This window comes from Rhodococcus sp. MEB032, from assembly GCF_030208925.1.
GTDB classification, from domain to species: Bacteria; Actinomycetota; Actinomycetes; order Mycobacteriales; family Mycobacteriaceae; genus Rhodococcus_F; species Rhodococcus_F qingshengii.
The window spans coordinates 1-55,486 of record NZ_JARVSY010000050.1; the positions used below are offsets into that span (position 1 = coordinate 1).

At 61.8% G+C, this 55,486-nt stretch carries 59 protein-coding genes and 1 tRNA gene (1 of these 60 cut by a window edge); 26 read left to right on the forward strand and 34 right to left on the reverse strand.

Features of this window, described 5'->3' with window-relative positions; translation table 11 throughout:
• Positions 1 to 100: 100 nt before the first annotated feature.
• Positions 101 to 877 (reverse strand): TetR/AcrR family transcriptional regulator, encoded by a 777-nt coding sequence (locus QRN54_RS31305; protein ID WP_058038238.1) that lies wholly within the window; start codon positions 875 to 877, stop codon positions 101 to 103.
• Positions 878 to 942: 65 nt separating this feature from the next.
• On the opposite strand from QRN54_RS31305, the gene QRN54_RS31310 reads away from it, so the two are divergent.
• From QRN54_RS31310 to QRN54_RS31325, 4 genes are read left to right on the forward strand one after another with little or no spacing between them, the layout of a single operon-like run.
• Positions 943 to 1,782 (forward strand): alpha/beta fold hydrolase, encoded by an 840-nt coding sequence (locus QRN54_RS31310; RefSeq protein ID WP_285183883.1) that lies wholly within the window; start codon positions 943 to 945, stop codon positions 1,780 to 1,782.
• 56 nt (positions 1,783 to 1,838) lie between these two features.
• Positions 1,839 to 3,605, forward strand: a complete 1,767-nt coding sequence (locus QRN54_RS31315) for a multicopper oxidase family protein (RefSeq protein ID WP_064111983.1) — start codon at positions 1,839 to 1,841, stop codon at positions 3,603 to 3,605.
• A gap of 36 nt (positions 3,606 to 3,641) precedes the next feature.
• Positions 3,642 to 4,856 carry a CaiB/BaiF CoA transferase family protein gene (locus QRN54_RS31320; RefSeq protein WP_007732303.1) on the forward strand — a complete coding sequence of 405 codons (1,215 nt, stop codon included), beginning with the start codon at positions 3,642 to 3,644 and terminating at the stop codon, positions 4,854 to 4,856.
• Between the two features lie 16 nt (positions 4,857 to 4,872).
• Entirely contained in the window at positions 4,873 to 5,769 is an 897-nt protein-coding gene (locus QRN54_RS31325; protein ID WP_370852725.1) for a hydroxymethylglutaryl-CoA lyase, read from the forward strand.
• A 6-nt stretch (positions 5,770 to 5,775) separates the two neighbouring features.
• Here QRN54_RS31325 and QRN54_RS31330 read toward each other — a convergent pair whose 3' ends face one another.
• The 5 genes from QRN54_RS31330 to QRN54_RS31350 form a co-directional block, all read right to left on the reverse strand.
• Complete coding sequence (locus tag QRN54_RS31330; protein ID WP_073513342.1) at positions 5,776 to 6,081, reverse strand: hypothetical protein; 306 nt, start codon at positions 6,079 to 6,081, stop codon at positions 5,776 to 5,778.
• Between the two features lie 47 nt (positions 6,082 to 6,128).
• Positions 6,129 to 7,226: a DUF8320 family protein gene (locus tag QRN54_RS31335; RefSeq protein ID WP_047270032.1), complete on the reverse strand. Its 1,098-nt coding sequence runs from the start codon at positions 7,224 to 7,226 to the stop codon at positions 6,129 to 6,131.
• A complete protein-coding gene (locus QRN54_RS31340) occupies positions 7,223 to 8,290 on the reverse strand; it encodes a sensor histidine kinase (protein WP_081557261.1) in 1,068 nt (355 codons plus the stop codon). The genes QRN54_RS31335 and QRN54_RS31340 overlap by 4 nt, the downstream gene beginning before the upstream one ends.
• A gap of 131 nt (positions 8,291 to 8,421) precedes the next feature.
• Positions 8,422 to 8,688, reverse strand: coding sequence for a response regulator transcription factor (locus QRN54_RS31345; RefSeq protein ID WP_370333094.1), 267 nt, complete (start codon positions 8,686 to 8,688; stop codon positions 8,422 to 8,424).
• A gap of 143 nt (positions 8,689 to 8,831) precedes the next feature.
• Positions 8,832 to 9,542, reverse strand: a complete 711-nt coding sequence (locus QRN54_RS31350) for a response regulator transcription factor (protein WP_007732315.1) — start codon at positions 9,540 to 9,542, stop codon at positions 8,832 to 8,834.
• 183 nt (positions 9,543 to 9,725) lie between these two features.
• On the opposite strand from QRN54_RS31350, the gene QRN54_RS31355 reads away from it, so the two are divergent.
• From QRN54_RS31355 to QRN54_RS31390, 8 genes are all read left to right on the forward strand, one after another.
• Entirely contained in the window at positions 9,726 to 10,250 is a 525-nt protein-coding gene (locus QRN54_RS31355; RefSeq protein WP_232330044.1) for a TetR/AcrR family transcriptional regulator, read from the forward strand.
• The gene (locus tag QRN54_RS31360) at positions 10,247 to 11,731 is read left to right on the forward strand and encodes a flavin-containing monooxygenase (RefSeq protein WP_081557263.1); all 1,485 of its coding nucleotides are present in this window, start codon (positions 10,247 to 10,249) and stop codon (positions 11,729 to 11,731) included. The genes QRN54_RS31355 and QRN54_RS31360 overlap by 4 nt, the downstream gene beginning before the upstream one ends.
• Positions 11,728 to 13,443, forward strand: coding sequence for a GMC oxidoreductase (locus QRN54_RS31365; protein ID WP_165638750.1), 1,716 nt, complete (start codon positions 11,728 to 11,730; stop codon positions 13,441 to 13,443). Before QRN54_RS31360 ends, QRN54_RS31365 begins: the two co-directional genes overlap by 4 nt.
• Positions 13,427 to 14,074 (forward strand): acetoacetate decarboxylase family protein, encoded by a 648-nt coding sequence (locus tag QRN54_RS31370; RefSeq protein ID WP_081557265.1) that lies wholly within the window; start codon positions 13,427 to 13,429, stop codon positions 14,072 to 14,074. Before QRN54_RS31365 ends, QRN54_RS31370 begins: the two co-directional genes overlap by 17 nt.
• Before the next feature lie 286 nt (positions 14,075 to 14,360).
• Complete coding sequence (locus QRN54_RS31375) at positions 14,361 to 14,915, forward strand: Fur family transcriptional regulator (protein WP_003943517.1); 555 nt, start codon at positions 14,361 to 14,363, stop codon at positions 14,913 to 14,915.
• A gap of 31 nt (positions 14,916 to 14,946) precedes the next feature.
• The gene (locus QRN54_RS31380) at positions 14,947 to 16,398 is read left to right on the forward strand and encodes a catalase (protein ID WP_081557266.1); all 1,452 of its coding nucleotides are present in this window, start codon (positions 14,947 to 14,949) and stop codon (positions 16,396 to 16,398) included.
• A gap of 269 nt (positions 16,399 to 16,667) precedes the next feature.
• Positions 16,668 to 17,354, forward strand: a complete 687-nt coding sequence (locus QRN54_RS31385; protein WP_064073526.1) for an HAD family hydrolase — start codon at positions 16,668 to 16,670, stop codon at positions 17,352 to 17,354.
• A gap of 6 nt (positions 17,355 to 17,360) precedes the next feature.
• Entirely contained in the window at positions 17,361 to 18,350 is a 990-nt protein-coding gene (locus tag QRN54_RS31390; protein ID WP_007732341.1) for an LLM class F420-dependent oxidoreductase, read from the forward strand.
• Here QRN54_RS31390 and QRN54_RS31395 read toward each other — a convergent pair.
• Complete coding sequence (locus QRN54_RS31395) at positions 18,247 to 19,626, reverse strand: sensor histidine kinase (protein WP_042446646.1); 1,380 nt, start codon at positions 19,624 to 19,626, stop codon at positions 18,247 to 18,249. The genes QRN54_RS31390 and QRN54_RS31395 overlap by 104 nt on opposite strands.
• Positions 19,623 to 20,327 (reverse strand): response regulator transcription factor, encoded by a 705-nt coding sequence (locus tag QRN54_RS31400; protein ID WP_042922831.1) that lies wholly within the window; start codon positions 20,325 to 20,327, stop codon positions 19,623 to 19,625. The genes QRN54_RS31395 and QRN54_RS31400 overlap by 4 nt, the downstream gene beginning before the upstream one ends.
• Before the next feature lie 167 nt (positions 20,328 to 20,494).
• Between QRN54_RS31400 and QRN54_RS31405 the strand changes: the two genes are divergently transcribed.
• From QRN54_RS31405 to QRN54_RS31415, 3 genes are all read left to right on the forward strand, one after another.
• Positions 20,495 to 20,959 carry a light harvesting protein subunit alpha gene (locus tag QRN54_RS31405; protein WP_081557267.1) on the forward strand — a complete coding sequence of 155 codons (465 nt, stop codon included), beginning with the start codon at positions 20,495 to 20,497 and terminating at the stop codon, positions 20,957 to 20,959.
• A 220-nt stretch (positions 20,960 to 21,179) separates the two neighbouring features.
• Complete coding sequence (locus QRN54_RS31410) at positions 21,180 to 21,983, forward strand: metal-dependent hydrolase (protein ID WP_007732353.1); 804 nt, start codon at positions 21,180 to 21,182, stop codon at positions 21,981 to 21,983.
• A gap of 118 nt (positions 21,984 to 22,101) precedes the next feature.
• On the forward strand, positions 22,102 to 23,847 hold the full coding sequence (locus QRN54_RS31415; protein WP_039973296.1) for a cholesterol oxidase substrate-binding domain-containing protein: 1,746 nt from the start codon (positions 22,102 to 22,104) through the stop codon (positions 23,845 to 23,847).
• 5 nt (positions 23,848 to 23,852) lie between these two features.
• Here the strand turns inward: QRN54_RS31415 and QRN54_RS31420 are convergent, their stop codons facing one another.
• Positions 23,853 to 24,521 carry a DUF6891 domain-containing protein gene (locus QRN54_RS31420; RefSeq protein WP_081557268.1) on the reverse strand — a complete coding sequence of 223 codons (669 nt, stop codon included), beginning with the start codon at positions 24,519 to 24,521 and terminating at the stop codon, positions 23,853 to 23,855.
• 134 nt (positions 24,522 to 24,655) lie between these two features.
• Entirely contained in the window at positions 24,656 to 26,272 is a 1,617-nt protein-coding gene (locus QRN54_RS31425; protein ID WP_081557269.1) for a DHA2 family efflux MFS transporter permease subunit, read from the reverse strand.
• A gap of 120 nt (positions 26,273 to 26,392) precedes the next feature.
• Here QRN54_RS31425 and QRN54_RS31430 point away from each other — a divergent pair, with 120 nt between their 5' ends.
• Complete coding sequence (locus QRN54_RS31430; RefSeq protein WP_003943458.1) at positions 26,393 to 26,869, forward strand: MarR family winged helix-turn-helix transcriptional regulator; 477 nt, start codon at positions 26,393 to 26,395, stop codon at positions 26,867 to 26,869.
• Between the two features lie 57 nt (positions 26,870 to 26,926).
• Here QRN54_RS31430 and QRN54_RS31435 read toward each other — a convergent pair whose 3' ends face one another.
• Positions 26,927 to 27,958, reverse strand: coding sequence for an ABC transporter substrate-binding protein (locus QRN54_RS31435; protein WP_003943522.1), 1,032 nt, complete (start codon positions 27,956 to 27,958; stop codon positions 26,927 to 26,929).
• Positions 27,959 to 28,148: 190 nt separating this feature from the next.
• Here QRN54_RS31435 and QRN54_RS31440 point away from each other — a divergent pair, with 190 nt between their 5' ends.
• Positions 28,149 to 29,705, forward strand: coding sequence for an acyl-CoA synthetase (locus QRN54_RS31440; RefSeq protein WP_285183887.1), 1,557 nt, complete (start codon positions 28,149 to 28,151; stop codon positions 29,703 to 29,705).
• 1 nt (position 29,706) lies between these two features.
• Here the strand turns inward: QRN54_RS31440 and QRN54_RS31445 are convergent, their stop codons facing one another.
• Positions 29,707 to 30,060, reverse strand: a complete 354-nt coding sequence (locus QRN54_RS31445) for a VOC family protein (protein ID WP_058038250.1) — start codon at positions 30,058 to 30,060, stop codon at positions 29,707 to 29,709.
• Positions 30,061 to 30,160: 100 nt separating this feature from the next.
• Positions 30,161 to 30,484, reverse strand: a complete 324-nt coding sequence (locus QRN54_RS31450) for a hypothetical protein (RefSeq protein WP_003943496.1) — start codon at positions 30,482 to 30,484, stop codon at positions 30,161 to 30,163.
• A gap of 582 nt (positions 30,485 to 31,066) precedes the next feature.
• Between QRN54_RS31450 and QRN54_RS31455 the strand changes: the two genes are divergently transcribed.
• Complete coding sequence (locus QRN54_RS31455) at positions 31,067 to 31,540, forward strand: hypothetical protein (RefSeq protein WP_285183890.1); 474 nt, start codon at positions 31,067 to 31,069, stop codon at positions 31,538 to 31,540.
• On the opposite strand, the gene QRN54_RS31460 is transcribed toward QRN54_RS31455, so the two are convergent.
• The 16 genes from QRN54_RS31460 to QRN54_RS31530 all read right to left on the reverse strand — a co-directional run bounded on the left by QRN54_RS31460 (position 31,537) and on the right by QRN54_RS31530 (position 44,473).
• On the reverse strand, positions 31,537 to 31,896 hold the full coding sequence (locus QRN54_RS31460) for a hypothetical protein (RefSeq protein ID WP_285183891.1): 360 nt from the start codon (positions 31,894 to 31,896) through the stop codon (positions 31,537 to 31,539). The genes QRN54_RS31455 and QRN54_RS31460 overlap by 4 nt on opposite strands.
• A complete protein-coding gene (locus QRN54_RS31465; protein ID WP_285183893.1) occupies positions 31,874 to 32,947 on the reverse strand; it encodes an AAA family ATPase in 1,074 nt (357 codons plus the stop codon). Before QRN54_RS31465 ends, QRN54_RS31460 begins: the two co-directional genes overlap by 23 nt.
• A gap of 218 nt (positions 32,948 to 33,165) precedes the next feature.
• Positions 33,166 to 33,360 (reverse strand): helix-turn-helix domain-containing protein, encoded by a 195-nt coding sequence (locus QRN54_RS33705; RefSeq protein WP_076948729.1) that lies wholly within the window; start codon positions 33,358 to 33,360, stop codon positions 33,166 to 33,168.
• Positions 33,361 to 33,768: 408 nt separating this feature from the next.
• A complete protein-coding gene (locus QRN54_RS31470; protein ID WP_285183894.1) occupies positions 33,769 to 34,146 on the reverse strand; it encodes a hypothetical protein in 378 nt (125 codons plus the stop codon).
• A complete protein-coding gene (locus QRN54_RS31475) occupies positions 34,143 to 35,621 on the reverse strand; it encodes a terminase large subunit domain-containing protein (RefSeq protein ID WP_285183895.1) in 1,479 nt (492 codons plus the stop codon). Before QRN54_RS31475 ends, QRN54_RS31470 begins: the two co-directional genes overlap by 4 nt.
• Entirely contained in the window at positions 35,618 to 36,091 is a 474-nt protein-coding gene (locus QRN54_RS31480; protein ID WP_285183896.1) for a hypothetical protein, read from the reverse strand. The genes QRN54_RS31475 and QRN54_RS31480 overlap by 4 nt, the downstream gene beginning before the upstream one ends.
• A 51-nt stretch (positions 36,092 to 36,142) precedes the next feature.
• Positions 36,143 to 36,406 carry a hypothetical protein gene (locus tag QRN54_RS31485; RefSeq protein ID WP_285183897.1) on the reverse strand — a complete coding sequence of 88 codons (264 nt, stop codon included), beginning with the start codon at positions 36,404 to 36,406 and terminating at the stop codon, positions 36,143 to 36,145.
• A 27-nt stretch (positions 36,407 to 36,433) separates the two neighbouring features.
• Positions 36,434 to 37,168, reverse strand: a complete 735-nt coding sequence (locus QRN54_RS31490) for a hypothetical protein (RefSeq protein ID WP_285183898.1) — start codon at positions 37,166 to 37,168, stop codon at positions 36,434 to 36,436.
• Positions 37,169 to 37,182: 14 nt separating this feature from the next.
• Positions 37,183 to 37,563 (reverse strand): hypothetical protein, encoded by a 381-nt coding sequence (locus QRN54_RS31495; protein WP_058227124.1) that lies wholly within the window; start codon positions 37,561 to 37,563, stop codon positions 37,183 to 37,185.
• Positions 37,564 to 37,613: 50 nt separating this feature from the next.
• A complete protein-coding gene (locus tag QRN54_RS31500) occupies positions 37,614 to 41,921 on the reverse strand; it encodes a phage tail tape measure protein (RefSeq protein WP_285183899.1) in 4,308 nt (1,435 codons plus the stop codon).
• On the reverse strand, positions 41,921 to 42,373 hold the full coding sequence (locus QRN54_RS31505) for a DUF7426 family protein (RefSeq protein ID WP_285183900.1): 453 nt from the start codon (positions 42,371 to 42,373) through the stop codon (positions 41,921 to 41,923). The genes QRN54_RS31500 and QRN54_RS31505 overlap by 1 nt, the downstream gene beginning before the upstream one ends.
• Position 42,374: 1 nt before the next feature.
• Positions 42,375 to 42,638 carry a hypothetical protein gene (locus tag QRN54_RS31510; protein ID WP_285183901.1) on the reverse strand — a complete coding sequence of 88 codons (264 nt, stop codon included), beginning with the start codon at positions 42,636 to 42,638 and terminating at the stop codon, positions 42,375 to 42,377.
• Positions 42,639 to 42,823: 185 nt separating this feature from the next.
• Positions 42,824 to 43,366 (reverse strand): DnaB-like helicase N-terminal domain-containing protein, encoded by a 543-nt coding sequence (locus tag QRN54_RS31515; protein WP_285183902.1) that lies wholly within the window; start codon positions 43,364 to 43,366, stop codon positions 42,824 to 42,826.
• Positions 43,366 to 43,602 (reverse strand): hypothetical protein, encoded by a 237-nt coding sequence (locus QRN54_RS31520; protein ID WP_058227129.1) that lies wholly within the window; start codon positions 43,600 to 43,602, stop codon positions 43,366 to 43,368. The genes QRN54_RS31515 and QRN54_RS31520 overlap by 1 nt, the downstream gene beginning before the upstream one ends.
• Entirely contained in the window at positions 43,602 to 44,150 is a 549-nt protein-coding gene (locus QRN54_RS31525) for a hypothetical protein (protein ID WP_285183903.1), read from the reverse strand. Before QRN54_RS31525 ends, QRN54_RS31520 begins: the two co-directional genes overlap by 1 nt.
• A 101-nt stretch (positions 44,151 to 44,251) precedes the next feature.
• Positions 44,252 to 44,473: a helix-turn-helix transcriptional regulator gene (locus tag QRN54_RS31530; protein WP_058227131.1), complete on the reverse strand. Its 222-nt coding sequence runs from the start codon at positions 44,471 to 44,473 to the stop codon at positions 44,252 to 44,254.
• 121 nt (positions 44,474 to 44,594) lie between these two features.
• Between QRN54_RS31530 and QRN54_RS31535 the strand changes: the two genes are divergently transcribed.
• Together QRN54_RS31535 and QRN54_RS31540 are read left to right on the forward strand one after the other, a co-directional pair.
• Positions 44,595 to 45,158, forward strand: coding sequence for a helix-turn-helix transcriptional regulator (locus QRN54_RS31535; RefSeq protein ID WP_285183904.1), 564 nt, complete (start codon positions 44,595 to 44,597; stop codon positions 45,156 to 45,158).
• Positions 45,151 to 46,422 (forward strand): tyrosine-type recombinase/integrase, encoded by a 1,272-nt coding sequence (locus QRN54_RS31540; RefSeq protein WP_285183905.1) that lies wholly within the window; start codon positions 45,151 to 45,153, stop codon positions 46,420 to 46,422. Before QRN54_RS31535 ends, QRN54_RS31540 begins: the two co-directional genes overlap by 8 nt.
• Positions 46,423 to 46,469: 47 nt before the next feature.
• On the opposite strand, the gene QRN54_RS31545 is transcribed toward QRN54_RS31540, so the two are convergent.
• Both QRN54_RS31545 and QRN54_RS31550 read right to left on the reverse strand, forming a co-directional pair.
• A tRNA-Pro gene (locus QRN54_RS31545) sits at positions 46,470 to 46,543 on the reverse strand.
• 54 nt (positions 46,544 to 46,597) lie between these two features.
• Positions 46,598 to 47,566: a metallophosphoesterase gene (locus QRN54_RS31550; RefSeq protein WP_003943461.1), complete on the reverse strand. Its 969-nt coding sequence runs from the start codon at positions 47,564 to 47,566 to the stop codon at positions 46,598 to 46,600.
• Positions 47,567 to 47,698: 132 nt separating this feature from the next.
• On the opposite strand from QRN54_RS31550, the gene QRN54_RS31555 reads away from it, so the two are divergent.
• Entirely contained in the window at positions 47,699 to 48,175 is a 477-nt protein-coding gene (locus QRN54_RS31555; RefSeq protein WP_003943491.1) for a GatB/YqeY domain-containing protein, read from the forward strand.
• Between the two features lie 95 nt (positions 48,176 to 48,270).
• Here the strand turns inward: QRN54_RS31555 and QRN54_RS31560 are convergent, their stop codons facing one another.
• The gene (locus QRN54_RS31560; protein ID WP_003943525.1) at positions 48,271 to 50,640 is read right to left on the reverse strand and encodes a penicillin-binding protein; all 2,370 of its coding nucleotides are present in this window, start codon (positions 50,638 to 50,640) and stop codon (positions 48,271 to 48,273) included.
• 291 nt (positions 50,641 to 50,931) lie between these two features.
• Between QRN54_RS31560 and QRN54_RS31565 the strand changes: the two genes are divergently transcribed.
• A complete protein-coding gene (locus tag QRN54_RS31565) occupies positions 50,932 to 51,255 on the forward strand; it encodes a WhiB family transcriptional regulator (protein ID WP_007732375.1) in 324 nt (107 codons plus the stop codon).
• 18 nt (positions 51,256 to 51,273) lie between these two features.
• Here the strand turns inward: QRN54_RS31565 and bagB are convergent, their stop codons facing one another.
• Together bagB and bagA are read right to left on the reverse strand one after the other, a co-directional pair.
• Positions 51,274 to 52,452, reverse strand: a complete 1,179-nt coding sequence (bagB, locus tag QRN54_RS31570) for an ATPase BagB (protein ID WP_007732380.1) — start codon at positions 52,450 to 52,452, stop codon at positions 51,274 to 51,276.
• Positions 52,452 to 53,465 carry an ATPase BagA gene (gene bagA / locus QRN54_RS31575; RefSeq protein ID WP_037130910.1) on the reverse strand — a complete coding sequence of 338 codons (1,014 nt, stop codon included), beginning with the start codon at positions 53,463 to 53,465 and terminating at the stop codon, positions 52,452 to 52,454. Before bagA ends, bagB begins: the two co-directional genes overlap by 1 nt.
• A 53-nt stretch (positions 53,466 to 53,518) precedes the next feature.
• Between bagA and sp36 the strand changes: the two genes are divergently transcribed.
• The 4 genes from sp36 to QRN54_RS31595 all read left to right on the forward strand — a co-directional run.
• Positions 53,519 to 53,683 (forward strand): Sp36 family protein, encoded by a 165-nt coding sequence (sp36, locus tag QRN54_RS31580; RefSeq protein ID WP_003943454.1) that lies wholly within the window; start codon positions 53,519 to 53,521, stop codon positions 53,681 to 53,683.
• 5 nt (positions 53,684 to 53,688) lie between these two features.
• Positions 53,689 to 54,159 carry a RidA family protein gene (locus QRN54_RS31585; RefSeq protein WP_003943508.1) on the forward strand — a complete coding sequence of 157 codons (471 nt, stop codon included), beginning with the start codon at positions 53,689 to 53,691 and terminating at the stop codon, positions 54,157 to 54,159.
• A complete protein-coding gene (locus QRN54_RS31590) occupies positions 54,159 to 54,944 on the forward strand; it encodes an MBL fold metallo-hydrolase (RefSeq protein WP_007732381.1) in 786 nt (261 codons plus the stop codon). The genes QRN54_RS31585 and QRN54_RS31590 overlap by 1 nt, the downstream gene beginning before the upstream one ends.
• A gap of 126 nt (positions 54,945 to 55,070) precedes the next feature.
• A protein-coding gene (locus QRN54_RS31595) for a 2-hydroxymuconic semialdehyde dehydrogenase (protein WP_042446666.1) crosses the window boundary here: on the forward strand, positions 55,071 to 55,486 show its 5' portion. 1,060 nt of this gene lie beyond the right edge of the window; only the first 416 of its 1,476 coding nucleotides appear in the window; the start codon lies at positions 55,071 to 55,073; the stop codon falls past the right edge of the window.

Below are 55,486 nucleotides of genomic sequence, written 5' to 3' on the forward strand. Positions count from 1 at the left end.
GCGTAACCCCACCGCAGAACCAGACACCACGTCCGACAACAAGACACTCATTGAACCCCCCCGATCCCCTCCCCAAATCATACTCGAACATGCGTTCGAGTCAAGAGTGTTTTCGAATCCTCGATTCGATACCGTCAAGGAGGATCTGTAGGCCCTGAGTAAATGACTCTTCGGTTTCTCGTTCGAGATAGAAGTCGCCGCCCGGTACCGGTGGGGCCTCCCGACCCAACTGCATCGTGTGGGGGAAGTCGTCCGCGAAATCCGGTGCAGCATCGGCCAGTGCAGCAGAAGACTCTGCCCACCAATGAGATTCGGAATCTCCGATGGTCGAGGCGCTCCGGATCTCAGCTAAGGTCCGCGCGGACCCCCGGATGAAATGGAAAAGCATGCTCACCGATCTGCGGATGGTCGGAGCATCGAGACTTGTGGAGTAGAGAATGGACAGGAGTGATTCGAGTCCTGCCTGCTCGTGCGGACCTAGGACGGGGCGCGCCAACGAGACATCCAATGTCCACGGATGGCGTGTATTTAGGGCGAAGAGTGCGGCGGCCCAGTCGGAGAGTGCCATGCGCCAGTCGCCGGTGTCTGCGATCGGCGGTAGCTCGGCATGCACCCGGTCGTACATCAGGTCCAGCAGTTCGTCCTTTCCCGGTATGTAGGTGTACAACGACATCGCAGTGCGGCCGAGGTGGTCGCCGATCATGCGCATCGACAACGGTGTCGTGGGGTTGGCGTCGGCGACTTCGATCGCGGCGTCAACGACTGTGTCAGTGGACAGCGCGGGCTTCGGTCCTCGGCGGCCGGAAGGCGCCTCGGGTTGACGCCACAGAAGTGAAATCGTGCGTGCGATATCGCGTCGGCCTGCCTGTTTGTTCATCCTGTCGCTTTCGTGGAGTCGCGCTATTCTTAATTACTTTACAGTGTAAAGATTTGGGAGTGGGCATGGTTGAGGCAAGACTTCACGACGGGACAACTATCGAGGTCGAGGTTCTCGGACATGGCCCCGCCGTGCTGATACCCGTGAATCCGATTTCGGCTACCGGCATCAAGGCGGACGAACTTCGTGCCTGGGGCATTGACCCCTCGCTCGGTCGAACATTCATGGAAGGGTTGGCGTCGAACTTCACTGTGGTTGCCTTCGACTACGAAGGGCACCGGATGGCGTCGCCCGCTCCGGACACGCTCACTCCCGACAACATCGCGTCCGACATTCTGGCTGTGGCGAATTCGGCTGGGATCGACCAGTTCGCCTACTACGGATACTCCTGGCTGGCACTGTGCGGATTGCAGTTGGCGCTGCGCACCGATCGTCTGACCGCACTGGTCATGGGTGGTTTCCCGCCGGTGGATGGGCCGTACAAGGCGATGCTCCAGGTTACCGAAGCTACACACCGCATGGCGAGTGAACCGCCCCAGCGCACATCACAGCCCACAGCATCATCAGACGAATTCGATTGGAACTCCATCGACATTGCGTTGACCGGAGCGCAGACCCGGCAGTTCGTGACGCTGTACCGCGCACTTGGTGAATTCGACGATCGAACGATTCAAGGGCGCATCCTTTGTCCGCGAATGTGTTTCGTCGGTTCGCGAGACGTCATCGAATACGGTGACCGATGGGGTGGGGTACGGGTCGCGCCGGCCGATCTCGACCTCGACGCCGTTCGGTCGGCAGGGTGGGATATCGAGGTACTCGACGGTCTGGATCACACGCAGGCAATGCAACCGACTCATGTTCTACCCATTCTCAAACCCTGGTTGGAGAAGGTGGTCGGTGTTTGACCGTGCGGGCACACGGGTAACCCGCTCCGGATGCCGTCAGCGTGAGGGGGCCGTGAGTGGACGAGTCACACAAGATCCGTCGCCGATCGTTTGTTCAAGGGCTTGGCCTGCTGGCCGGTCTGAGCGCGTTGTCCGCTGGATCAGCGACGGCTCGACCACCTGATGTCGATCCACTGCGCCCGTTCCAACTTCCGTCGCCCCGTCTGGAACCGTTTCGGGAGACCCTTCCTGTCCTGCCGGGCATTTCGGGTGGCAACCTGGAGCTTCGTGCGGCATCGTCGATGCACCGATTCCATCCGGACCTACCGTCGTCGCCGTCGCTGGGTTACGGCGGAATGGATTATCTGGGCCCCACCATCGAAGCTCACGTCGATCAGCTCGTCACAGTCCGATATGCCAATGACATTTCTGCGTATCCGCTTGCCGCGGATGTCGATCCGGGTCTGCACGGCGTCAGCGACCTCGACCGCACACAGGTCCCCACCTCGCTTCACCTGCACGGAGGAGTTACTGCACCGCAGTTCGACGGGCATCCGGAGCTGATTCAGCGTCCGGGCGAAGGTTTGGTTCACGAGTACACGAATGGTCGTGCCGCCGGCAATCTTTGGTATCACGATCACGCCATGGGAATGACGCGCCTCAACGTCTACGCCGGGCTGGTCGGGATGTATTTTCTCCGTGACGACGCAGATACAGGCACCACCGGGAATTCTCTCGGCTTGCCGTCCGGCGAATTCGAGCTTCCGATGATTCTGCAGGACAAGGTCTTCACCTCCGACGGTCAACAGAGTGTCCGTTCCACGTGGCTCACTCCGCAAGGTTCATGGGATCCGGCGACCCCCGGTGACGTTGGCGTGGTGAACGGCGTCGTGTGGCCGAAAGTGGAGGTTGCCCGCGGCCTGTATCGATTGCGACTGCTCAACGCCGCAACCTATTCGGTGTGGAATCTGCATTTCGCAAATCGTATGCGGTTCTGGGTGATCGGGTCCGAAGGCGGTTTACTGGCCGCCCCGGCGCCGACGGATCACGTTCGGTTGAGTCCGGGTGAGCGCGCTGATCTGCTTGTCGACTTCAGTATGCTCGAGCCGGGCACGACGGTGGAATTGCGCAACGACGAACCGGTACCCCTTGCGGTGGCGCAACGCGGCACGCAGGTGATGCCGGTCTTCTGTCGGTTCGACGTGGGCAACGCAAAGGGATTCACCGGCTCGATCCCGCAGCAGCTGAATTCCGTTGCTGCCGAACCGGCGTCCCCGGATGTGGTGCGAAATCTCACGATCATGCAGCTGTCGCGTCCCTCGGATTACCCGTCGATCACTATGTCGCTCAACAATTTGAGGTTCACCGATTCGGATATCGAACTGCCACGTCAGGGAGCCGTCGAGCAATGGAATCTGATCAACATCACCACGGAACCACATCCGATTCATCTGCACCTGGTGGCGTTCCGCGTTGTGGGGCGCCAGAACATCGACACTGCAGCGCTCATGCAGCGGTACCCGGTACCTGATCTGGGGGTCCGGTGGACGCCGTCGGCAGAGGAATTCGTGACCTCCCCGCTGCGGCCTCCCGAAGTTTGGGAAACGGGGGAGAAAGACACTGTCATCGTGGATGCCAACTCGATTACCCGCGTGATCGTGCGCTTTCCGACGGCCGACGAGTTGGGCTTCGATCCGGATGCAACTTTCGCGAGAGGTTCCATGGCAGACCACTCGGCACACGGAGAAGTCGGCATGGGGGACCTGCAGGGGTACGTCTGGCACTGCCACATGCTCGATCACGAAGACCACGACATGATGTTGCGATATCGGGTGGTGACGTAGCCTTCAAGGGGAGAAAAGTTCCCAGAGGAGGCAGCTGTGTCGGAAGGTGCGCCCACCGGGCCCCTGGACGGATATCGGGTGATTGAACTCGGAACCTTGATCGCCGGGCCCTTCGCCGGGAAACTGCTCGGCGACATGGGCGCCGACGTGATCAAGATCGAATCGCCGGACCGCCCGGACCCGCTTCGTACCTGGGGTCAGGCCGAGCAGGACGGTCATCGATTCTTCTGGACGGTTCACGCCCGCAACAAGCGGTGTGTGACGTTGGACCTTCGCGTCGACGCGGGACGAGACCTGTTTCTGAATCTGATCGAACATGCCGATGTGGTGGTCGAGAACTTCCGGCCGGGCACCCTCGAGAAGTGGGGCCTGGGATTCGACGTTCTCAGTGCGCGCAATCCGAAGTTGGTGTTGGCCAGGGTATCCGGTTACGGGCAGAGCGGACCGCAAGCCAAGAGCGCCGGCTACGCCTCGGTTGCCGAAGCGGTCAGCGGATTTCGGCATCTGAACGGTTATCCAGGGCAGGCGCCTCCGCGTATTGCCCTTTCGCTCGGAGATTCTCTCGGCGGGATGTTCGCCGTTCAGGGAGTGCTGGCGGCGTTGCTCTCACGAGAGCGGACCGGCCGTGGTCAGGTGGTCGACGTTGCCCTCACGGAATCCTGTCTGGCGGTGCAGGAATCCACGATCCCGGATTACGATCGGGGCGGGATCATCCGGCAGCCCTCGGGAACGAGATTGGAGGGTATTGCGCCGTCCAACATCTATCAGACCTCTGAAGGAAACTGGGTGGTGATCGCAGCCAATCAGGATACGCTCTTCGTGCGTCTGTGCACCATCATGGGGCGACCGGAACTAGCGCATGACGACCGCTTCTCCAATCATGTTGCCCGTGGCAAACATCAGGACGAGCTCGACGAACTGATCAGCGCCTGGGTCGCGCTCCAAGATCCCACCAGCCTGGTGGAACGCCTCACCGAAGTGGGAGTTGTTGCCGGGCCGATCAATACGGTTGAAGATGTCGTCAAGGATCCGCAGCTGATCGAGCGGGGGATGCTCGTCGACCACTACGACGAGCGGATCGGTGAAAACGTCCTCGGCTTGGGCGTCGTGCCTACCTTCAGTGAGACACCCGGATCCGTGCGCAACGCGGGAGCGTCGGCGCCGGGTCACGACAACTCCTCGGTGTGGGGCGGGCTCCTCGGACTCTCGGACGACGAGCAGGCAGAACTGAAGATGAAGGGCGTGATCTGACATGTCGGTACCTGGCGTGGGTATTCCAGCAGTCAGTATTCGTGAAGTCGGACCACGGGACGGGTTGCAGATCGAAGACCCGGTGTCGCTGGCGGAGAAACTTCGTCTTGTCGACGCTCTGGCTGCGACGGGTGTTTCGCGTATCGAGGCGACGTCGTTCGTCTCACCGCGCGCTGTGCCGGCGTTGGCCGACGCGGAATTGTTGGCAGCAGAACTGCACCAGTGGCCCGGCATCGAGTTCTCGGCATTGGTCGCCGGAATCGGTGGAGCGAAACGGGCCGTCGCCGCAGGAATGAAAACCGTCGAATATGTTGTGTCGGCATCGAATGGCCACAGCGAGGCCAACACTCGGTCGACGACGGAGCAAGCGACCGAACGTATCGGAGAGGTCGTCAGGATCGTCCACGACGCCGGAGGACGGGTGGAGGTCATCGTGGCCACAGCCTGGGACTGTCCGTTCGACGGTCCAACCGACCCGGATCGTGTTCTGCGGATTGCGGAGCAGGCCAAGGAGTTCGGTGCTGATCAGTTCTCGATCGCAGATACCATCGGCACCGCCACGCCGGGACGTGTCGGACGATTGATCGACGCTGTGGGCGAAAGAGTAGGTGACTTCGGCTTGGGTGCGCACTTCCACAACACGCGTGGCGCTGGTCTTGCTTGCGCGTTTGCGGCTGTGCAGCACGGTGTTCGAAACCTCGACGCGTCCACCGGAGGTCTCGGCGGTTGTCCGTTCGCTCCCGGTGCCAGTGGCAACATCGCGACGGAGGAACTGGTCTACATGCTCGAAGACATGGGCATTGCGACGGGTATCGACCTGGATGCGAGCATTCGTGCCGCTGCCGTTGCAGAGGAGATAGTGGGCCATACGGTTCCCAGTAATCTTCTCCGCGCCGGCGATCGGAAGCGGTAGGGACCTTTACTCTTCTCGGTTGGGTGATGCCAGCTGCAGTCTGACCAGCTGCTCGTGCGCCGCCGGCGGCCAACCGATGCGCTGCTTCTCCAGATACCAGGCACCGGCGGCAAATGCGATCGCGAGGACGATCCAGATCGCGACGCTTCCGATCTGAGAGCCCAGGTCGCTCGACGAGGACACTTCGCCTGTGCTGTAGTCGTATTCCGTTGTCGTGGTGATTCCCTCTACTGCGAAGGTCCACAGAATCGGAAGGGCACACAGTGCGGCGAGGGCACGTGCGACATGCGCTGGACGCAGTTCGAAGATCATTCATTTCTCCTGGTGATCGACCCGGTGAATCTCACTCTCCTCGAAAGCTATTCGGGTTCGACGGCGCTGTCTGTAGTCGGATCGACGGACATGGACGAGGTGCCGAGCTCTCCCCGGTCCCCCTGCCGTAGCAGCTGCATTCCGTTGTGATCGAACTCGATTCGTCGAACGTCTTCAGTATCGACCAGCATCGTGGCCATAGCGGTACGCCGAGGTGGAAGGATCCGTATGGTCACTTTTCCTCGCGTGATCGCGGTGAGTTCCCGGACGATGCTCGAGTGGATTCGGTCGCGCACGTCGGCGTTCGCGCCATCCATTCCGTGGTCGTCGAGCAGGACTACTTCGACGCCGCGGTTTCGAGCGGCACGCACAGCATCGATGACATCTGTCTGTTGTAAGCCTGTCGCCCTCAGTGAATCTCGGAGTTGCGCCTCGAGGAGTTCGCATTCTTGCCGCTCGGTGGTTGTCAGTGGAACCCCGGAAGCGACCCGTTCGAGGAGCGGGCGTGCAAGGACATCGAGCCTGTCGAGTTGAGCGTCGCGTTCCTCGAGAATCGCAGCACTGGCGGATGCAGAGGCAATTCGTTGGGTGGACTGCTCACGAAGTTCGTAGATAACCTTGGCTTGAGGACGGATGGTGTATGCGAAGAAGGTCGACATCAGAACAGGGCCCGCGTTGATGACCGTCAACGACACTCCGTACATGGCCCCCTGGCCGGTGGTGGAGGACCAGATGGCGGTCACCAACACCATGAGTCCAAGCCCGAGCCACGCGAGTGCTGTACGCCCACGAACGCACATGAAGGTGAAGACTGCCGTCGACATCCCGAACATCCAGAGTTGAGTCATGTCGTTGACGGGGACTGGAACCACTGACAACACCAGGCCGCTCGTGACGGCGCCGGTCAGAGACACCAGAACGCTCTGCCCCAGCGGCATCGGGTCGCCTCTGCTCAGAACGAGTGTGAAAGCCGCAGTCGAGCACACGATAATTGCCAAGATCATCGGCCAGACTGCGCGGACGTCGGACGACGTGTAGGCGACCGAGATCACGCAGGTGAGCGCGAAGCATGCAGCCATGAATCGAGCAGCACGGCTGTGCATGCCGAGAAGATCGCGGACATCTCGTCCGTCCGGTCTGGTCATGTCATCACCGCTACGGGCAAGCTCAACGTCAGAGTCACCGAAGTGCCGCGGCCGGGTGACGATCGAATGGTTGCCGATCCGCCGTCGAGTTGACGCATTCTGCCGCGGATGCTGACAGTGATTCCGAGGCGGTGCGTCTCGACGGAGCTCGGATCGAAGCCGACGCCGTCGTCGGTGACGACTACTTCGAGGTGGGTGGCGGTTGCCGTGACCGTGACCGAACGCCGTGCACTGCTTCCGGCGTGTTTGACGCTGTTGCGCAGTGCCTCGGCCATCGCACCGGCCATCGTACGAATCGAGTCGGGTGCGTATCCGCTCGGATCAGACCCGTCGGAGAGGGCGGTCTCGAACGTGATGTTTTCGTCCACTTCCGAAGCGGCTGAACGCAACTGAGCGAGGATTCCGTCGAAGTCGAAACTCGTCTCGTGGTCGGTTCCAGAGCGCAGTTCGTCGAGTCTTGCCACCGTCCTTCGCGCCTGAGCGACGACCGAGGGATCGGCATCGTTTCTCGAAGCAGCGAGCAGAGTCGACATCACGGTGTCGTGGATGAGTGCGTCGAATCTCTCGCGTTCGACGGATTTGGCCTCGGCCGCGGCGGCGCCGGCGGCAGCGGCATGAGTGGTGGCGATGGTCGCATCCAGTACTCGTCCGGTTCGCAAGGCCATGACGGCCGCTGCTACGAAAACCGCGCAAAATGTCCAGGCGAAGGCGAGGTCGGGAACCAACAGGTGCGTCGTGGGACTCGTCCGGATTATGTGATTGGTCAACTGTGCGAGTGTTGCCACTACGAAAAGGTGCACGACGGCAGCGGCCGGTCGCCAAGCTGCAGCGGCAGCAAGGCTGGCGACGCCGGGGAAATTGGAAATCCACAAGGTGAAATCTGTGACGTGGTCACCATTCCACGCCGGCCACCACAGGAGGATGACCACGACGTAGAGAACCGCATTTGCGCTCGCAGTTCGTTTCACCCATCGGGTGTCGGCGTGGAACGTCGATGCTCCCAGCGCCAGCCCACTGCCGAAAGTCGCGACCACCGCCAGTGGAGTCCACCACGACGCAGACATCGTGGTGGCTTCTGCAATCGCAGGGGCAAGCAATATCAGATAGCAGACATAGCCGGCACCGATGAAACGGCCGAAGAGCCTCAGAATTTCGTCAGAAGCACTGGCTGTTTTGTCGAAAGCAACTCTGTCGATCAGAGTTCGTCGATCGTCACTATCTGATCTTGTATCGCTCGCACGAGTAATTCGCATTTCGTCGGTGCGTTCCTTCCAACGTCGGCATACTTCTCGCGAATCCGCGACAGGTGGGTCCCCACCGTTCCCACGCTGATGTAGAGGTTTTGAGCGACGCGTGACTTCGAATCACTCAGTAGCCATTCCCTGAGAACCTCGATTTCGCGCTCCGAAAGGTGCGGTCCGACGGGATCCTGTGCCATGCAGTTTTCCACAGTGACTGTCATGAGTTTCGTCCTTACTTCTCTGTAGCGGAATGACAGACCCCCGACAGTGCCGTCTTCTTGTCAGATGAATGTAATTCGAAGAGGGAAATTTTTCCCAGACATCAATTCCTCTGCCCATATTTTCAGGGGCAGCGCTGTGAGAGTTATTGTTGCCGAACCTCATTGTTAGTCAAAGTCAGCTTTTTTCCGGAAGTAGGCCGTTCAGGAATTGGTAATACCCCGTCTTCGACCGCGCGTTTGTACAAATCCGTTTTTGTCGGTGCGGGTCGTCCGACAGCCGCATATTTCTGCCTGATGCGCTGGAGGTAGTCGTTAACCGTCTGCGGCGCCAAACCGGTGAGTCGCGCAACTCGATCCGCCTTCTCTCCGGATGCGTAAAGTTCGAGGACCTCGAGTTGTCGAGGGCTCAGACCCACTTCGTCGAGACCTGGATCCCCGTCGATTGCGGCAGCCCACTCTGTCGTCACCACCTGCCTTCCCGACGCGGCGGCGCGTATCGCATCAACCACGACGGCAGTCGGTTCGGACTTGCGTACAACACCCAGTACGCCGGCACGGGCGGCCGAGCGAACGAGGTACGGGTTTTCCGCCCCGGTGAAGATCAATGTCTCGAGCCCGGCGGCCCGCAGTTGCTCGACATTGCTCTTGGGCGATGAACCGTCGGCCAGCCGGAGGTCGAGGATTGCCAGATCCAAGGCGACGTTCTGAGCGAGCATCTCGGACACAGTGGTCGCGATGCACACCAATTCGAGGTCCGGCTCGTCCTCGAGCATCACGGACACGCCGATTGCTACCGACTCGTGGTCTTCCACCAACCCGACACGGCGGTGTGGAAATGCTGTTTGCTCTGGCATAGCGATTGTTTCCCTCCGCTCGTTGCGAGGACGTTATCAGGCAGAGCTGACTGACCGGTATGTTACGTGTCAAGATTTGAAGTCAGCCTGGACTGTTTTACGTTTCGGCTCTACAGTTATCTTGTGACCGAGACCACTTCCGATGCGAAAGTAAGCCGTACCCAGGCCGAACGTACAGCGGCGATGCGTGGGCGCCTCCTCGACGCCGCCGTCGAATCGTTGGTCGAGCTGGGCTACGCACGGACCAGCACGCAAGAGATCGCCCGCCGCGCAGGCGTCTCGCGGGGTACGCAACTGCATCATTTTCCGACCAAGGAATCGCTGGTCGTCGCGGCCGTCGAGTATCTGGTCGACAAGCGGCTGGAAGAATTCCTCACCGTTGAAGTGGATCGTGGTCGAGGCCTCGAGGTCCTGTCGGACGCGTTCTCCGGGCCGCTGTTCTATGCCGCCCTCGAATTGTGGGTCGCGGCGCGGACCGATCCCGTTCTGCATGCGGCGACGGTGCCCCTCGAACGCAAGGTGAGTGAGGCGCTCGAGTTCGGCAGCGCCGAGTTGTTCGGTGATCGGTTCGACTCCGAGTCGGTCGAACTCACCATCGAACTCGTTCGTGGGCTTGCCGTCTCAGCCCTGTTTCGTACATCCGAAGCCGACGACGCGCTCAGAGCGCGACTGTTGCCGGCCTGGCAATCCCGAGTGGAGAAGAAGTGAAGCTTCCCGAACATGTCGAAACGCTGATCGTCGGTGCCGGATTTGCCGGTATGGGCTTGGCCGCCAGAATGCTTCGCGACAATCGCGCTGCAGACGTCGTGTTGATCGAGCGTGGAGCTGACATCGGCGGCACTTGGCGCGACAACACCTATCCAGGCTGTGCCTGTGACGTGCCGACGGCGTTGTACTCGTATTCTTTTGCGCCGAGCGCCGATTGGAGTCATACCTTTGCTCGTCAACCCGAGATCTACAACTATCTGAAGAAGGTGGCCGCAGACACCGGCATCGTGGAACGCGTAGTCCTGAACTGCGAACTCGAAGCTGCTGTGTGGGACGAGGATGCGGCGCTGTGGCGTATTCGGACATCTCGAGGGTCGTTGACGGCCAAAGCTCTGGTCGCCGCGACCGGAGCGTTGTCGACGCCCAAGATCCCGGATTTTCCCGGTCTCGACCAATTCTCCGGGACCACTTTCCATTCGGCGACGTGGAACCACGAACACGAACTGCGCGGCGAGCGCGTAGCCGTGATCGGAACGGGAGCGTCGGCGGTTCAGTTCGTTCCCGAAATTGCCGACCCTGCTGCCCATGTCACCGTGTTCCAGCGAACTCCGGCCTGGGTGATCCCTCGGATGGATCGCACCCTGCCTGCTGCACAGAAGGCCGTGTACTCGCGGATTCCCGTTACACAGAAGGTGATTCGAGGGTGGGTTTACGGCTTCCGCGAGCTACTCGGCGCCGCGATGTCGCACGCGACGTGGGTGCTGCCTGCCTTCGAGGCGGCCGCGCGCCTCCATCTGCGCAGACAGGTGAAAGATCCGGAGTTGCGCCGGAAACTGACTCCCGATTTCACGATCGGTTGCAAGCGCATGCTTCTGTCCAACGACTGGTTGCGCACCCTTGACCGCGCGGACGTGAGTCTGGTCGACAGTGGGCTCGTCTCGGTCACCGAAAACGGAGTGGTCGACGCACGCGGAGTCGAGCACAAGGTCGACACCATCATCTTCGCCACGGGGTTCACGCCGACGGAACCGCCTGTTGCGCATCTGATCACCGGAAAACGTGGCGAGACGCTGGCCGCACATTGGAACGGTAGTCCCAACGCGTACAAGGGTACTGCGGTCAGCGGGTTCCCGAATCTGTTCCTCATGTACGGTCCGAACACCAACCTCGGACACAGTTCGATCGTGTACATGCTCGAGTCCCAGGCCGAGTACGTCAACGACGCCTTGAACACCATGAAGCGAGAGCGGATCGATGCCCTCGACGTGAACGAGACGGAGCAGGTGCACTACAACAAGGGAATTCAGCACGAGTTGCAGCACACGGTGTGGAACAAGGGCGGATGCTCGAGTTGGTACATCGATCCGGAGGGGCGCAACTCGGTGCAGTGGCCGACGTTCACTTTCAAATTCCGTTCGCTGCTGGAGCATTTCGATCGGGAGAACTACTCCGCTCGCAAGATCGAAAGCGTCGAGGCATGACCGCGACGCACTACGACGTGGTGGTTATCGGTTCGGGATTCGGTGGCAGTGTCGCCGCTCTTCGCCTGACGGAGAAGGGCTACCGTGTCGGGGTGCTCGAAGCCGGTCGACGGTTTGCCGACGACGAGTTGCCTGAAACCAGTTGGAGACTTCGAAAGTACCTGTGGGCGCCGTGGATCGGATGTTATGGGGTTCAGCGCATCCATCTTCTTCCGGATGTGCTCGTGATGGCGGGGTCCGGCGTCGGAGGTGGGTCGTTGAACTACGCCAACACGTTGTATCAGCCACCCAATCGGTTCTTCGAAGACCGTCAGTGGGCGCACATCACTGACTGGCACGACGAACTGGCGCCGTACTACGACCAGGCCAAACGGATGTTGGGTGTTCGCACCAATCCGTCCTTCACTCCTGCCGATGCGGTGATGAAGGACGTAGCCGAAGAGATGGGCGTGGGGGAGACCTTCACGTCCACCCCCGTCGGGGTTTTCTTCGGGGAGGCAGGAGTTTCCGTGCCGGACCCGTTCTTCGGCGGAAAAGGACCCGAACGCACAGGTTGCACGGAATGCGGGGGATGTATGACCGGCTGCCGAGTCGGTGCGAAGAACACGCTGGTCAAGAACTACCTCCATCTCGCCGAGCAAGCGGGCGCCAGGGTTCATCCGCTCACGACCGTCACCGACCTTCGGCCGGCGGCAAGCGGTGGTTACCGCCTGCTCGCGAGGCGAACGGACGGCGTCCGCCGGCGAGAAGTTCGGTTCACCGCCGATCAGGTGGTGGTTGCCGCCGGAACGTACGGAACGGCGAGACTGCTGCTCGGTATGAAGGAATCCGGTGCCCTGCCGGGCCTGTCGGACACTCTCGGCACCGTCGTACGTACCAATTCCGAAGCCGTACTGGCCGCAACGTCGAAGTCGCGTCGACGGAACTTCACGCAGGGCGTAGCCATCACGTCGTCCTTTCACCCGGATGATCACACGCACATCGAGCCGGTGCGATACGGCAAGGGCAGCAATGCAATAGGACTTCTGCAGACCGTCCTGAGTGACGGCGGTGGGCGAACTCCCCGGGTGCTGAAGACTCTGGCAGTCGCGGCCCGACACCCAGGAGCGTTCTTGCGGTCGTTGTCGGTACGGAACTGGTCCGAGCGAACCGTCATCGCGCTGGTGATGCAGACCGACGACAACTCCCTCGAACTTTCCAAGAACACCAAACGATTCGGGCGCTCCCTCACCAGTAGACCGGGACCGGGCGATCCACCTCCTCAGTGGATTCCGCAGGGTCATACAGCCATTCGCAAGGTCGCCGAGAAGATCGACGGCGACCCGGGTGGTTCCATCGCCGAGATCGTGAACATCCCGATGACGGCACACTTTCTGGGTGGCTGCGCGATCGGTGACAGCGCGTCGAGTGGCGTCGTCGATCCGTATCTGCGTGCATACGGTCATGAGGGACTGCACGTCATGGACGGTTCGGTGGTGAGCGCAAATCTCGGAGTGAATCCTTCCCTGACCATCACTGCGCAGGCGGAACGAGCGTGCGCGATGTGGCCGAACAAGGGTGGCGCGGACGCCCGCCCGAAGACCGGCGAGCCATACGTACGTATCGATCCGACTTTGCCGTCCGATCCGGTGGTGCCGACGCATGCACCAGGCGCTTTGCGGCTTCCCCTGACCATTCGAGCTGAGAAGGTGTCCGATGTGGAGCGTGCCTGAATCGACAAGTGACCGCGTCGATTGGCCGGTGAGTGATCCGCCGCCGTGGCCGGCTCGCGTTCGCGCGACACTGTGGTGGCACCGCAGTACGTCGGCGGCACGCGAGCTCGGCCCGGATGGTCGAACGATTCCGATGACGGTGGCCATGATGGTGGACTACCTCGATTCGCCGGTCGGCCCGTATCGCGAGATCCTCGCCAGTCCGGTCTTGCATGCGCCAGGGAAACGGATCGGGCCTATGCCGCGGATGGCGGTCCCTTTCATCGCGGTGGATTCGGAACCGTCGGTGCACGGTGGGCGAGTCCACTGGCAACTACCCAAGGTTCTGGCCGAGTTCGACGGAGACGTGCAGCAGAATTTCACTGCAACCGGCGACGGATGGCGGGTGCGTTCGGATACGCGGATGCTCGGGCCGCGTCTGCCGATTGCCGGGGCGTTGGGATTTGCGCAGCCGGAGTCCGGTGGAGGTCTGGCGATCGCGTCGGCAAGGCTGACGGGATCGTTCCGATACGCGCGCGTGAGCGTCGAGGCAGAGGGGCAGACCCTGCCGGACTGGTTGGCTGCGGGCACCCATCACGGCGTCGTGATTCTGGGCGGAAAAATGACTACGGGAGCGGCCAGGCGTCGGTAACGGGGGTTTGACCTGCGAAAAAGCGACCAAGGCCGCCCGTCAGTGACCGGGCGGCCTTGGTCGTGTGGTGTGAAAGTCAGGTGTCGACGTCCCACAGGCGCCTCTCGGCGGGTGGTCGCTCGCAGCGACAAAAGGGGTGGGGCCCGGGGCTTGTTCGGACGCCGACAGGGTGTTCAACGGCGGTCTCCCCGGATTTGTTCCCGTCCTTGATATGTGACACCGGTCTCGATTCAACTTAGGCAATCCTTTTCTTGACTAATTCCAGAAAAGCGGCATACTGGGAAACATGCGAGACGGAGAGCATGACTTCGACCCCCGAGCGCAATTGCGCGCCGTCGGGTTGAGGGTCACTGCTCCGCGCCTCGCCGTGCTGGATGCGGTTACAGCCCAACCGCATTCAGACGCCGATTCTGTTGCAGCACTCGTGCGGCAGCAGCTCGGATCGGTATCCACACAGGCCGTTTACGACGTGCTGAAGGCATGCGTGAACGCAGGATTGCTGCGACGCATCGAGCCGGCGGGTTCGCCCGCACGGTTCGAGACGAGGACTGGTGACAACCACCATCACCTCGTCTGTCGCGGCTGCGGCAAGGTCGTCGACGTCGATTGTGTTGTCGGCCAAGCTCCCTGCCTCGAACCTTCCGATAATCACGGCTTCGAAATCGACGAAGCCGAGGTCGTGTTCTGGGGCCGTTGCGAAGATTGCCTGAAGAATTCTGCCGAATCCGACACCGAGTCGGACGCGGTCTCGCAGAATCGAATTGATGCGTCCAGAACCTCCGAGTCAGCCACCTCGCATGCAGCCCATGCGTTCGACTCGGATGCAGCCCCGCTCCTCTGACGCCCAGCCCACAACGCTAGGAGGCTTCGCCATGACCAAGCCCACCACCAACAATTTCGGTATCGCGGTCGCAAGTGATGACGAATCGCTGACCGCGGGTATTCAGGGGCCGGTGCTCCTTCACGACCACTACCTGATCGAGAAGCTCGCGCAGTTCAACCGCGAGCGTGTCCCGGAGCGCATCGTCCACGCCAAGGGCGGCGGCGCTTTCGGTGAACTCGTCATCACACACGACGTCAGCAAGTACACCAAGGCCGCGTTCCTGCAGCCGGGTAAGAAGACCGAGTCCCTCGTCCGCTTCTCCACCGTCGCCGGTGAGCAGGGCAGCCCGGACACCTGGCGCGATCCGCGCGGTTTTGCGATGAAGTTCTACACCGAAGAGGGAAACTACGACCTCGTCGGCAACAACACCCCGGTGTTCTTCATCAAGGACGCCATCAAGTTCCCCGACTTCATTCGTTCGCAGAAGCGACTGCCCGGCTCCGGTCTTCGTGACCACGACATGCAGTGGGACTTCTGGACTCTGCGTCCCGAGACCGCTCACCAGGTGACCTGGCTGATGGGTGACCGCGGTATCCCGAAGACCTGGCGCAACATGGACGGCTTCGGATCGCACACCTACCAGTGGGTCAACGCTGCGGGTGAACGCTTCTGGGTGAAGTACCACTTCAAGACCGATCAGGGCATCGAGTTCCTGACGCAGGCCGAAGCAGACAGCCTCGCCGGTAGCGATCCCGACTACCACCGCGCGGATCTGTACAACGCCATCGAGGCCGGTAATTTCCCGAGCTGGACACTCAAGGTTCAGATCATGCCGGTCGACGAGGCCGAAGGCTACCGCTTCAACCCGTTCGACCTCACCAAGGTCTGGTCCCAGAAGGACTACCCACTGATCGAGGTCGGCAAGTGGACGCTGAACCGCAACCCGGAGAACTTCTTCGCGCAGATCGAGCAGGCTTCGTTCGAGCCGTCGAACGTGGTGCCCGGCATCGGATTCAGCCCGGACAAGATGCTTCTCGGCCGCGTCTTCTCCTACGCCGACGCACATCGTTACCGCATCGGCACCAACTACGCCGACCTGCCGGTCAATGCCCCGAAGAACGAGGTGAACTCCTACTCCAAGGAGGGCGCCATGCGTTACAGCTTCAATTCCCCGTCGACGCCGGTGTACGCACCGAACTCGTACGGCGGACCGCATGCCGATCCGTCGGTTGCCGGTGACGAAGGACTGTGGGCGTTCGACGGCAAAGCAGTGCGCGCCGGATACATCGAGCACGCCGAGGACGGCGACTTCACGCAGGCCGGAACGCTGGTCCGTGAAATTCTCGACGACGCAGCTCGTGAGCGCCTGGTGAGCAACATCGTCGGCCACGCCCTTGCCGGCGTCAGTGAGGAAGTTCTGTTGCGTGTCTTCGAGTACTGGAAGAACGTCGACGCAGATTTGGGCAAGCGCGTCGAAGAAGGTGTACGCGCAGGTCAGTGACCCGCTGACATGAGCATCGCTTAGGTCTACCGAATGCGGACCGCTGCAAGGGAAATCACTTCCCGGCAGCGGTCCGTTTCCGTCTACCCAACTACAGAAGCGCAAACCAATAGACGAAGCATGCGAGAAGGAATACAACGACTGACTCCATGACGACACCCCTGTTCGACGTTCACTTCTGCTGTTCGCACTCTCCATGATCCGCTTCTCGAGCTGAGAATGCTCGGGGCACAAGTTTCGCGAACCGAGGTGTTGGGCAGTCAATTCCCATGGCAATAGGTGCGGTTCTCTTCGACATCGACGGAACGCTCGTCGATTCCAACTATCTGCACGTAGAAGCGTGGTCGCGAGCTTTCTTCGAGGTAGGTCGCCCGGTCGACGCGTGGCGGGTACACCGCAGCATCGGCATGGACGGAGACCAACTACTGGAGTCCTTGCTCGGCGAAGACATCGACGGGTGCGGACCGCGAGCCAAAGAACTTCACACCACGTACTACCGGCAGTCGGCCGACCGTCTCCGAGTACTGCCGGGAGCGCGCGAGTTGATCCGCCGAGTTCACTCGCTCGGACTGCACGTGGTGCTCGCTACCTCGGCGCCGGACGACGAACTGAAGTTGCTACGCCGGACGCTCGACATCGACGAAATGATCTACGCCGCCACCTCTTCGGAATCCGTCGACGAGGCCAAACCTGATCCGGACCTGATCGAGGTCGCGCTCGCGAAGGCAGGTGTCGACGCGGGCGATGCGGTCATGGTCGGGGATGCCGTCTGGGACATGAAGGCGGCGACATGGGCGGGCGTTGTGGCTGTGGGAGTGCGCAGCGGCGGCATGTCGACCGACGAACTCGAAGGTGCGGGTGCGGCTGCCGTGTACGACGACGCCCGCGACCTCCTCGACCACCTCGACGGCAGTGTGATTTCCGAACTCGTTTCAGGCCTAGATACCGGGAGTTGATCAGTGATGGCACGATTCGGCTACACCTTGATGACGGAGCAGGCAGGTCCGAAAGAACTGGTTCGCCATGCAGTTCGGGCCGAAGAAGTCGGCTTCGACTTCGAAGTGATGAGTGATCACTACTCGCCGTGGCTGACCGAGCAGGGGCATGCACCCTACGCCTGGTCGGTGCTGGGGGCAGTCGCCCACGCCACCGAGCGAGTCGGTTTGATGACGTACGTGACTTGTCCGACCGTGAGGTACCACCCCGCCGTCGTCGCTCAGAAAGCTGCGACGATCCAGATCCTCGCGGACGGACGCTTCACCCTGGGATTGGGAAGTGGCGAGAGCCTGAACGAGCATGTGGTCGGCGAGGGTTGGCCGTCCATCGACACCCGCCAGGACATGCTGCAGGAGGCGGTGAGCATCATTCGCGCACTGCTCGCCGGAGATCTGGTGAGCTGGAAGGGGGAGTACTTCGACGTCCAGTCCGCCAGGATCTGGGATCTCCCCGAGAACCCGGTTCCGCTGGCGCTGGCCATGTCCGGAGACAAGTCCGTCGAGCGTTTCGGTCCGATGGCCGACGATCTGATTGCCGTGCAACCGGATTCGGAGCTAGTGCACTTGTGGAAGCATGTGCACGGCCGAGCATACGGATTGGCTCCCGCAGGCCGGACCATCGGTCAGATTCCGATCTCGTGGGACCCTGATCGCGACACGGCAATTGCACGAGCTCATCAGCAGTTCCGGTGGTTCGGCGGAGGGTGGTCCGTGAACTCCGAACTGCCGACGCCGGCGAGCTTCTCGGGTGCGACTCAGTTCGTGCGCAAAGAGGATGTAGCTGAAAGCATTCCGTGTGGTCCCGATCTCGATGTGATCGTCGAAGCGGTCAAGGCATACACCGACGCCGGATTCACCGATGTGGCACTGGTACAGATCGGTGGAGATACCCAAGACCGATTCTTCGACGAGGCGGCCAAGCCGCTGCTCGAGGCTCTGCACGTCGAATTGGGTTGATCGAGAAGATCAATCGAGTTCCGCCGAGTGGGCTCTTGTCGAGTCGCGCGCTACCGCCGTGCAGCCTCGCCTGCTGCGCGACGAGGGCCAGTCCCAAACCGCTTCCGGCGTCGCCCGCACCGGTACCACGAACGAATCTCTCGAACATCGCTTCGCGTTCCGAAGGCGCGATCACGGTGCCGTTGTCGTCGACGAAAACCGTCGCCGAACCCGTCGCAGCCCCTGATCGGACGGTGATCTCGACTTCGTCGGCATTGCCGTGCCGAACGGAATTGGTGACGGCGTTGGTCAGCACCAGACGGATACCCGCGGGAAAGGCCTGAACCGAAAGTTCTTCCGGTGCTTTCAAACGAACGTCGACCTGCGGGTGCAGACGGCCTGCGTCAGCAACGGCGCGATCGGCAACCTCCACGAGATCGACGTCGGCACAATCCTCGGGATCGGCCACGTCACCCAGGGCTAGAGTCTCGAGGTCGGTCAGGGTGCGCTCGATCTGGCGCTGCGCTTCCAACAATTCGCCGGACAGTTCGCGCCGTTGGCTTTCCGTGAGATCGAGTGTTGCGAGAACTTCGAGATCGGTACGCATCGACGTGAGAGGTGTGCGCAGTTCGTGGGCGGAGACGCGAGCGAAATCGCGTGCCGACTCCAACGCCTCCTCGGTGCGGCTTCGATCGCTTTCGATGCGACTGAGCATGCTGTGGATTGCCTCCGACAGTTCTTCGGCTTCTCGCGTTCCACGTACCGACGGTGCCCGGCGCGAGAGTCCGTCGACGTCGAGGTTGTTGCCGATCGAACTGGTGGTCTCGGTCAATTGCTGTAGTGGCCGGACGGCTCGGCCGGTGAGGAACCAACCGAGCCCGGCCGCGGCAAGGATGGCGACCACTGCTGCAGCGGCCACTTGGAACTGCTGCTCACGGATTGCCTGGGTCAGTGGGTCTTCGGGGATGCTGACGGCCAGTGCGGCGCCGCTGTCGCCGGGCACCAGAACATCACGACTGCGAACATCGGTGGTAGCCAAGGCGCTGACGGTCGCGGCGTTGAATCCGGGGCTGACCACGGATGGTTCTGTTGTTGCAGTTGGTGTTTCGATGAATAGCGGGCTCGGCGCACTCGCCGCGACGCCCAGGGTGACGGAATCGAGAGTGCGTTCGAGTTGTTCGGATCCGTTGACACGCAGAAAGACCGCGAACGCAATTCCGATCGCGGCAATCACGATTCCGGCGGCCAGGCCCGAGGCGATGGCTACGCGAGTCTGAAGTGACAGCGGCCGCTTCATCGTTCGGCCCTCAGGACGAAGCCCACCCCACGCACTGTGTGGATCACGCGGGGAGTCCCGTCGACTTCGAGTTTCTTGCGTAGATAGGTGACAAAGACGTCGACGACATTGGTGTCGGCAGCGAAGTCGTAACCCCAGACGAGTCGCAGGAGTTGTGCGCGACTGAGTACGACACCGGCGTGCTCGGCGAGTACCGACAACAGGTCGAATTCTCTTTTGGTGAGTTCGATTCGTCTACCGTCGATGTGCGCTCGATGGCCACGGAGATCGACCGTCAGCGGTCCCACCGTGATCGGATGGTCGACCGACGGGGTGGCTCGCGTCGTGCGTCGAAGCAATGCGCGGAGTCTGGCGACGAGCTCGGCCAACTCGAAGGGCTTGGTGAGGTAGTCGTCGGCGCCCGCCTCCAGCCCCGCGATGCGATCACCCACGGAACTTCGGGCGCTGAGCACGCAGATCGGAACCTCGTTGCCGATCGCGCGCAGGGCGGTCACCACCCCGACGCCGTCGAGGCCGGGCATGTTGACGTCGAGAACGAGCGCGGCCGGGCATTGCTTGTTCACCGATGACAAGGCCGATCGTCCGTCGACGGCAGTTGCCGTGTCGAAGCCCGACAATCGGAGTCCACGTTCGAGCGAATTCAGAACCTTCGCGTCGTCGTCAACGATCAGGATGCGCTCGCGTGTACTCACCCCAGCCATGGTGCCATCGGATCAAGGCCTGGGGCCTCGCTCGGAGCGAGGGCCGTCGCATTCTCATCAACTCCTAAGAAACCGACAACAGATCTGCAGTGTTGGCTTCATAACCTCGGGTTTCTCGGATGCGACCGCGCCGAGAACTCGAGAACGTTCGATCAAGGAGAACTACGATGACGCGATTGAAAGTGAACGGCAAGCGGGCCCGCCGTACCGGTGTGGTGGTGGCGTCCGTGGCGGTCCTCGGTATGGCAGTGGCGCCGGGAATCGCCTGGGCTTCCAATCCGATTTCCGACGGGTCACCGGTGGCGGTGCGGTCGATCGCGACCGCTCCGTCCGAGTTGGGTGTGGCTCCCGAAGTAGCGTGTGGTGTCGCGGCGCCGATTTCCGACGAGGAGCTGCAGAAGCTCATCGACGAGGGGAAGGTCGTGCGCGCGGAGGAGGCCGGTACGGCCGCAGTCACTATCGAAGTGCCGAGCGAAGCTGCGACATTCGTTGCGCGTGAAGGGGTGCCGGCGTTGCCGACCGTCGAGTGGGCTCCGACGACCGAAGGTGTTCCGGCAGAGGTGCTCGACATGGCAGGCGTCGCTCCGCTGGAGGAGGGCGTTGCCCTGTCATGCACGGTTGCCACGGGCTGACGAGCGAAAAAAGCTCCGCATGAACCGCTTTGACCTGGAACGGTACGGCCGTACTCAACTGGGTCTGGAGGTTGGTCAAGCCTGTCGGTAGCACTTGCTACGTTCGGGGCGGTCTCGGCGAGCATGCCGGGGCCGTCGCCGACGGCGTCATGTGTGTGGTGTCTTGCAGAGGGTGCGGTACGGCCTGATGCGGGGCGCGTTTCGAAAGGTGTTGTGTTTCATGGTCATGGGCCCCACCCACGCGATGTCCGGTGCTGCTGTGGGGTTGGTGGTTGCGGAGTTGTTGCCTCTCGACTGGGGAGGGCCCACATCCACTGCGGAAACTTTGACCTTTGCCGGAGTGTGTGCCGGAGCCGCCTTGCTTCCCGACCTCGATACCGGTCAGTCGACGGTTTCGCGATCATTCGGTCCGCTCAGCAAGGCTCTGGCCAAAGGCATCGACGCAATTTCGGTGACCTTCTACCGCATCACCAAAGGCAAGAAGGACGGCAAGCGTCGTGGTGGGCATCGGACGCTCACGCACACCGCGCTGTTCGCCGCCGGGTTGGGTGCCGGGGTCTCGGCGCTGGTTGTTCAGTTCGGGAAGCCAGCCATCATCATCACCCTGTTCTTCTGCCTCGGGTTGGCCATCCGTGGATTGGCGGGTGAATTGGCCAAGGAGAAGGGTTGGCTCGCGGTCTCCGCCGTTGCGTTGGTGCTCTCTGCCCTCACCTGGCAGTGGTATCCGAGTGAGGCTGGATCCACGGGGCTAGGTGTTGCGGTGGCCTTGGGCTGCGCCACGCACTGTCTCGGCGATGCGATCACTAAGGAAGGGGTGCCGTTTCTCGCGCCCCTGATTCCGCTCGGCGGCAAACGATGGTGGGAACAACGGCTGCCGTCATTCCTGTCCATCCGTGCAGGTGGGAACCTCGAGAAGATCCTGATCGGGCCGGCGTTGACGGTTCTGACTGCCTGGTTGATCATCAGTGCGTTCGACGGTGCCCCGGAAGCGATCTACGCGGTCTTCGCTCCGATGGTGCAGTGAGCTTCGGAAAACTTTTATTACGGAACCACTGGCATCGTAATCATATTTGTTCTACGTTCGTCCCTGACATGAACCGAGTCGGCTGACGGAGTGAGCAGTGGTGCATCAAGCAGAGCGCATGGCAGAGCACAGCTCGAGCGAAGACGGTGTGAGCCGGCGCGGATTTCTCGCAGCGAGTGCCGGCGCAGCTGCTCTCGCGGGCATTTCCTGGGCGCCGGCTGGAGCAGTTCCCTGGGGTTCGGCATCGACCATCGCGCCACCGCCCGGATTTCCGTCGGACATTCCGTTGTCACAGCAGGCGTACGCGAACTGGTCGCGAGAAATCATGCTCGACAGCGTGTGGACGGCCACGGCACGTCACAGCGATGACGTCGTCACCCTCGCCAACTGGGCGTTCGACAACGGGTACACAGTGCGTGCGAAGGGAACGATGCACGGGTGGAGTCCGTTGACGGTGGTGCCCGGCGCGCCTTCGGATCGAGTTCTGCTGGTCGATACGATGGCCAAACTGAATTCGGTTGTGGTGCAGCACGGCACGCCCGCAACGGTCACGGCGGGCGCCGGCGCCAGTATCGAAGCGATTCTGACAGCGCTCGAGCGAGAAGGGCTCGGCTGGGCCAACTCTCCGGCGATCGGTGAGCTGTCCATCGCCGGCGCGCTGGCGATCGGTGCTCACGGGGCAACCTATCCGGCTGTGGGGGAGACGATCACCCCTGGTCAATCGTATGGTTCGCTGAGCAACCTGATCACCGAGATCACGGTGGTGGCGTGGGAGGAAGGCATCAATCGGTACGCACTGAAGACATTTCACCGATCGGACGTCGAGAGCACCGCCTTCCTGGCCCATCTGGGTCGAACCTTCGTCACCTCCGTGACGCTGCAAGCCGGGGAGAATTATCGGCTGCGGTGCCAGAGTTTCACCGACATTCCGTGGCAAGAACTCTTTGCTGCTCCCGGGTCGCCAGGGCGTACCTACGAGAGTTTCGTCGAGAAATCCGGACGGGTGGAAGCAATCTGGTTCCCGTTCACGCAAACACCGTGGCTCAAGGTCTGGACACCGACCCCGGTCAAACCGCCGGAGTCCCGAGAGGTGAGCGGGCCGTACAACTACTTCTTCTCCGACGCGATTCCCGAAGAAGTCACCACCCCGTTGGGGATGGTGGCACAGGGTCTCCAAGCTGCGACGCCGCTGTTCGGCGCCTCTCAGTTCGGCGCTGTAGCAGCAGGATTGGTGCTGACTGACACCGACGATCTCTGGGGTTGGTCGAAAGACGTTCTGTTCTACCTCCGGCACACGACCTTGCGCGTCGTAGCCGGGGGCGGAGCCGTGATCACCAAGCGGTCCAACATCGGCCGAGTCGTCCACGAGATGACGAGTTGGCTGAACGAACGAATGACGCACTACGCGTCGCTGGGGCAGTATCCCGTCAACATGCCGTTCGAAGTGCGTCTCTGCGGTGTCGACGATGACGGCGAGGTGTTGGTCGACAGCGCCGGAGTGCCGGACCTGTCAGCGGTGCGGCCGCGGGCGGATCGTCAGGACTGGGACACAGCGATCTGGATGAACGTGGTCTCGATTCCCGGCACCGCGGGATTGCCTGCCTTCCTTCGCGAAATGGAACGGTGGATGGTCGCGAACTACTCCGGCGATTACGCGACCTTCCGTCCGGAGTGGTCCAAGGGGTGGGCATTCACCGATCAGGCGGCGTACCAGGACGACGAATTCCTCACCAGCACAGTGCCTGCCACCTTCCGTGCCGGTGGCGACGGGAATTGGGACTTCGCTCTCGCCACTCTCGACGAACACGACCCACACCGCGTCTTCAGCAATACGTTCCTCGACCGCGTATTGCCACCCAGCTGAATCTCCTACTGCGGAAGCGGTTTGCGCCAACATACGTCGGTGACACGGATACGCTGATTGTTGTCACCGTTCCAATCGACGCTCAGCCCCTGAGTTCGGAGTGCGTCGGCTACCTGGCGCCCGACGGTCTGATCGGTGTGCGCGATCATGTGTGCCTTGGCGGTTTCGTCGCCGCCGAAGGCAGCGGCGACCAGCGCGGGATCGAGATCGTGGGCCGGACGAAACGCACTGTAGGACAAGTAGAGATCGGACGGCTCGTCGCCGAGACGCTCCGCATCTTGCATGTGGAAGAACGTGTACGCCCACTGAGCAAAGGGATACCCGTTCTGGTCGGGTTCGGACGGCGTGCGTTCGTCGTCGATTTCGGTAGTGCCGCACTGCATGCAGCAGGTGAAGTTCATCCGGGCCACGATGCCGTTGCGTTCGAGTTCGGCGAAGGCTGCGGAGAGGCGCTCGAAGTCTCCGGGAGCCGTCCACTGGGTCTGCTCCTCGAGTCTGTGGTCCCAGACCTCACGCACTACTGCGTCGATCTGACTGCCGAGTTCGTCGTTCTCGAAGCCGCCCTCGACACAGTCTCGGGCGGCTTCGCAGATTTCGTCGAACGTCGCGAAACCTGGGACTACCAGTTCGCGTGCTTGCTCACGTACGGCGACGATGTCGGCCTCACTGAGCACCGGTGCTGACCGTGACTGTGCAGACCGTGACTGTGATGACCGTGACTGTGCTGACCGTGACTGTGCTGACCGTGACTGTGCTGACCGTGACCAGGGCAATCGCATACCGGCACCGTACTGCACCGATCCGACCGTCAGGCGACGTCGGCTGCTGCTTTCGTTTCCTCCTCGTTTGACGGGGCAGGCTTGTTCGGGATGAGCGCCGTGGCGATCAGGCCCACCACGACAAATCCGGCCGCAAGGTATCCGCCGAGTGTGATGCCGTGAGTCATCGCAGATTGGGCAGCGTCGGCGACGAAGGCAGTGTTCGGTAAACCGGCCAGCGAGTCGATGGCGGCGCCTGCGCTGTCGGTGACTGCCCGCGTCAACTGATCAGCCTGAGCTTGGTCGACACCGGATCCGGTGAGGTCGTTGTTCAGCGTCGAATTGAGAGTGCTGAAGAAGACCGTGGTGAGGACAGCGATGCCCAGTGCGGATCCGAGTTGGCGGAACGCGCTCTGAATGCCGGAGCCTTGACCGGCGCTCTGCTCGGGAATCTCCTCGAGCACGACGTTGGTCACCTGGGCAGTCGCAAAACCGACGCCGATTCCGTAGAAGAACAGCACTGCGGCGATAGTCCACCAGGGGCTGTCTGTCGCAGCGATGAATCCGAGGCCGGCGAGACCGAGCGCTTCGAGAGCCAGGCCGATACGGACCAAGCCCAACGGCGAGACCTTCGATGCCAGCCCGAAGCTCGCACCACTGGCGACAAAGCTGCCGATGGCAATGGGAACCAGCGCGAGCCCTGCCTGGAGGGCGCTGTATCCGAGCGTGAACTGGAGCCAGAGAGGAAGCACCGCAACGATTCCGAACTCGCCGAGTCCGATGATCAGCGTCGCGATGTTGCCGTTGCGGAACGACGAGATGGAGAACAACCGTACGTCCATCAGTGCCCGCGACGGATCGGCGCTGCGGGTGAGCATGGTTTGACGGTAGGCGAACGCACCGAGCGACAGAACGGCGAGAACCAGCGCCACCAGAACCGGCGACGGTCCGCTGGACCATGAAAGACCGAACAGATCGAAGGGTTCCTTCGTGGTCAGCCACCCGTACGTTCGTCCCTCGACGAGGCCGAAGGCCAGCAGGCCGAGCCCGGCGATGGACAGTGTTGCTCCGGTGGCGTCGATGCGCCCAGCGGTGCGGGGTGAGGGCGCGATGAACAGCACTGCGCCGATCAGAATGAGCGCAGCAAGCGGAATGTTGATCCCGAATGCCCAACGCCATGAGGCATGTTCGGCAAGCCAGCCGCCGAGCAATGGGCCGAGGGCGGATGCAGCGCCGATGGTGGAGCCCCAGACCGCGAAGGCCTGGCCGCGCGCCTTTCCGGTGAACATCGCGTTCAGAAGCGACAGTGACGTGGGCAGGATCATGGCCGCGCCGGCGCCCTGCAGGAAGCGCGCCAGGATGAGCAGACCGCCGTTCGGCGCCAGTCCGGCCAGCAGGCTCGTTGCGCCGAACACGACGACACCGGCGATGAAGATACGACGGGCGCCGACCAGGTCGGCAACTCTGCCGACCAGAAGCAGGAGTGCCGCGAACACGATTGCGTAGGACTCTTGGATCCATTGAGCCTGAACGGAATTGATCCCGAGATCTTCGATGATCGAGGGAACTATGACGTTGACGATCGTGGTGTCGACGACGATCAGTGCCACGCCGAGTGCAATGGCGATCAGGCCCAACCACTTGCGGGTGGTGGGTGAGATGTTCACGAATAAACCTCCATTGTGAAGTAACTTTATTATGAAGGTATATTTGAGGCGGTAAGTTGTCAACGTGCGCGCTGGGTTCGACCGGCCGCCGTCTGGCACAGGAAAGGTGGGATCACCGAGGTGGAGGCACCGCGCGACATCTCCGTGGAGCGGGAGCGGCTGATGGACGAATTCCGCGCGTACGGTGGCACGTTCACCGAATTCAGCCATCGATTCGCGTCGTGGCTCGGCCTGCATTCCACCGACGCGACTGCCTTGATGGAAATCACCGCTGCCGAGGAGAAGGGGACGCCGCTCTCACCCGCCCGCCTCGGAGAGCGGATCTCGCTGACGTCGGGTGCAACCACCGCGTTGCTCAACCGCCTGGAGAAGGCGGGACATATCGTCCGGACCCGAGAGAATGCCGACCGGCGAGTGGTCACGCTGCACAGCAGTGCGCATGTGCAGGACCTGGCGGACGAGTTCTTCGGGCCCCTTGCCGTGCGACTCGACGCCATGATGGCGAAGTACCCGCCCGAACTGCTCAGTCGATTCGAGGAATTTCTCGTCGACCTTCACTCGACGATGAACGAACACCTCGAGCAGGACAACCGCTGAACAAAGAACGCCGCTCGACTCCGGAGAGTCGGGCGGCGTTCTTTGCGCCGGTGACGGCTACTTGCCGAGCTTGGCCTGCAGGTCGTCGAGAACCAGGCCGGCACCTGTCGGGCCGAGGCCCAGGAACCAGGTCTCGTCGCTCACCTCGGTGGCGCGTCCTTCCTTGACTGCGTCCATGCTGGCCCACAGCGGTCCGGCAACAACCGTGGTCTGGCCCGTGTCGGCGGGATTTCCGTAGCTGGAGTAGAAGATTCGGTCACCCTCCGCCTCGGTGATCGTTTCGGGGCTGACCTCGACGGCCAGTTCGTCGATGTCCTGGATCGCCGGGCGGGGCAGGCCGACGTCCTTCAAGATGACGCCGATGAACGACAGATTGCCGTACAGGCGCAGCTTCCCGGACATGAAACGAACCAGTGAAACGGTCGGGGAGCCGTCGATCGACTCACGTACCTTGTCGGCGTGCTCTTGGTAGTCGTTGAGAACCTGCTCAGCCTTGGTCTCCTCGCCGAGTGCGTCACCGGCAAGGAGGAAGTTCTCCTTCCACGGAAAGCCGGGGCGGATGCTGAAGACCGTCGGAGCGATTGCCGCGAGTTGCGGGTAAAGCTTGTCCTGGCGCAGCTTGCTGCCGAGGATCAGATCGGGCTGCAGTGCGGTGATCGCCTCGAGGTTGAGGTTGTTGGTCGTGCCGACATCGGGGACACCGACCAACTTGTCCGCCAGGTACGACGGCTGACCGGCGGCGCTTTCCGGGCTGGCGATGCCGACCGGGGTGATCCCGAGCGAGAGAACCTCGTCGAGTTCACCGCTGTCGAGGACGACGACGCGGGTCGGCTTGGCCTCGAGGGTGGTCTCGCCCAGGGCATGGGTGATGGTGCGAGGGAACTCGCCTGGCGCGGCATCGCTGCCGAGCTTCGCGGTTTCCGTGTCGGCGGTGCTGAACAGCTTGCCGCCGGTCGCGACATCGGTGTTGCCGTTTGCGTTGCCGCCGGCGTCGGAAGAGCCGCAGGCCGTAGCGGCAAAAACAGTCGCCAAGGCAACCATGGCGACCCGGACCGACGTGCGGCTCCGGAGAGTGGTGCGTGAGTGCATTAGGCTACCCTACCTTTCGGCTATCGGGCTTGGTCAGGGAGGTATCCGCACCGTTGACGCCAGGTGAGCGGCGCGTCAGGTCTCGCTCAGCGGGACCGCTACGCAATTCGGACTACAGGGTGCGACCAACGTGTTAGCTTCGCGAAAGACCTGTACTGGTAAGCGAAGACGCGTGTAGTGAGGATTTTCGATGACCCTGAACATTGCCGATCTGTTCGAGGCCGTTGCCGATGCGATCCCCGATCGAGTTCCCTTGATTCTGGAAGACGTGCGATTGAGCTACGCCGAACTCGAACTGCGATCGAACCGACTCGCTCATCACCTGCAGTCGGTGGGCGTCGAGCCTGGGCAGCACGTCGGTATTCACATGCGTAACTGCGTCGAGTACGTCGAAGCGCTCCTGGCTTGCTTGAAGATCAGAGCGGTACCGATCAACGTCAACTTCCGCTATACCGATGCAGAACTCCTGTACATCTACACCAACTCTCAAATGGTGGCACTGCTGGTCGAAGAGGAATTCGCGCCGACGGCATTGGCCGTGGTTCCGCAGTGTCCGGAGATCACCCACGTGCTGATCGTCGGCGAAGACTACGAGAACGCCCTTGCCGCGCAGACTGATACCCGCGACTTCGGCCCTCGCAGCAACGACGACCATTTCATCATCTACACCGGCGGCACAACCGGAATGCCCAAGGGTGTGGTGTGGCGGCACGAGGACTTCTTCTTTGCCGCCCTGTCCGGAGCGAACCTCAGCGGGCCGCCGCGTCGTAGCCTCGAAGAGGTTGTGGATGCAGCTGTAGCGAACACCAATCCAACTGTGCTGCTACTCATCCCGCCGCTCATGCATGGAGCCGCAATCTATCCACTGCTCACGGCATTCCTCATGGGAGCGCCCCGAGTGCTGACCCGCAGCTTCGATCCGATGGAAGTGTTGCGACTGGTCGAGGCCGAGAAGATCACCGGAATCACCGTCGTCGGCGACGCGATTGCTCGACCGATCGCCGACGCCATCGCCGCAAGCGAAGGGCGCTACGACCTTTCGACTCTCCAACTGATCGGGTCTGGTGGCGCATTGTTCTCGCCGAACCTGAAGGCAGAACTGACAACCCGACTACCGGGGTTGGTGATCAAGGATGCATTCGGTGCTTCGGAATCCGGCAACGACGGCGTCGTCGAATTCGGTGAGGACGGTTCCAAGCGAATTCGATCCAACCCCAACATGATTCTTGTCGACGACGAATTCCGTCGCATCGAACCAGGCTCGGACACAGTCGGTTTCATCGCCCGGGCCGGCCATGTTCCCGTTGCCTACTTCGGCGACCCGGCCAAGACTGCTGCAACTTTTCCTATCGTCGACGGGGTTCGTCTGGCGGTACTCGGGGACATGGGCACGATGGAAGCCGACGGAACCATCGTGCTGCTCGGGCGCGGTTCGATGTGCATCAACTCCGGCGGCGAGAAGGTCTACCCCGAAGAAGTGGAGCAGGCACTCAAAACTCACCCGGCAGTTTTCGACGCCTTGGTAGCGGGCGCGCCCGACGCACGATTCGGCGAGAAGGTCGCCGCGGTGGTGCAGGTTCGACCGGGATTCGAAGATGTTGCGACGGAATCATTGTCGGAGCATTGCCGCACCCACGTCGCCGGGTACAAGATCCCCCGCTCGATCGTGCTCGTACCAACCATCCTCCGCTCGCCCAGCGGTAAGGCCGACTACCGTTGGGCTCGCGAAACCGTAGCGGGAGCGTAAATCACCTCCCGGCACTTCGGACGACGCACCACTCGTTTCCCTCGGGATCCAGCAGCACCTGAAAGGTGCCGGCCGGGTCCTGCTGGACAGTGCCGACCCGAGTTGCGCCGAGGCGCTCGGCAGCGTCGGTCGCAGCGACGACGTCATCCACACTGACGTCGATGTGTAGACGATTCTTCGTCAGCTTGGATTCCGGTACACGTTGGAAGGCGAGGCGAGTCCATCCTGGAGGGTCGACAAACGCCCACTCCGCGCTCCGCTCCACCGGCTGCCCACCGAGGATTCCGGCCCAGAAGGTCGCCAACTGGGCTGGTGCGGAGCAATCCACAACTACTTCATCGACCTGCCCGATCACCGCTTCACAGCTCCGCTGAATTCGGCTGTCACAGCTGCACTCAATTCGGCTGTCACACCTGCGCTGAATTCGGCTGTCACAGCTGCACTCAATTCGGCTGTCACAGCCAGGGCTCGATCGGCTTCTTCACCCACATGATCTTCTCGTCCGGATGCTCACGCCGAGCTTCGGGACGGTCTGGGTTGGCTGCTGCCCACACGGCTTTCTCGTCGAGCAGTCCGGCCGCGATCGTCCAGGTCTCCCGCGTGCTCGGCGGATTGGCGCCCGCCGCCCGCGCAAGCTTGCGCAGCCGATCGTCGGGCATGTCGAGCAACTCTGCACTACTGATATCGCGATCCCAGGCGAACTTGGCAAGACCGACAGCTTTCTCACGTCGGCTACGGCTCGCCATGTCGTTGTGCGCGAAGTCTGGTTCGGATGCCACGGCTTCACCTTATCGTCAACGAAATCGAGGCCCTCCCGCGTAAGCGGAAGGGCCTCGATTTCTGTTCTTCACTGTCGGGGTGGCGGGATTTGAACCCACGACCTCTTCGTCCCGAACGAAGTTACCTGGAATTACTCGACAAAGCTCAGCGAGATGGACTCGAAGGAATCCCTTCTCTCGCTGAGCTTTTGTCTGTGAGTGAAGTGAGTCAACCGTGGTTCTCGGTGGCATCGTTGCGGACTGACTGCGGACCAGTCGCACGCGTGTGCGCATCGTTCCAACAGAACCGCCGGCCGAGAGCGACAGACCGGCGAGCGCGCCTATCTGTTCTTCGAGGGGGCTTGGTTGTCTCTGGATTAGTTGCATGGTTGCAAGTAGTTGGGGGTTGAGTGAGTTAAGGGTGTGTGGTTCTTGGGTGTGCTGTTTCGCCTGGGTGAGTGAGTTGGTCAGTGGGTTGTACTAATACCCACTGACCCACTGACTCAGTACTGGGTCTAACTCAGTGCTGACCCACTCGTGACCCACTGACTCGGTGGGGTGGATGTGGGGGTTCCAGTCCGATTGGTCTGGTATGTATTGCTGATGAATCGGACTGTCTCGGGTGTGTTGGTGTGTGGTGTTGCGGTGCTGGCTCTCGTTGGTTGCGGCAAGGGGGAGACGACGAGGGAGGGTGCAGTCTCTTCAACGCAGACAGCCCCACCGTTGGATGTCGGTGGGGCTGTGGTGGAGCGTGAGGCGGCGCCTGGGGATCAGTCGCAGGCGGGCTTGGAGGCGACTCTGGCTGAGCAGTACACCCATATTCAGCGGGCGGACTGGGCCGGCGTGTATGAGTTCAGCTCTCCTCGTTGCCAGGTTAAGTACCCGGTGGATGAGTTCGTCGCATCGCTCGACGCTGGGTATGCCGATCGAGATTTCAGTGGACCTGAGCAGTACTTGATCACGATGAACAGTGATTCGGTCGCGACGGTTGTCGTGAAGTCTCATGACGGCAAGGGGAAGATGACGCCGGGGACGTGGAGTTACATCAACGGGGCTTGGCGCGACGACGCTTGCTAAAGCTCTTCGAGGTCAGTGGGCTTGTATTCGGTGCCGCTGAACGCGGCGTGGTGGCCCCACCTGGCTACTTCGGGTGCGGGGTCTAGTTCGCCGTCGAACATCTCTGCGGCAACAACGCGGGTGGCGAACGGTGGGTAGCACTTGGTCACGTGCTCTTCCTCTATTGTTTCTCCGCTGATGGTGCTACGAAGTTCGAACCTCGATTTGGAGCGGAGCTCTTGAGTTAGGAGCGCTGGGCAAGGTGAGGTCTTGATGCGCTCGGGGTCGTTGTAGCAGAAGACGTTGACCCAACCCGGAGGTAGTGGGGTCACATTGATGGTCACCCAGTGATGTTCATGACGCGTGTTCGAGGTCATCGTTTTCTCCTAGTGGCGAAGGCTGTGGTGGAGCGACGAAGTGCATATGTGAGTTGCGCGGGCCTGGCGTGAATGTGACCTCGCCCGCGTCGATGCAGGCTTTGATGGCTTCTCTCGTGACCTTTTGGGGGTGGCCTGGGTCTTTGGTTAGGGCATCGACGATCGTGTTCCTGCTGGATCCGGGTGAGATGGTGAGGAATCTGATGACATCGGGTGTCGCGCTGAGTACTGCCGCGCTTGCTGCCGCGTTCTTTCGGGTGTCGCCGGACATGTAGGTGAGGTGCCGAGTCTGTTCGTCGAAGGTCAGGGAGCCTTCAGAGACGTTGACATCTCGACCGAATGCGGAGAAGAAGCGCGGCGAAGTCGGGTCGTCTGACTGCTGCCTGACGATCTTCCAGATTGCGTCCGGCCAGTCTTGGAGGCGTGAGTCGCCTCGTGAGCGTTCGCCACTGTGCCCCATGTGGTGGATGACTGCGGCTTCAGCGATGCCGGCTTCTTTGAGGAGCGCGTCGAAGGCAACGAGAAACCGTCCAGCGTCGTGGTTCTCGTCGAGCCCTAGGGCGTCGAGTACGGGTCGAAGGACATCGAGGATGAGGAAGTCGGTGCCTCTCAGGATTTCAGCCCACCGTGTGCGCACATCGGCGTCGAGGATGTTGAATGTTCCGACGGCGCCTCGTAGGCATTGGACGGCGACGGCGTGGGTGTTCTGGACTGCGAAGTCTCGGAACCAGCTTCGAAGTCGGCGGTTGTCTGACTCGTTGTCGATGAGTGTGACGCGTTGGACGGGATGCGCTTGGAATCGTCCGAGGAAGTCGTCACCGTCGACGAGTGATCGGACTAGGTTGCCCACGGTGGTGGTTTTTCCAGCTTTGTACTGCGCCGAGAGCATGATGCGGCCGCCCACTGGGAAGAGTCCTTCAATGCGGTAGTCGAGGGGTTCGTCTGGGGTGGCTAAGAACTCGGTGAGCGAGACGGGTTGAGGGATCTGCTGGATTGTGTCGGCGCTCTTGCGGGCGTTGAAGCGGATGCGGGCTTCTTCGCGGACGAGCATCTTTGACAGTTCGCCGGCGACTTGGATCTCGTGGAGGTCGCGTTCTTCTGCTTCTGGGCTGTCGGCGGGGTGTGGTACATCGGCGTAAGGGTCTGTTTGCCAAGCGTTTTCGGGGGTTGCTGCGCTAGAATCGGAGACGGACCCAGCAGATTGGCGTCGGTTGGTCTCCTGTGAAGGCTCCTCGTTGGCTTCGAGGGGCCTTTCGCAGTTGCGGTCGATCACGCGGCGTTCGACTCGATGAGTCGGTCAAGTTCGTAGAGATCGATTCGAATGTTTCGACCCACTCGGTATGAGGGCAACCGCTTCTCTTTGATCCAGCGATCGATTGTTCGTTCGGTGTAGCCGCCGGCGTGCTGTGCAGCTTCCCTCTTGCTTGCCCATCGGCGTGGCGTGGGGTTCACTGGTGTTGTCATTGGGTGCCTACCTGTATGACGTGGCGCGGTCCTTGCTGGGACATGTGCGCCGAGGATTCGGTTTCCGGGTCGAGCGGCGGTGGGTGTTGCTGCACTCACCGTCGCTTCAAGACATTAGCTGTCTACTTCGAGTAAAACCGCTGGCACTTGCGTGTGCGCAAGTGGCTTTGGCGGGCCATTCACAGGTGCAAGAATTTTTATGACGCAACGATTTTCGGTGTTTCTTGTCTACCAAGTTGCGCGAAAATGTCGGCTCTCGGCAGGTGGGAACATATGTTCGGTGTAGACAAGTCGTCCACCTGTTTTGGTGATCGTTGCGTTGACGCAACGGGCAATTTTCGGTTATCCACAACCATCCACAGGTACTGTGATCTTCGTCACAGGCGCGGACGCAAGTAGCACTCGGTATTACTTGCATTCACTTTCCATTACCGAGTCAATTTCCACTCCATATCCCGCTGCGCGAAGTAGTTGTGACATCTGTTCGAGCGGCATGACTGCGAGCCATTGCCCGGGGTCTCCGAGTCCGCGGCGTTTGAGGACGAGGAGCGCGTGATCCGCTCGGGCTTCGTCCTTCTGCTCGCGCAGCTGTCGGAGCCATTCAGGCCAGGCATACGCGGCGCGGTCTTTCACTTGGATGGTGAGTCCGGGAGCGGGGTGGAGGTCGCCAGCGTCCCTGGTATAGCCCGCCCTCGTTCGATCTGTGTGGGGGAAGCCGTTGGCTCGGAGGAAGTCACGCACTGCGCGTTCTGCCCGATCACCCTTGGTCTTGTTCGGATTCGTCATTCTGGATTCCCTCCCAGTAGCCAGACACTGCTGTGCGCTTGTGGATTCTTGTGGATCCTCGTTCCGCCTGGGGTGGTCAGGATTCCACCGGATCCGGTGCCGTCTTGCCACGTCCAAGCACGCGAGGGGTTGATGAAGATCCCGGCTGCGGCTTGCATGAGCGCGTCTGCGAGGTCATCGTGGCCGGCGGTCTCTGGGACGCTGATTCGCATTTGCCCTGTGGTGGTCTGCTCGTATTCGAGGCTGTGAAGCTGTCGGAGCAGGTCGGGATGTTTGGGTAGCACGAGCCGACCCTGTTGCAGGAGCACTTTGAGGCGTCCGTATGCGTCTGCCTTGCGTCGGTTGTCGGTTGTGACGCCCTTGACCAAGGTTCTCATTCGTCCGTTGCCATGGTTGTCGGACATGCGGCTGCTGAGCATCTGGGTCGGTGCGATACCGATTCCGTTCGTCTCACTGATGTAGCGGTAGATGTCGAACATCTGCGAGAGTTCGTCGAGTCGGTCGATGAAGTCGGAGAACTGCATTCGATTGTGCTGTTCGAGGTGTGGAATGTAGTAGACCGGCTTCGCGGGGCGTTGCGAGTACCTGCCGCCGAGAGTGTTCAGATCCATATCGGCCTGTGCGGCAAGGAAAACAACGGCGTTAGCGTCGTTGCTGAATCCCCAGTCCAGCCCACCTGCGACTGTTTGGCCGTTGTCGCGTTCGAGCGGCGCGAACTCGTAGTCCGCGACCGCGTTGTCCAGCTCTCGGGTGGTGAAGTAGGCGCCGGTGTCGTCGGTCCACTCGGCAAGGTATTCGCGGTTGAAGTAGTGCGCGGGCTCTCGGGCTTGGATCTTGTCGAGGTCGTCTTGGCTGATGTACGGCGAGCGCGACGATGGCCAGTGAAACGACGTGACATCGAGCGTGGGTGCGTCTGTTCCCTGCTTCCACAGGCGGCGGAAAAAGTGTTCGTAGTTACCCCATGGCGAGGACAGCAGGATCACCTTGGAGCCGGGTCGAGCGATGATCGAAGGTTCTGCCGCTCGCCAAATTTCGGTGTCGACAAATGCTGCTTCGTCAATTATGAGCAGATCCACTGCCCAGCCTCGGATCTGCTTGGCAGACGCGGGCACTGAGATGACGCGTGACCCATTCGAGAGCACCAGTTGTGTCTTACTGTCATCCAGTACCGCACCCGCAAGCATCGGCGAACTGAGTGCGAGGGAAGCGCACTCTTCGAGGAGGCGGAGTGATGCCACTTCGCCGGCGGAGATGAGCAGGATGAGTGATCCGGGTTTGGTGTAAGCGCGGTGAAGGGCGATGATCGCGACGCCCCGCGACTTGCCTACCTGTCGGCCTGCGCACACGACGCGGTAGCGGGCGGGGCATTCGGCCAGTTCTCGTTGATGTTCCCAAAGCTCTTGACCTACAAGTCGTTTGGCGAATCCTGTGGGGCTTGCGAGGGAGTCCGCGAGTGTAGCGGCGTCGAGGGTCATCGTTGGGTTCCGTTCGCCTTGTCGAGTTCAGCCTGTAGTTGGGCGAACATCGTGGTGATGTCGAGCTTCGTGGAGGCAATGTCCTTGCCGAGTTTCGCGGCGCTGAGCGGGTCGAGCCCGAGTCGGGATCGGTGGTTCGCGGCTTGGGTGTCGATGCGGAGGCGGTACTTCTCGGCCGGGGTGGGCTCCCCCGTGTCCGGGTCGATGGCGCCGTGAATGTCGACGAACGCGGTGAGCACTTCGAGTTGCGCCTCGGTGCGTGCGTAGGCGAGGACAGCAGGCTGCATCTGTGGGGCTTGAAGGTCGGGGCGTGCCCCGCATACGGCGTTCGCGATTTCGGCGGCGAGCGGTGTGATAACCCGCTGGGAATAGGCACCGTGCTTCTTGGCGGCGAAGTTCTCGGCTACGAAGGGCGCCCAGCTGTACCCGCGTGCGGGGCCTTGGCTGATGGGTTCAAGAGTGTCGGTCATGGGTGTCCTTCCGAGCGGCCCAGCCGGTGAAGGCTGGGCCGCAGGGGTGGGTCAGGCTACGTCGCCGGAGGTGTTGAAGAGCGTGAAGGCTCGGCTCGGATTCGAACGCACGCGCTCGACGGCCTTCTCGGGGGTCATGTCCTCGTCGTAGACAGGCGCTTCCCGGTCAGTGATGGATCCCGGCGCGATAGCGTCAGCCTGGCCGAAGATGCGGACCTGCTTCGGCTTGCGCGAGAATGTGCCGCTCGTGCCGGGTACGTCGACGAACGTATCTTCGGGCTCGGTGCGCGTGTGGATCTCGATGTTCTTACTCATGGTGTTCTCCTGGGTGATGTTGGTTGGTCAGGCTGCGTCGTCGGCAGGTTCGGAGTCGCCGGAGCCCGCATCCTGGTTCATCGCGTAGTGCAACCCGACCGACGCTGCGAGAGGATCGCCAGCGCCGGTGTCGAGATGGTCGACGAACCGATTGAATGCCGGCAGTACGGCGTTGAGGGTGCTCGCCGAAGCAAGTGCCGCTGCGCCTTCCGGGTCTGCGAGTTCGATGAACCGCGCAGTGATCGCTTTGGTTACCGCGGTCGTGTCGGTCTCCCGATCGATGGCTGTAACCCGTCCGTCCTTCATTGCTACTTCGGTGCCAGCAAGGCCAGAGGGACCTGTGCTGTTCGCTTGTAGCCATGCGGGGGCGAAGCGTTCGGCGCCGAGTACAGCGTCCGCGTCGGCGTTGCGCAGTGCCGCTCGAAGCGATCGACCCTTCTCCAGCTGAGGGAGAACGACATTCCGCCATGCCTGCTCGGTACGGACAAGCGCGGTCGGCGAGTCAGCGTCGAACTGAGGGCGCGCCTTGGCTGCCTGAGCCTTCGTGCGATCGGCGTACGTCTCAACCTCCGCCTTGATGGCAGCGAACTGAGGTGCGTACTGCTTGGTGAGTGCCTGACGCCAGTGCGCGATGTACTCGGCACGCTCGGTCGGCGTCATCGAAACGTCCTTGTTGGCGTTGTCACGGTAGACAGCGAGTCGCGCCTCCCGGGCCTGCTTCAGCTCGCGAGCCTTGGTCTGCAATTCCTGGAGTGTGCTCATGATGTTGGTTCTCCTCAGTAGTTGATGTCGTAGATGCAGTTGGGGTTGGAGAGGTTGGGCCAGTCGAAGCCCTCGGGCGGGGTGGGCCAGCCGGGTCCGAGCGGTACGAGCGGCGGCAAGGGCTGCGGGTTGGCGCCGTCCTGCGGAGGGACCATCGGGGCGAGGGCCCCGTCGAGTCGGACTCGGTATCGGCCGCCGCGCACGTTGCCGTCAACGTCGGTGTAGATGCCCTCGGGTGAGAGCGTCGATCCACCTCCGAGCTGGTAGAGGCCGGTCGTCTCGTCGTAGTGGCGGGCGTAGATGTTCTTGCCGTCCTTCATGTTTCCGCGGGACTGAGCCGATGCGGCTTCTTCGTTCCATCTAGCCTGTCGAGGATCGGGTGTCTGTTCAGTCATGATTTGGTTCTCCTAGTTGAGTGTTGTTGTGGTGGTGAATGTTTCGGGCATCAGAGACCGCCCTTCATGATTGAGATGTTCGCCATCCCAGTTCCGTTGTCGACGTTGACGCTTGCGCGGATCGGCTCGCGGTTCTTGATCGCCAACAGAATTGCTTCGAGGATTGGTGCGAGTTCGTCGGTGACTTGCCCGAACCCTTTCTCCAGCTGAGCGGAACTGTTGGCGCCTGTGTCGAATTGGCCGGTGAAGTTGCCGTCTGCGTCGAAGCCGCTTGCGAGTGCGAACGCACTGCCGACGCCGAATGCGAGGGCGTTGTATGCGGCTGCTCTGCGACCGTTCGCGGTCTTCGGGACCTTCAACCCTGGGGTTTCACCGACCCAGCCACCGAAGCCGCCCAGGCCACCGTGGATCCCTCCGTCCTCGAAGGGGACGAGATCGAATCCGAAGCCGTTGACGATCTTCTTCGTCACGGCAAGGGACTGCCGACGCTTCGAGGGAGCGAGCGGGATGTAACCCTCTCCACCTGTGCCTGGCTCGGCGAACCGAACGAGGTCGGCACCGTCCGGGTAGATACCAGCCTGTTCGGGAAGGCCACGGATGCCGCCGTTCTCGAAGACTCGAACCGCGCCTTTCCAGATCACGTTGTCATCCGGAGTGGCCGCTGCTGCGGGCGCGGTGGTCGAGGTGGTGTCGGCGGATGTGTACGACGATGAGCCTGACGTAGGCCAGTTGGTGACGAAGACTCGTTGTCCGTCTGTGGCAAGTGCAGCGCCGGCGTCCGTCGTCCCAACAGTCATCTGACCGTTACCGCGAGCATTCGACGCCGCGATAATCTCGTCCGCCTCAGCAGCCTTCACCGCATAATTCGAACCATCCGCAGTGCCCGACTGCTGCACCTTCTGCGCCGCCTCAGCCTCCGACATGCTGTTGTAGTCGAAGTCGTCGAGCTTGTCGTAAAACATGCCCGCCGCACGAGTCGGATCCTTCCGGTCCTCCAACGTGCCCCAACCACCGTTATCGCGCTGCTGCATGATGCCGGCGTTATCGCCATCCATACCGTGATCGAGGTTCTGCAAATCGGTTTCAGCGAGGGCGGTCATGACCGCGGCCTTGATGCCCTTATCGGAGATGCCGCGGCGCTTACCTTCCGCGATCACCTGATCAGCGATCTTCTCCCGCTCCGTCCGAGTATCCGGAGCAGCAGGAGCCGCATCCTTACCCGCACCAGACGGGGCACCCAACGGTTCCTTCGACGCCGCATGCACATGGTTCTCGTGCTGCTGCATCGTCGCCGCACCATAGAACGACGGATCAACGATCTTCCCGTCCTTGATGTTCCGAGTGAACCGCGGATCCGAGTAAATCAACTCCGCCAACTGTGACTGGTAGTTGTCGGCGAGGTAGTTCGCCCACGCCAACTGCTCATCGGTGTTGCCTGAGCCGTTGGAGTAGTCGACTGCCTTCCCTTGTCCGTGGTAGTCGTTGGTGTCCCGGTAGGACGAGGTGAGTTGCAGTCCTGGTGCGTGTTGGGATGCGATGCCGGTGAACGACTCGACGACACCGCCGTCAGCCATCGGCTTCACATCACCGAATCGGACAACGCCCATACCGAACCGGCGAGCAGTCTCAGCGAGGATCTGTTCAGCCCGAGGACGCTTGGAGGGAGCGCCGGGAATGAAAGCCTCCCAACCTGTTTCAGCTTCCGCCCATTGGTAGATTCCGCGACCTTGACCGTTACGGATGTTCGCCTGTCCCGGCTCGTGGATGTTGCCGTCCGCGTTCTTCAAGACTGGAGCGGCCGGCCCGTACTGTCCTGTGGCCCAGAAGTCCCGCTGAGCCTGTGCCGTCCGCTGCGTATCAACCAACACCACAAGGTTGCGAGGCTGCGACAACCAAGCCTGAAGGTTTCGTTGCGCTGCCTCGGTTTCGGCAGTGACGTTGACCGTGCCGTCCTTGAGAACCTCGACCTTCACACCTTCGAGGGCATTGAGTGAGTCGATGGAATCCTTCGTCAAAGCCTGAGTATGGATAGTCCTGGCATCGGGGACGCCTAGCACCTTGTCTCGCAGAACATCGAAGTCGGACTGAGTTTCTGGCATCCCCTCTGTGCGAATCGCAGTAGAGACGAACTGAGGCGTGAGTCCAAGCGTGTCCAGGTACTTGACTGCGGCCTCGTTGCTGCCGAGTGTGGCCGTGAGCTGCTGGATCAGTGCGTCGCGATTGCCGGCGTACTGCTTCGTCAGGTTCTCGACAGTGTTGCCCGCTTCGAGCCCAGTCTTGACCTGCTCTCGGAACTGACCGGCGAGGCCACGCAGGTTCGCTTCCATCTGCGACTGCAACGGGTTGGCCTTGTCGATCGCGCCATTCCAGTTCTCGATCTTCATCACCGAACCGTCAACAGCGAACCCGATTTCACCGATGGCCTTCGTTACCTTCGCTGAGGAATCGTTGAAAGCGGCCGACAGTTTCATGCCATCGATCCAACTGTTCGCCCGTTCCTGCGCTTCCCCAAGAGCAGGAACCCACTCCTCACGAATGGTCTTCGCAGTCCCCGTCAGCACGCCCTCCACACTTGCGCCGCCTTCTCGCGTCTTGGTCGCGAGGTCACGGAGCTTGTCGGCTGCACCACCTGTTGCGATGCCGAGGATGGCGCCGAAGCCTGGAATGGACTCACCAACCGAGAGGATGTTTGCGCCCATTTCGAGGAACGATGCGCCAGTCTCAGATGCCGACTTCGCGAACTTGCCGAGTCCGTCGAGTCCGGATGCCACGAAATTCAGTACTGACTTACCGAGCTCGAATGCCGCATTGCCGGCGGTCTGGAAGAAGTCGATCACTCCGACGCGGTTGTTCGAGATGTTGTCTGCCCACTCCTTAATCTGCGGTCCGAACGCTGCTGCGAGCGCGGCCTTGAATCCATCAGCGACAGTTGAAATAGAGTTCATCGCGCCTTGCACTGAGGTGGCAGCGTTGCCGCCGATGGTGTTCGCGAGACTGCCTGCCGCACCTTCGAACTCACCGAAATCAGCCAGCGCCTTTGATGGATCCCATTGCGATAGTGCGCCGATGAAGTCACCGGACGTGTCACCGAGTAGCGCCATCGCGGCGGTGTTCCGCTTCACCGGATCTTCGATAGCACTGATCTTGTCGAACGCCTGGTCGAAGGCGGTGTCCGCTTCCGGACCGCCCTTCTTGAACGCCTCGAACATCTCCTCACCGTTCAGACCGATGTCGTTCAACGCGCTGACAATCGTGTCGCCTTCTTCGGTGATGCGTCGGCCGAACTCACGTAGCGAGTCACCTGCACGGTCCGCGCTGTCTGCGCCGTTGTCGGTGGACTGTTCGATCAGTGCAAGCGCCATCTCGGCGGATAGGCCAGCGTTCTTCCATCCCGAGCTGTACTCGGAGACCACTTCGAGGAGATCACCAGCCTTGTTCGCGGACCCGCCGGCAGCGTTGGCGATCATGTCCATAGCCTCGACTGCGTTGGCTGCAAGACCTGAGGTCATCAGAGCGCCAACGGCGGAGACGCTGGTAGCGACCTCACCATCGAGCGCCGCAGAGATTGTTTCGAGGCTTGCGACGACCTTCTCCGCGTCCTGCTGCGTCGACCCCGGATCGAGGATGTTGTTGTGCAGCGCGATCTTGATTGTCGAGAGGTTCGCCTCGACGGATTCGCCGTAGGCGTCCGAGAACATCTCGCCTGCTGCGAGCCCAAACTTCCGGGCCTGCGCCTCGGTGGTCTTCGTCTGTGCCTGGAACAGGTCTAGATCCTGCTCCTGCTTCATGCCATCAGTGATTGCAGCCATGAGTGCGGCGCCAGCCGTCAAACCGATGACTCCGACACCGAGCAGTGCGCCAGCGATCGGACCTGTTGCGGACGAGAGCTTTCCGATCTTGTCCGTGAAACCGGACAGGAAGTTGCCGCCCATGTCCCCGCCAGAACCCGACGCGCCGGACGCGGCACCATCGAGGTCACCACTGAGTTGACCCACCTGCCGACTGGCCTGCGATGCGGACGTTCCGATGCGATCCACATCAGTAGCGGCACCGCGAGCCGCATTCCCCAGCCGGTTTACATCCTGCGAGCTCTGGCCAACACGCGAAGCATCCCGAGCTGCATTGCCGGCGGCAGTGCCGAGCCTTCCCATGTCCTGCTGCACACTCGACGTGGCCGTTCCCAATCGTCCGACGCCCTGCCCGGACTGCTGGAAACTCTGATCAATCCGTCGAGCGGCCTGCTGCACGGTCGATTCGAGCCGGTCCGTCTGCTGTTGCGCCGTGCGCGTGCCACGAAGGAACCCGTCCATATCAACGGTGAGGTGGGCAACGAGGGTGCCTACGTCAAGTCCTGACATCAGCGATCACCTCTCTTACTGGTCTTTGCCTTCTGCTTCTTCGACGGCTGCTTCCGTCCGAACAACTCGACCAACTTCTCCAGGTCGGTGACCTTCCCGAGCCAGCTCAGTCCCCAGTGGGCTTCGGCCATCTCAGGCGAGTAGCCGAAGTGCAGCTGAGCCGTCCGGCCGGCGTGAAGGATGATCGGCCACGGCAGGTTGTCTGCGGTCATCTCTGCGAGCACACCCGCGGGTTCGAGTTCGCCAGTCTCGGGATCACGGACCGCGCCAAGAATCGTGAGTGCATCGTCAACCTGCTCGACCGGAGGTAGACCAGATTCGACGATCCTCTGCCGGAGCCGCTTCGTGTCCTCCCACGTGTGAGGCGAGGGAACCGTGTACCACTTCCCCCGAATCGGCAGGTGCAGATCCGGGTCGAAACCGGACTCGTCGAGGTCGATGTATCCGCCCATGTCAGGACTCCTGTCCGGTGGCTCGGGTTACCGCTTCGAGAGCGATCAACCGCAAAACCTGGTCGTAAATGTCGTGGTGGTGCTGCCGTGTTTCGATGACTGCCTCTGTCACAGCGGCGAACTCACGATCGGGAAAACTTGAAAGGGCTGCCCGAGTGCCATGAAGGTCACCGTCACAGACAAGTCGAATCAACTTCTCCAGGTCGTCATAACTCGGTGGAGCCGCACCGTCCATGTGGTGCGGAGAAGATGTATTGCTAGGCATACTGATTCCTTCCAAGATTCTTGAGGTGTGGTTTGCATTGGAGGCACGGAATTGGATGACCGTCGAGGTCTGTTCCGAGCCACCCACGGCGGCAATCGGGATGGTGAGGGCGAGTCGTCGGCGGTGGATCGTCCGCTTCCTCGCCGTACCTGTTGGGCATATCTGCCTCCTGAAAGATGGGATGTTCACGCGGCAGCCCCAGAGGCTTCGCGTAGGGAAGTCAGTCGCTTCGAGTGCTCGCGGCATTCGCTGCCAGCGCGCACCAGATAGCCGAGCAACTCATGCTCAGGCAGAGATGAACTCAGCTCCGTCAGAGCGGTGCCGAGCTGTTCGTACCGTCGTCGGTACGACTCGCCCACCACGGCCGCGGCGTAGGACATGACCGCCTCGCCAGCAGCAGCAGATGTCGCCGCATCCGTCAGGCACTTCGACAAACGCATACCGTGCTCGCCGGCCAACTTCCCGCCTCGCATCAGATCGTCTGCAAGTAGAGCGGCATCAACTTCCTGAGTGCTTCGAGCGCGCTCCCGGATGAGTCCGAAAACTGTTCGGTGGTAAGGGTTTTCGAGGTCATCGTCAGTGACGAACGTGACAACAGAGAGTCGGTCGGAAGGATTCGAGTACAGCAGCGAACCGATCAACATCACTTCCGAAGACGGGGTTTGCACACCGATCGGATGCACCCTCGAATGCAAGACCTTGGGCACGGCCTGGAGTGTCGTGTTCATCAGGCCACCTCCAGCGCGCCGACGCCTGCGCGGTACCGAACAATGCGCGCCATATCTGCGAGCAACTTCGAGACGGACTCGGCCTCGTCGAACGTCAGCGGCAGCACCGTCCCATCGGGCAACGTGATATCCACTAGCCCCGAATCAGTTGCGCCGATGAAGATGTCGCCGCGACTCGGACGCCCCTCCCGATGAGACCCACCGAGGTGGACGCGGCCAGTGAACATTGTCGACATCACTCGACCGCCGAATCATCAGATGTACCGCGAGCAACGTCGACAACAAGCAGCAGAAGGTGTGCCAACTCGGCAGCCTCGCTCAGAGTGAACCGGGTCTCGGAGCCCTTTACCGTGGTCGGCTTTTCGCCGCTGTTCTGCTCAGCTTTCCTGCGCATCAACACGAACGGTTCCACTTCGTTTGCCTGCTGCATCAGCTGCACCTCGGCCCGCGCAGAGAGTCGGTAACCATCCATAATTGTGCCGGGATGCAGATCCAGGCGCGTAGCCCACACTCGGGACGCAACGACGTGGTGAGCACCGTGCTGAGACACGATGTCGCAGTCGGGATCAGCCCATGTCGGCCGGCCACCAGCCAGAAGCTCCACCGGCTCCAGCAGGGAATCAATCGCGTTGAAGTAGAAGGCGCGGCGTTCGAGCTTCCACAGTGCACTGTCAGGAACCAAACCTCTGTCCGCGGCCAGCGTGGCGAAGTCCAATTCCATCTGCTCGTACTCGCTCAGCTCTTCCGGTGTGTTGTCGGTGTCGGATGCGATATGGTGAGACATCTGGATCTCCTCTTGAGTGGGGTTGGTTCGGGAGCCCTCGCCGCTCGTAGCTGGAACTACGGGATTCACGGCGGGGGCTTTCTTGTTTTTGCGGGCACAGATCATGCGGCACTCCCGCCACGTCGCGTGGATGCTTCCTGCTCCGCGAACCACGCATCTACTTCGCTGCGGCGGTACAGGACTCGCTTGCCGACCTTGAACGACGCCGGCCCGCTGTCGTTTGCGCGCCAGTATCGGAGAGTTTCAGTCGGGATATGGGCTTCCTCTGACAACTCGCGGACGGTCATGAACTCGGACTGAACGGCTCCCGGGGTGGATGCCATCTCGCCATCTCCATTCTCGTTGTTGAAATCTAACAACGAGAACGTTACCCACAGCCATGTCGTTCTGTCAATCAAAATCCGTTGCTAGCTCACACAACAAAACCGTTGTAATGTGAGCTGCATGAGTGACGAAAATCAGGACCGGATCATCGGCGGGAACATCCAAGCCCTGCGAAAGCGACTCGACCTATCGCAAGCCGAGCTCGCAGAGAAACTGACACGCAGCAGCGGCACCAACTACCACCAGCAGACGATCCTCCGAATCGAAAAAGGCGAACGCCCACTCAAAGTCAGCGAAGCAATCGCCTTCGCCAAAGTCTTCGAAGTACCAGTCCCCACCATCTGGAACGGCTTCACCGGAGACAGCGACTCAGCCGCCATCATCGAACAACTCACAAACCGAGCCGCCACCAAATCCCGCGAAATGCGCACCAACGCCGAAGACCTCCAACGAGCACTCATAGAACTCGCAGAAGCCATCCACATCCACGGCAACAACATCCCCACCGAAACACTCGAAGCCGCCAAAGACTGGGTAGCAACAGACTGGGGCAACACCATCACCGCCGACATGCGGAACATCCTCCGCGCCGAACACGGCGAACTCCCCAACCTCGAAGACGACGACTTCCTCGCACTCTTCGCCGGCCAATTCGCCGCACACCCCGAGGTCGACAATGACTGACACCGGCCGCCAACGCCGAAACCAACGCGCCGGAGTCGAAGACCGCTGGACCAAAACAGTCCGCGACGCCGACGGCAACCCCACCCGCGTCCCCTCCAGCCGCCACGGCACAGGCAAACGCTGGCTCGCCCGCTACGTCGACAACACCGGCCGCGAGCAAACCAAGAGCTTCGACCGCAAAGCAGACGGACAGAACTGGCTCAACGAAATCACCTCAGCCCTCGTCACCGGCACGTACATCCAGCCAGGTGCAGGGAAGATCACCGTCGCCGACGCACACAAACATTGGACCGGCGCCCAAGGCCACATCAAACGCACCACAGCCGCCACCCGCGCAGTCACTTGGGCCACCCACGTCGAACCAAAATGGGCCAACACCCTCATCTCTGACGTGCAAACCTCAGCAGTCCGCACCTGGGTAGCCGACATGGCAGAAGACGGGGCAGGGGCAGCCACCATCGAGAACGCCCTCGGGGTCCTACGCATGACACTCGAAATGGCAGTCGAGGACCGCAAGATCGTCCGCAACCCCTGCACTGGAGTCAAAGCGCCACGACGAGAGCACAAGGCCCGCGGCTACCTCGGTCACGAGCAGGTGGAAGCCCTCGCCCTACAGATCGCTACCAGGGCCACAACCGCCGATGCCACCGTCGCACGCTTCCTCTCCTACACCGGCCTCCGCTGGGGTGAGATGGCTGCACTCAAGGTCGAGTCCTTCGACATGCTGCGGCGCCGTGTCCTCGTCCGCCAGGCCGTAGCCGAGGTGAAGGGAGAGATCGTGTGGTCGACAGCCAAGAACCACGAACGCCGCTCCGTGCCCTTCCCTAAGTTCCTCGCCGAAGAGGTAGCCGTACTCATGCAGGGCAAGGGACGCGAAGAGCTGGTGTTCACAAGCCCAGAGCGGGGTGTGCTCAGGGTGTCCACCTGGCGGCCTCGGGTGTTCGCCCCCTCGGTCACAGCCGTACAGGCGCGCATGGCAGCGAGGAGGGTGTCAGAGAAGCTGTTGGGGGAGGTAGTCACCCCTGAGTTCCCGACAGTCACACCGCACGACCTGCGCCACACTGCTGCATCCCTGGCGATCTCGGCCGGCGCCAACGTGAAGGCAGTGCAGACGATGCTCGGACACAAGAGTGCAGCGATGACTTTGGATCAGTATGCGGATCTGTTTCCCGATGATCTGGAAGCTGTTGCGAACGCTCTTGACGTGGCTGCGATGGCAGCTCGTGAATCTACTGCGGACTCACTGCGGACTGGAAACAAGTGAGGCCCCATCCGAGGTGATCGGATAGGGCCTGACCTGCATCAACACTGTCGGGGTGGCGGGATTTGAACCCACGACCTCTTCGTCCCGAACGAAGCGCGCTACCAAGCTGCGCCACACCCCGTGTCGAACCTCGGTTAGCTTACATTACCGAGTCGACTGACATTAAATCCGCAGGTCAGTTGCGTAGAACCGACGCTGGAGACTCTGCGGAACTGTGTGCGGAGACATGCTCCGGTTCGCGCCTGGTCGCCGGAACCAAAGTCAGCAGAGTTGCCTCGGGGCGGCAGCAGAAGCGTGCCGGAGCCCACGGCGAAGTGCCTATGCCCGCTGAGACGTGCAGCTGGGTGTGCGCGCCCCACTTCGATGGTCCCTTGACCCGGGATCGGTCGATCTGGCAGTTGGTGACCAGCGCGCCGTAGAACGGAAGGCACAGCTGACCACCGTGCGTGTGGCCGGCGAGCACCAGGTCGTAGCCGTCGTCGGCGAACCGGTCGAGAACTCGAGGTTCGGGTGAGTGCGTCAGGCCGAGCTTGAGCTGGGCGACGGGATTGGGTGTTCCGGCGACGGTGTCGTAGCGATCGCGCTTCAGGTGCGGATCATCGACGCCGGCGGCAGCAATGCGAATACCGGCCACTTCGAGTTCGCGGCGCACGTGGGTCATGTCCAGCCATCCACGTTCGGTGAACGCGGCCCGCAGATCGCCCCAGGGGAGGGGATCCCCGGTGATGCGCTTGTCCTTGTTGAAGATGTAGCTCAGTGGATTCTTCGGTTTCGGAGCGAAGTAGTCGTTGCTGCCGAAGACGAACAGACCTGGCCGAGCCAACAGATCGCCGAGCGCCTGGACCACTGCCGGGACGCTGCGCTGATGCGACAAGTTGTCGCCGGTGTTGACCACGAGGTCGGGGTCGAGGCCTTCGAGTTCACGCAACCAATTCTGTTTCAACCGTTGGTTCGGCATCATGTGCAGGTCGCTGAGATGGAGGACCCGCAGCGACGACGAACCGGGCGCCAGGACTGGCATCGTCACCTCACGCAGTGCAAATGCATTGCGTTCGATGCCGGATGCGTACCCGATCCCTAGTGCAGCGGCGCCCGCGGCACCAAGTGCGGTGCGGGTCAGATTGGTGCGGAACTGGGAAGACACCTCTCAAGGATACGGGTGTGGCGTTCTTCTGCGTCGCTCTCGCCGCCTTTTACAGCTATTCCACAGAGAATTGTGTCCGGGCGGAGGTAACTATCGGCACGCTCGAAACGCCGAGCGCGTAGCGTTTCCACCATGTCCGACACGACACCATCGCTCAAAGCCACCCTCCGAACCGACATGGTTGCATCCATGAAGGCGAAGGATCCGCTACGTACAGCCACCCTTCGGATGCTCATGGCAGCCATCCAGACCGAAGAGGTTGCCGGTAAGGAAGCACGGGTCCTCACCGACGAAGAAATCATCAAAGTCCTTGCAAAGGAATCGAAGAAGCGCGGCGAATCGGCCGAGATCTACACCGAGAACGGCCGCGGTGAACTTGCCGCGAAAGAGCGCGCCGAAGCTCAGATCATCGACGAGTACCTGCCGACGCCGTTGACCGACGCCGAACTCGTCGACGTCGTCGACACCGCCCTCGCTCAGGTGTCCGAGGAGCTCGGTGAGCGTCCGGGTATGCGTCAGATGGGCCAGGTCATCAAGGCCGCCAGCGCGCTGGCCAAGGGCAAGGCCGATGGCGCACGTATCTCTGCAGCAGTGAAGTCCCGCCTGTAGAAGCGCGCCACCGGAAACCGAAAACGGCCGCGAACTCCGAGTCACTCGGAGATCGCGGCCGTTCTTGTTTTCAGAGCCGTCAGTTTTCAGGGCCGTCAGTTCGGTGGGGTCCCCGCAGGCGGTGCGGGTTCGCCTCCCGGCGGAGTCGCATCCGGGGGAGTCGCGCCCGGTGCCGGAGCTGCTGGAGCTGCCGGGGATGCGGGTGCTGCCGGAGCCCTTACGGACCCGTCACTGATGTAGATCGTGACGGTCGAACCCGGGATCGCGGACCCGGACGGCGAAACTCCGGTGACCGTTCCCGCGCGTGCTCCGGACGCCGTGGTCACGGAATTGACCGTGAAGCCGGACGCCTGCAACCTCGACGTCGCCGCCGACTGGCTCAGGCCGACAACCTCGGGAACCTGGCCGTTCTGTGATCCCCGTGCGTACTTCTCGTCGATCGGAGGCAGCGAGGTGGGCCCGAAGTTGTTGGCGACCGGGTTCATTGCCGCGAACCAGGATCTCGCCGGTTCGGTACCGCCGTACAGGTTGCCGCTGTAGCAGGGGCGTAGCGGGCTCGAGCAGATCTCGCCGGGTGTCGGGGAGTCGCCGAAGATGTAGACGGCCGCAGCGAGGTTGTTGGTGAAGCCGAGGAACGCCGAGGACTTGTGGGTCTCGGTGGTACCCGTCTTGCCCGACATCGGCAGGCTCCATCCGGCGCTGCTCGCGGCACCGGCAGACGTACCGGCGCCGACGTCGTCACGGCTCATGGCGTTGGCGAGTGTGTCTGCCAAGCCGGGCTCGACGACCTGCTCACAGCCCTGCTCGGTGACGGCCACCGGCTTGCCGTAGCGGTCGAAGACCGAATCGATGGGACTCGGCGGGCACCACTTGCCGTGCGAGGCGAGAGTGGCCGCGACGTTGGAGAGTTCGAGCGGGTTGATCCAGGTGGGGCCGAGGGTGAACGAACCGAGGTTCTGTTCCTTCTGGAAGTCGGCCATGCTGCGCTCGTCGAAGCCCGAGGTGTTGGGATCGGCGTACGAGCGCATGCCGAGACGGACAGCCATGTCGACGGTCGGCGTGACGCCGGTCGCCTCGATGAGCTTGACGAAAGCGGTGTTTGGGGACTGTGCCAGGGCGTCGGTCACGGACAGCGTCGGCGGATAGTTGCCGGCGTTCTCCACGCAGTACGTCGAGACCGGGCAGCCTGCCGCACCACCGCTACCCATGCCCTTGGCTTCGAAGCGCTTGGGCACGTCGAGGGTCGCGTTGATGCCGAGGCCCTTCTCCATCGCCGCAGCGGTCGTGAAGATCTTGAAGACGGAACCCGCACCGTCACCGGCAAGGGAGTACGGCTGCGCCTGGACGGTTTCGTCGGCGTCGGCATTGAGTCCGTACGTGCGACTGCTGGCCATCGCGATGACCTTGTGTGAATCCTGGCCCGGCCTGATCACGTTCATCACGTTCGCGATGCCGTCGAGGTTGGCGCTCGCGTTCGCGTTCAGTCCGGCCTTGGTGGACGCCTGGACCTGCGGATCGAGAGTGGTCTTGATGAGGTAACCACCCTCGTTGATCTGGTCGCGGGTGATTCCGGCATCCGAGAGGTACTTCAGTGCGTAATCACAGAAGAATCCGCGATCGCCTGCAGCGATGCAGCCGCGCGGCAAGTTGTTGGGGGTTTCGAGGACGCCGAGGGGCTCTTCCTTGGCTGCACGGAACTCGTCGGCACGATCCGGAATGTTCGTGATCATGGTGTCGAGCACGGTGTTACGACGCTCGGTCACGCCCTCGACGTTCGTGTACGGGTTCAGCGCGGAGCTGGACTGAACCATGCCGGCCAGCATCGCGGACTGCGGAACGGTCAGATCTGCGGCGTCGACGCCGAAGTAGGTCTGAGCCGCGTCCTGAATGCCGAAGGATCCGTTGCCGAACGGTACGAGGTTGAGGTACCGGGTGAGGATCTCGTCTTTCGTGAGTTCCTTGTCCAGCGTCAGCGCCATCCGGATCTCGCGGATCTTTCGGGCCGGGGTGGTCTCGATGGCAGCGCGGCGCTCGGCATCCGTCTTGGCCACGACCAACAGTTGGTAGTTCTTCACATACTGCTGATCGAGTGTCGACGCGCCCTGCTGCACTTCACCGGTCGTCGTGTTGGTGAGGAAGGCGCGCAGCGTTCCCTGCCAGTCGACGCCCTTGTGGTCGGGGAACCGGCGGTCCTCGATGGAGACGATCGCCAACTTCATGTTGTTGGAGATCTTCTCGCTCGGGACTTCGAAGCGTCGTTGGTCGTACAGCCAGGCAATGGGATTGCCTGCCGCATCGACCATGGTGGACACCGCGGGGACCGTGCCTTCGACCAGTTCGGCCGAGACGTTGTCGACGGTATCGGCAGCGCGATTGGACGCGAATCCGAATCCGCCGGCCACCGGGAACATCACCCCTGCGACCAGGACACCCGCCAATGCGGAGCTTCCGGCGAGCTTCGCCACTGTTTTTGCAATCGACACGATCTACAGAGTACGTGTGCCCACCCATTGGAACCGGTTTCAGTGTTTTGCGGGTGTTCAAAACCTCCTGAACACGCGCTTTGTACTGCCGTACCAAAAAATGCTCCCGACCGTCTTGCGTTAGGGGCGTTCTTTACCTAAATTGTGATCAGTGTGATCGACGTAACACTCGATCACGAATGTGTCTCAGCTTTCACGTGCTACCGCGAGACGGCTGAGATGGTGCGCTGCTCGCCTCATGGCGACGGTCAGACTTTGTAGAGGGGACCCAGAATGTACACAGCCACCCCGAGTAGCCGTTTGGACATCGAGCAGGCCGAGGCACGAATTGCCTGGGTAACTCAGGCGCGATGCCGCGAGGTCGATCCCGACCAACTTTTTGTTCGTGGCGCCGCACAGCGCAAGGCAGCCACCATCTGCCGTCACTGCCCGGTCCTCATGCAGTGCGGAGCAGATGCTCTCGACAACCGTGTCGAGTTCGGTGTGTGGGGCGGAATGACCGAACGTCAGCGCCGTGCACTGCTCAAGCAGCACCCCGACGTCGACTCCTGGTCCGAGTTCTTCGAAGACCAGCGCCAGCATCACTCAGCAGTCTGATCCAGGTCGATCGGGGGATCAGCCCTTACGAGTGAGCTGATCTCCCACCGCGCGCAGCGCCTCGAGGTCCGAGACCTCGAACGGTAGCGACGGAACACCGATCAGCGGCACCCTCGGGTGAGCTGCGGTGAATCGACTCAGCAAGGCGATTTCTCGCTTCGCGATCACTGCCCGATGGGCATGGATGCGGAGAACGGCTGCGGTGAGGGCCTCGGCCTCGGTCGCATTTTCCTTCGCTTCCAGTTTGTCGGCGGCGGTTACCGCATGATCGGCAGGCAGAGCCGTCAACGTCGGGTGAGTGCGGTTGAGAACCAGACCGGCCAACGGCATCGAGTCACCCGCAAGGCGATCGACGAAGAACGCCGCCTCACGGAGAGCGTCGGGCTCGGCCGCTGCGATCACCAGGAAATGAGTCCCCGGCTGACGCAGCAACTCGTAGGTCTTCGTGGCGCGTTCACGGAAACCGCCGAACATCGAGTCGAGCGACTGCACGAATGCCGATGCATCCGAAAGCATTTGGCTTCCCACGATGGTCGAGACACCCTTCAGAGCCAATCCCATCGCGCCGGCCACGAGCCTGGTCAGGCCACGGCCGGGTGCCGAGAGCAGCCGGATCATCCGTCCGTCGAGGAATGTTCCGAGCCTCTGTGGAGCGTCGAGGAAGTCGAGCGCATTGCGCGACGGCGGGGTATCGACGATCACCAGATCCCACGCGTCGTTCGACGCCAGCTGCCCCAACTTCTCCATCGCCATGTACTCCTGCGTTCCGGAGAACGATGTGGCAACGGTTTGGTAAAAGGGATTCGCCAGGATCTGCTCGGCCTTCTCAGGGCTCGAATGCTCGATGACCATCTCGTCGAAAGTCCGACGCATGTTCAGCATCATCGCGTGGAGTTCGCCCGTGGCCTCGGGACCCAGCTTCACCGGCTGCGGAGTGTTGTCGAGTTCGGCCACACCCAAGGCCTGTGCGAGGCGACGGGCCGGATCGATGGTGAGGACGACTACGCGTCGGCCCTCTTCGGCTGCCCGCAACGCCAGCGACGCAGCCGTCGTGGTCTTGCCGACGCCACCTGCGCCGCAACACACCACGATCCGGGCCGTCGGGTCCTTGATGATCGCCGAAATATCGAGGGCAGGAGCTGCGCGTCGGCCGGTCCTGGAACTGCCGACCGTCACGTTCTCGGTGGTCTCGGTCATCACACGCCCTGTTCCGTGAGGTATTCGGCCAGCTCGTAGAGCCCACCGAGATCGACGCCGTCGGCGAGTGCGGGAAGTTGCACCCGCGCGCCGTCGATCTCGCGGAGCTTCTCCGCACTGGATTCTTGAGCTTCGAGCACCGACGCGTGCTCGATCGTCTCGGTGAGCAGGCCGGCGAAGTCGTCGTCGGACAGATCGATGCCGACATCGGAGAGCGTCGACCGGATCGAAGCTGCATCGATGTTGCCGGCTGCAGCACCGGAGAGTTGGTCTTCGGGCAAGAACCTCGGGCTGGCGCGGTTGACGATGATGGCACCGAGGTTGAGGTCGTCACGCGCCAGTTCTGCGGCGGCGTCGGCGGTTTCCTGAACGGGCAGCGCTTCGAGAAGCGCAACAAGATGTACGACGGTCTCCGGCGAGTGCAGCAGCCGAACGACGCCTTCACTCTGCGAATGCACCGGGCCGCCCTTGGCGAGGTCGGCCATCGCCTTGGTGACGTCGAGGAAGCTGCCGATCCGCCCGGTCGGGGGAGCATCGACGACAACGGCGTCGTACACGCGTTTGCCGGTTCGATCGGTGCGGATGACGCACTCCTTGATCTTGCCGGTGAGCAGAACGTCGCGAAGGCCTGGAGCGATTGTGGTGGCGAATTCGATGGCGCCGAACTTACGCATCGCCCGGCCGGCGAAGCCGAGGTTGTAGAACATTTCGAGGTATTCGAGGAACGCGGTCTCGATGTCGACGGCCAGAGCCATCACTTCACCGCCACCTTCGGCGGCCGCGACCTTGGTCTCCTGCGGTGGAAGCGGTGGTACGTCGAAGAGCTGCGCGATTCCCTGGCGGCCCTCGACCTCCACGAGGAGAACGCGCTTGCCGCCTTCGGCCAACGCGAGCGCCAACGCGGCGGCAACCGTGGACTTACCGGTTCCGCCTTTACCTGACACAAAGTGCAGGCGGGCCTTCGTCGCAGACTCGGGCCAGGTCCTGCTCAGCTCATCTTGGGATGCAACCACACCGCGAGCCTATAAGTCTGGGGCCGAAGATGTACGCGGGATAGGCTCACCGCATGAGCGAAATAACTTCCTGGGAATACACCGTGACTCCGTTGCTGGTCCACAATCCGAAGGCAATTCTCGACAACTGGGGTGTCGACGGCTGGGAACTCGTCGCCGTCCTGCCGAGCGCGTCGGGCGAGCAGCACGTCGCGTACATGAAGCGTCCGAAGGGCTGAATCACATGGCAGAGGCAACACAGACCTGGTCGGAGCGTCTCGCCGAACTGGGCATTGCACTTCCCGCCGTCGCGGCACCCGTCGCTGCTTACGTTCCCGCGGTTCGCAGCGGCAACCACGTGTACACGTCGGGTCAGCTCCCGTTCGTCGACGGAAAACTGGCGCTGACCGGCAAGCTCGGCGCGGGCGTGTCGGATGAGGACGCCAAGGCCGCGGCTCGCACCTGCGCGCTCAACGCTCTTGCTGCCATCGACGCCCTGGTCGGCATCGACAACGTCGTTCGCGTCGTCAAGGTTGTCGGCTTCGTGGCATCCGCCGAAGGATTCACCGGCCAGCCCGGCGTGATCAACGGCGCATCCGAGTTCCTCGGCGAGGTGCTCGGCGACGCCGGTATCCACGCCCGTTCGGCAGTCGGCGTGGCAGAACTTCCCCTCGGCTCACCCGTCGAGGTGGAACTGATCGTCGAAGTTCGCTGATGTCGACGGTCCATCCCGCCTACGCGCAGCTACGCCGCGTCACCGACATCGCTTCGGTCTTGCTCGAGAACAACCCGGGCATGATGACGCTGGACGGTACGAACACTTGGATTCTGCATGCTCCGGGCAGCGTCGAGTGTGTTGTCGTCGATCCAGGCGACAACGACGAGGAACACCTGCAACGTGTCGCTGGTATCGGTCCGGTAGCGCTGACCTTGATCACGCACCGGCACTACGACCACACCGGCGGGGTGGACCGTTTCCACGAATTGACTTCGGCTCCAGTGCGTTCCGTCGACCCTACTTTTCTTCGCGGGGGCGCTTCGGCGCTTGTCGACGGTGAAGTGATCGAGGTAGCGGGCCTGAAGTTGCGGATCCTCGCGACGCCGGGTCATACCGCGGATTCGGTGTCGATAGTCATCGAGAACGATGCGAGCGTGCTGACGGGCGACACCATTCTCGGCCGCGGCACGGCAGTTCTCGACGACTCCGACGGCGATCTGGGGGACTACCTCACCTCGCTGCGATCGCTGGCCGCACTCGGCGAAGGACTGACGGTTCTTCCCGGGCACGGTCCGGACCTGCCCGATCTGCAGGCGATTTCGCAGCAGTACCTCGCCCACCGCGAGGAGCGTCTGGATCAGGTGCGGGCCGCTCTGTCGACGTTGGGGGAGTCGGCCTCGGTGCGCGACGTAGTCGAACACGTCTACTCAGACGTGGACCCGAAGTTGTGGCCGGTCGCGGAGAAATCCGTCAACGTGCAGTTGGCGTATCTGCGACGCTGAGGCGCTCGGCGCCGACATGCAGAGCTGAGTTGTGTGGCCGAACTGCCGCCATCTATGCCGATCGAGGTATAGCTGGCGGCAGTTTTTGCATTTGTTTGATATGGGTCACGGGCCAATAGTTAGTCCATGACCTCACAATGCGACGGATGGATCCGCAATTACGTGGACGGCTCCTATGTCGAACCCGACGAGTCGTCGAGCTTCGATCAGGTCGACCCAGCAACGGGCCGTGTTCTCGCCCGGGTCCACGAGGCCGACAAGGCCCTGGTCGATCGGGCCGTGACCTCTGCCAGACGTGCTCTGGACAACGGTTGGGCCGATACGCCGGTTCGAGAGCGGACGGCTCTGCTGCGACGCGCCGCCGACCGGATCGAGGAGCGATTCGAAGAGTTCGTCGCCGCAGAGATGGCGGACACCGGCAAGCCGATCACGCAGGCACGCGAACTCGACGTCGCGCGCGCCCTGACGAACTTCCGCACCTTCGCCGACATCGTCGCCGCGGCGGGACAGGAATCGTTTGTCACGGATCTCGCGGGCGGCAA

Bases quoted from the DNA above. Each gene is read 5' to 3' on its own strand.
- QRN54_RS31345 (WP_370333094.1), bottom strand. From the start codon at position 8,688: ATGACAGTCACTGTGGAAAACTGCATGGCACAGGATCCCGTCGGACCG.
- QRN54_RS31455 (WP_285183890.1), top strand. From the start codon at position 31,067: ATGAATCGGACTGTCTCGGGTGTGTTGGTGTGTGGTGTTGCGGTGCTG.
- QRN54_RS31385 (WP_064073526.1), top strand. From the start codon at position 16,668: ATGGCAATAGGTGCGGTTCTCTTCGACATCGACGGAACGCTCGTCGAT.
- bagB (WP_007732380.1), bottom strand. From the start codon at position 52,452: ATGACCGAGACCACCGAGAACGTGACGGTCGGCAGTTCCAGGACCGGC.
- sp36 (WP_003943454.1), top strand. From the start codon at position 53,519: ATGAGCGAAATAACTTCCTGGGAATACACCGTGACTCCGTTGCTGGTC.
- QRN54_RS31440 (WP_285183887.1), top strand. From the start codon at position 28,149: ATGACCCTGAACATTGCCGATCTGTTCGAGGCCGTTGCCGATGCGATC.
- QRN54_RS31330 (WP_073513342.1), bottom strand. From the start codon at position 6,081: ATGATCTTCGAACTGCGTCCAGCGCATGTCGCACGTGCCCTCGCCGCA.
- QRN54_RS31475 (WP_285183895.1), bottom strand. From the start codon at position 35,621: ATGACCCTCGACGCCGCTACACTCGCGGACTCCCTCGCAAGCCCCACA.
- QRN54_RS31585 (WP_003943508.1), top strand. From the start codon at position 53,689: ATGGCAGAGGCAACACAGACCTGGTCGGAGCGTCTCGCCGAACTGGGC.
- QRN54_RS31375 (WP_003943517.1), top strand. From the start codon at position 14,361: ATGCGAGACGGAGAGCATGACTTCGACCCCCGAGCGCAATTGCGCGCC.
- QRN54_RS31540 (WP_285183905.1), top strand. From the start codon at position 45,151: ATGACTGACACCGGCCGCCAACGCCGAAACCAACGCGCCGGAGTCGAA.
- QRN54_RS31410 (WP_007732353.1), top strand. From the start codon at position 21,180: ATGGTCATGGGCCCCACCCACGCGATGTCCGGTGCTGCTGTGGGGTTG.
- QRN54_RS31335 (WP_047270032.1), bottom strand. From the start codon at position 7,226: ATGACCAGACCGGACGGACGAGATGTCCGCGATCTTCTCGGCATGCAC.
- QRN54_RS31390 (WP_007732341.1), top strand. From the start codon at position 17,361: ATGGCACGATTCGGCTACACCTTGATGACGGAGCAGGCAGGTCCGAAA.
- QRN54_RS31380 (WP_081557266.1), top strand. From the start codon at position 14,947: ATGACCAAGCCCACCACCAACAATTTCGGTATCGCGGTCGCAAGTGAT.
- QRN54_RS31505 (WP_285183900.1), bottom strand. From the start codon at position 42,373: ATGGGCGGATACATCGACCTCGACGAGTCCGGTTTCGACCCGGATCTG.
- QRN54_RS31395 (WP_042446646.1), bottom strand. From the start codon at position 19,626: ATGAAGCGGCCGCTGTCACTTCAGACTCGCGTAGCCATCGCCTCGGGC.
- QRN54_RS31510 (WP_285183901.1), bottom strand. From the start codon at position 42,638: ATGCCTAGCAATACATCTTCTCCGCACCACATGGACGGTGCGGCTCCA.
- QRN54_RS31370 (WP_081557265.1), top strand. From the start codon at position 13,427: ATGTGGAGCGTGCCTGAATCGACAAGTGACCGCGTCGATTGGCCGGTG.
- QRN54_RS31365 (WP_165638750.1), top strand. From the start codon at position 11,728: ATGACCGCGACGCACTACGACGTGGTGGTTATCGGTTCGGGATTCGGT.
- QRN54_RS31490 (WP_285183898.1), bottom strand. From the start codon at position 37,168: ATGAGCACACTCCAGGAATTGCAGACCAAGGCTCGCGAGCTGAAGCAG.
- QRN54_RS31400 (WP_042922831.1), bottom strand. From the start codon at position 20,327: ATGGCTGGGGTGAGTACACGCGAGCGCATCCTGATCGTTGACGACGAC.
- QRN54_RS31405 (WP_081557267.1), top strand. From the start codon at position 20,495: ATGACGCGATTGAAAGTGAACGGCAAGCGGGCCCGCCGTACCGGTGTG.
- QRN54_RS31355 (WP_232330044.1), top strand. From the start codon at position 9,726: ATGCGTGGGCGCCTCCTCGACGCCGCCGTCGAATCGTTGGTCGAGCTG.
- QRN54_RS31555 (WP_003943491.1), top strand. From the start codon at position 47,699: ATGTCCGACACGACACCATCGCTCAAAGCCACCCTCCGAACCGACATG.
- QRN54_RS31515 (WP_285183902.1), bottom strand. From the start codon at position 43,366: ATGAACACGACACTCCAGGCCGTGCCCAAGGTCTTGCATTCGAGGGTG.
- QRN54_RS31565 (WP_007732375.1), top strand. From the start codon at position 50,932: ATGTACACAGCCACCCCGAGTAGCCGTTTGGACATCGAGCAGGCCGAG.
- QRN54_RS31535 (WP_285183904.1), top strand. From the start codon at position 44,595: ATGAGTGACGAAAATCAGGACCGGATCATCGGCGGGAACATCCAAGCC.
- QRN54_RS31340 (WP_081557261.1), bottom strand. From the start codon at position 8,290: ATGTCTGCGTCGTGGTGGACTCCACTGGCGGTGGTCGCGACTTTCGGC.
- QRN54_RS33705 (WP_076948729.1), bottom strand. From the start codon at position 33,360: ATGACAACACCAGTGAACCCCACGCCACGCCGATGGGCAAGCAAGAGG.
- QRN54_RS31350 (WP_007732315.1), bottom strand. From the start codon at position 9,542: ATGCCAGAGCAAACAGCATTTCCACACCGCCGTGTCGGGTTGGTGGAA.
- QRN54_RS31470 (WP_285183894.1), bottom strand. From the start codon at position 34,146: ATGACGAATCCGAACAAGACCAAGGGTGATCGGGCAGAACGCGCAGTG.
- QRN54_RS31305 (WP_058038238.1), bottom strand. From the start codon at position 877: ATGAACAAACAGGCAGGCCGACGCGATATCGCACGCACGATTTCACTT.
- QRN54_RS31485 (WP_285183897.1), bottom strand. From the start codon at position 36,406: ATGAGTAAGAACATCGAGATCCACACGCGCACCGAGCCCGAAGATACG.
- QRN54_RS31500 (WP_285183899.1), bottom strand. From the start codon at position 41,921: ATGTCAGGACTTGACGTAGGCACCCTCGTTGCCCACCTCACCGTTGAT.
- QRN54_RS31460 (WP_285183891.1), bottom strand. From the start codon at position 31,896: ATGACCTCGAACACGCGTCATGAACATCACTGGGTGACCATCAATGTG.
- QRN54_RS31525 (WP_285183903.1), bottom strand. From the start codon at position 44,150: ATGTCTCACCATATCGCATCCGACACCGACAACACACCGGAAGAGCTG.
- QRN54_RS31520 (WP_058227129.1), bottom strand. From the start codon at position 43,602: ATGTCGACAATGTTCACTGGCCGCGTCCACCTCGGTGGGTCTCATCGG.
- QRN54_RS31435 (WP_003943522.1), bottom strand. From the start codon at position 27,958: ATGCACTCACGCACCACTCTCCGGAGCCGCACGTCGGTCCGGGTCGCC.
- QRN54_RS31590 (WP_007732381.1), top strand. From the start codon at position 54,159: ATGTCGACGGTCCATCCCGCCTACGCGCAGCTACGCCGCGTCACCGAC.
- QRN54_RS31465 (WP_285183893.1), bottom strand. From the start codon at position 32,947: ATGCTCGTCCGCGAAGAAGCCCGCATCCGCTTCAACGCCCGCAAGAGC.
- QRN54_RS31415 (WP_039973296.1), top strand. From the start codon at position 22,102: ATGGCAGAGCACAGCTCGAGCGAAGACGGTGTGAGCCGGCGCGGATTT.
- QRN54_RS31480 (WP_285183896.1), bottom strand. From the start codon at position 36,091: ATGACCGACACTCTTGAACCCATCAGCCAAGGCCCCGCACGCGGGTAC.
- QRN54_RS31310 (WP_285183883.1), top strand. From the start codon at position 943: ATGGTTGAGGCAAGACTTCACGACGGGACAACTATCGAGGTCGAGGTT.
- QRN54_RS31495 (WP_058227124.1), bottom strand. From the start codon at position 37,563: ATGACTGAACAGACACCCGATCCTCGACAGGCTAGATGGAACGAAGAA.
- QRN54_RS31530 (WP_058227131.1), bottom strand. From the start codon at position 44,473: ATGGCATCCACCCCGGGAGCCGTTCAGTCCGAGTTCATGACCGTCCGC.